Source organism: Turicibacter bilis (assembly GCF_024499055.1).
Lineage (GTDB): Bacteria > Bacillota_I > Bacilli_A > MOL361 > Turicibacteraceae > Turicibacter > Turicibacter bilis.
The window spans coordinates 1,155,001-1,212,671 of the sequence record NZ_CP071249.1 but is presented as its reverse complement, the minus strand read 5'-3'; the positions used below and the strand labels follow the sequence as shown (position 1 = coordinate 1,212,671).

The 57,671-nt window shown below is 34.9% G+C and carries 54 protein-coding genes and 1 other annotated feature (2 of these 55 only partly in view); of the genes, 38 read left to right on the top strand and 16 right to left on the bottom strand.

The window, feature by feature from the left end; translation table 11 throughout:
• Positions 1–647 carry the 3' portion of a triose-phosphate isomerase gene (tpiA, locus tag J0J69_RS05945; protein WP_212725784.1) on the top strand. It extends 106 nt beyond the left edge of the window, so 647 of the gene's 753 nt are visible here — the last part of the coding sequence; the start codon falls outside the window, past its left edge; its stop codon occupies positions 645–647.
• A 675-nt stretch (positions 648–1,322) separates the two neighbouring features.
• Here the strand turns inward: tpiA and J0J69_RS05940 are convergent.
• The 3 genes from J0J69_RS05940 to J0J69_RS05930 all read right to left on the bottom strand — a co-directional run bounded on the left by J0J69_RS05940 (position 1,323) and on the right by J0J69_RS05930 (position 4,486).
• Complete coding sequence (locus tag J0J69_RS05940; protein ID WP_055306024.1) at positions 1,323–1,784, bottom strand: universal stress protein; 462 nt, start codon at positions 1,782–1,784, stop codon at positions 1,323–1,325.
• 124 nt (positions 1,785–1,908) lie between these two features.
• Positions 1,909–2,319: a YrvL family regulatory protein gene (locus J0J69_RS05935; RefSeq protein ID WP_212725783.1), complete on the bottom strand. Its 411-nt coding sequence runs from the start codon at positions 2,317–2,319 to the stop codon at positions 1,909–1,911.
• 55 nt (positions 2,320–2,374) lie between these two features.
• Positions 2,375–4,486: an alpha-amylase family protein gene (locus tag J0J69_RS05930; protein ID WP_237297185.1), complete on the bottom strand. Its 2,112-nt coding sequence runs from the start codon at positions 4,484–4,486 to the stop codon at positions 2,375–2,377.
• A gap of 213 nt (positions 4,487–4,699) precedes the next feature.
• On the opposite strand from J0J69_RS05930, the gene J0J69_RS05925 reads away from it, so the two are divergent.
• Entirely contained in the window at positions 4,700–5,737 is a 1,038-nt protein-coding gene (locus J0J69_RS05925; RefSeq protein WP_212724678.1) for a DUF2600 family protein, read from the top strand.
• 102 nt (positions 5,738–5,839) lie between these two features.
• On the opposite strand, the gene mnmM is transcribed toward J0J69_RS05925, so the two are convergent.
• Positions 5,840–6,403, bottom strand: coding sequence for a tRNA 5-(aminomethyl)-2-thiouridylate-methyltransferase MnmM (gene mnmM / locus J0J69_RS05920; RefSeq protein WP_212725782.1), 564 nt, complete (start codon positions 6,401–6,403; stop codon positions 5,840–5,842).
• A gap of 1 nt (position 6,404) precedes the next feature.
• Positions 6,405–7,361, bottom strand: coding sequence for a tRNA modification radical SAM protein MnmL/YtqA (gene mnmL, locus J0J69_RS05915; protein ID WP_055242341.1), 957 nt, complete (start codon positions 7,359–7,361; stop codon positions 6,405–6,407).
• 228 nt (positions 7,362–7,589) lie between these two features.
• Positions 7,590–7,810 (top strand) — a binding site (T-box leader).
• 424 nt (positions 7,811–8,234) lie between these two features.
• Here mnmL and leuS point away from each other — a divergent pair.
• Positions 8,235–10,670: a leucine--tRNA ligase gene (gene leuS / locus J0J69_RS05910; protein ID WP_055306029.1), complete on the top strand. Its 2,436-nt coding sequence runs from the start codon at positions 8,235–8,237 to the stop codon at positions 10,668–10,670.
• A gap of 81 nt (positions 10,671–10,751) precedes the next feature.
• Here leuS and J0J69_RS05905 read toward each other — a convergent pair whose 3' ends face one another.
• Positions 10,752–11,054 (bottom strand): YuzF family protein, encoded by a 303-nt coding sequence (locus J0J69_RS05905; RefSeq protein WP_212725781.1) that lies wholly within the window; start codon positions 11,052–11,054, stop codon positions 10,752–10,754.
• A gap of 214 nt (positions 11,055–11,268) precedes the next feature.
• Between J0J69_RS05905 and J0J69_RS05900 the strand changes: the two genes are divergently transcribed.
• Both J0J69_RS05900 and J0J69_RS05895 read left to right on the top strand, forming a co-directional pair.
• Complete coding sequence (locus tag J0J69_RS05900; RefSeq protein WP_237252541.1) at positions 11,269–11,646, top strand: class I tRNA ligase family protein; 378 nt, start codon at positions 11,269–11,271, stop codon at positions 11,644–11,646.
• Positions 11,647–11,823: 177 nt separating this feature from the next.
• Entirely contained in the window at positions 11,824–12,258 is a 435-nt protein-coding gene (locus tag J0J69_RS05895; protein WP_212724683.1) for a P-loop NTPase family protein, read from the top strand.
• 41 nt (positions 12,259–12,299) lie between these two features.
• On the opposite strand, the gene J0J69_RS05890 is transcribed toward J0J69_RS05895, so the two are convergent.
• Positions 12,300–13,124 (bottom strand): Cof-type HAD-IIB family hydrolase, encoded by an 825-nt coding sequence (locus tag J0J69_RS05890; RefSeq protein ID WP_212725780.1) that lies wholly within the window; start codon positions 13,122–13,124, stop codon positions 12,300–12,302.
• Between the two features lie 217 nt (positions 13,125–13,341).
• On the opposite strand from J0J69_RS05890, the gene clpB reads away from it, so the two are divergent.
• The 5 genes from clpB to J0J69_RS05865 all read left to right on the top strand — a co-directional run bounded on the left by clpB (position 13,342) and on the right by J0J69_RS05865 (position 20,852).
• The gene (clpB, locus tag J0J69_RS05885) at positions 13,342–15,930 is read left to right on the top strand and encodes an ATP-dependent chaperone ClpB (protein WP_212725779.1); all 2,589 of its coding nucleotides are present in this window, start codon (positions 13,342–13,344) and stop codon (positions 15,928–15,930) included.
• Positions 15,931–16,198: 268 nt separating this feature from the next.
• Positions 16,199–16,564, top strand: a complete 366-nt coding sequence (locus J0J69_RS05880) for a hypothetical protein (protein WP_212725778.1) — start codon at positions 16,199–16,201, stop codon at positions 16,562–16,564.
• Between the two features lie 64 nt (positions 16,565–16,628).
• A complete protein-coding gene (locus tag J0J69_RS05875) occupies positions 16,629–16,814 on the top strand; it encodes a hypothetical protein (RefSeq protein ID WP_212725777.1) in 186 nt (61 codons plus the stop codon).
• A 424-nt stretch (positions 16,815–17,238) separates the two neighbouring features.
• Entirely contained in the window at positions 17,239–19,044 is a 1,806-nt protein-coding gene (locus tag J0J69_RS05870) for an ABC transporter ATP-binding protein (protein WP_212725776.1), read from the top strand.
• A 2-nt stretch (positions 19,045–19,046) separates the two neighbouring features.
• Positions 19,047–20,852, top strand: a complete 1,806-nt coding sequence (locus tag J0J69_RS05865) for an ABC transporter ATP-binding protein (protein WP_212725775.1) — start codon at positions 19,047–19,049, stop codon at positions 20,850–20,852.
• Positions 20,853–20,953: 101 nt separating this feature from the next.
• On the opposite strand, the gene J0J69_RS05860 is transcribed toward J0J69_RS05865, so the two are convergent.
• A complete protein-coding gene (locus J0J69_RS05860; RefSeq protein WP_055242322.1) occupies positions 20,954–21,382 on the bottom strand; it encodes a DUF3899 domain-containing protein in 429 nt (142 codons plus the stop codon).
• A gap of 300 nt (positions 21,383–21,682) precedes the next feature.
• Between J0J69_RS05860 and J0J69_RS05855 the strand changes: the two genes are divergently transcribed.
• From J0J69_RS05855 to J0J69_RS05810, 10 genes are all read left to right on the top strand, one after another.
• On the top strand, positions 21,683–23,626 hold the full coding sequence (locus J0J69_RS05855; RefSeq protein ID WP_212725774.1) for a peptide ABC transporter substrate-binding protein: 1,944 nt from the start codon (positions 21,683–21,685) through the stop codon (positions 23,624–23,626).
• 306 nt (positions 23,627–23,932) lie between these two features.
• A complete protein-coding gene (locus tag J0J69_RS05850; protein ID WP_212725773.1) occupies positions 23,933–24,892 on the top strand; it encodes an ABC transporter permease in 960 nt (319 codons plus the stop codon).
• Entirely contained in the window at positions 24,892–26,331 is a 1,440-nt protein-coding gene (locus J0J69_RS05845; RefSeq protein WP_212725772.1) for an ABC transporter permease, read from the top strand. The genes J0J69_RS05850 and J0J69_RS05845 overlap by 1 nt, the downstream gene beginning before the upstream one ends.
• A 21-nt stretch (positions 26,332–26,352) precedes the next feature.
• A complete protein-coding gene (locus J0J69_RS05840; protein ID WP_068758971.1) occupies positions 26,353–27,402 on the top strand; it encodes an ABC transporter ATP-binding protein in 1,050 nt (349 codons plus the stop codon).
• On the top strand, positions 27,395–28,330 hold the full coding sequence (locus J0J69_RS05835) for an ABC transporter ATP-binding protein (RefSeq protein ID WP_212725771.1): 936 nt from the start codon (positions 27,395–27,397) through the stop codon (positions 28,328–28,330). The genes J0J69_RS05840 and J0J69_RS05835 overlap by 8 nt, the downstream gene beginning before the upstream one ends.
• Positions 28,331–28,579: 249 nt before the next feature.
• Positions 28,580–28,750, top strand: coding sequence for a hypothetical protein (locus tag J0J69_RS05830; RefSeq protein ID WP_212725770.1), 171 nt, complete (start codon positions 28,580–28,582; stop codon positions 28,748–28,750).
• Complete coding sequence (locus J0J69_RS13590; RefSeq protein WP_212725812.1) at positions 28,732–29,082, top strand: carbon starvation CstA family protein; 351 nt, start codon at positions 28,732–28,734, stop codon at positions 29,080–29,082. Before J0J69_RS05830 ends, J0J69_RS13590 begins: the two co-directional genes overlap by 19 nt.
• Positions 29,083–29,398: 316 nt before the next feature.
• Entirely contained in the window at positions 29,399–29,863 is a 465-nt protein-coding gene (locus tag J0J69_RS05820; RefSeq protein WP_055242309.1) for a Spx/MgsR family RNA polymerase-binding regulatory protein, read from the top strand.
• A 244-nt stretch (positions 29,864–30,107) separates the two neighbouring features.
• The gene (locus tag J0J69_RS05815) at positions 30,108–30,920 is read left to right on the top strand and encodes a DUF4037 domain-containing protein (protein ID WP_212725769.1); all 813 of its coding nucleotides are present in this window, start codon (positions 30,108–30,110) and stop codon (positions 30,918–30,920) included.
• A gap of 45 nt (positions 30,921–30,965) precedes the next feature.
• The gene (locus J0J69_RS05810) at positions 30,966–32,093 is read left to right on the top strand and encodes a competence protein CoiA (protein ID WP_212725768.1); all 1,128 of its coding nucleotides are present in this window, start codon (positions 30,966–30,968) and stop codon (positions 32,091–32,093) included.
• Positions 32,094–32,118: 25 nt separating this feature from the next.
• Here the strand turns inward: J0J69_RS05810 and J0J69_RS05805 are convergent, their stop codons facing one another.
• Complete coding sequence (locus J0J69_RS05805) at positions 32,119–32,694, bottom strand: CYTH domain-containing protein (RefSeq protein ID WP_212725767.1); 576 nt, start codon at positions 32,692–32,694, stop codon at positions 32,119–32,121.
• 130 nt (positions 32,695–32,824) lie between these two features.
• Between J0J69_RS05805 and J0J69_RS05800 the strand changes: the two genes are divergently transcribed.
• The 3 genes from J0J69_RS05800 to J0J69_RS05790 are packed head-to-tail and all read left to right on the top strand — an operon-like array spanning position 32,825 to position 35,196.
• Complete coding sequence (locus tag J0J69_RS05800) at positions 32,825–33,517, top strand: GTP pyrophosphokinase (RefSeq protein ID WP_212725766.1); 693 nt, start codon at positions 32,825–32,827, stop codon at positions 33,515–33,517.
• Position 33,518: 1 nt separating this feature from the next.
• Positions 33,519–34,316 (top strand): NAD kinase, encoded by a 798-nt coding sequence (locus tag J0J69_RS05795; protein ID WP_212725765.1) that lies wholly within the window; start codon positions 33,519–33,521, stop codon positions 34,314–34,316.
• A gap of 10 nt (positions 34,317–34,326) precedes the next feature.
• The gene (locus J0J69_RS05790) at positions 34,327–35,196 is read left to right on the top strand and encodes an RluA family pseudouridine synthase (RefSeq protein WP_212725764.1); all 870 of its coding nucleotides are present in this window, start codon (positions 34,327–34,329) and stop codon (positions 35,194–35,196) included.
• A 35-nt stretch (positions 35,197–35,231) separates the two neighbouring features.
• On the opposite strand, the gene J0J69_RS05785 is transcribed toward J0J69_RS05790, so the two are convergent.
• Positions 35,232–35,525: a rhodanese-like domain-containing protein gene (locus J0J69_RS05785; protein ID WP_055242293.1), complete on the bottom strand. Its 294-nt coding sequence runs from the start codon at positions 35,523–35,525 to the stop codon at positions 35,232–35,234.
• A 128-nt stretch (positions 35,526–35,653) separates the two neighbouring features.
• On the opposite strand from J0J69_RS05785, the gene J0J69_RS05780 reads away from it, so the two are divergent.
• The 3 genes from J0J69_RS05780 to ltrA all read left to right on the top strand — a co-directional run bounded on the left by J0J69_RS05780 (position 35,654) and on the right by ltrA (position 39,621).
• Positions 35,654–36,544, top strand: coding sequence for a helix-turn-helix domain-containing protein (locus tag J0J69_RS05780; RefSeq protein ID WP_212725763.1), 891 nt, complete (start codon positions 35,654–35,656; stop codon positions 36,542–36,544).
• 112 nt (positions 36,545–36,656) lie between these two features.
• The gene (locus J0J69_RS05775; RefSeq protein WP_212724692.1) at positions 36,657–37,757 is read left to right on the top strand and encodes an ABC transporter ATP-binding protein; all 1,101 of its coding nucleotides are present in this window, start codon (positions 36,657–36,659) and stop codon (positions 37,755–37,757) included.
• A gap of 586 nt (positions 37,758–38,343) precedes the next feature.
• The gene (gene ltrA, locus J0J69_RS05770; protein ID WP_055305912.1) at positions 38,344–39,621 is read left to right on the top strand and encodes a group II intron reverse transcriptase/maturase; all 1,278 of its coding nucleotides are present in this window, start codon (positions 38,344–38,346) and stop codon (positions 39,619–39,621) included.
• Positions 39,622–40,436: 815 nt separating this feature from the next.
• On the opposite strand, the gene J0J69_RS05765 is transcribed toward ltrA, so the two are convergent.
• The 3 genes from J0J69_RS05765 to J0J69_RS05755 all read right to left on the bottom strand — a co-directional run bounded on the left by J0J69_RS05765 (position 40,437) and on the right by J0J69_RS05755 (position 44,693).
• A complete protein-coding gene (locus J0J69_RS05765; RefSeq protein WP_212724693.1) occupies positions 40,437–41,408 on the bottom strand; it encodes a LacI family DNA-binding transcriptional regulator in 972 nt (323 codons plus the stop codon).
• Positions 41,409–41,500: 92 nt separating this feature from the next.
• Complete coding sequence (locus J0J69_RS05760) at positions 41,501–42,838, bottom strand: MATE family efflux transporter (RefSeq protein ID WP_212724694.1); 1,338 nt, start codon at positions 42,836–42,838, stop codon at positions 41,501–41,503.
• A 22-nt stretch (positions 42,839–42,860) separates the two neighbouring features.
• On the bottom strand, positions 42,861–44,693 hold the full coding sequence (locus J0J69_RS05755; RefSeq protein WP_212724695.1) for a glycoside hydrolase family 13 protein: 1,833 nt from the start codon (positions 44,691–44,693) through the stop codon (positions 42,861–42,863).
• Between the two features lie 316 nt (positions 44,694–45,009).
• Between J0J69_RS05755 and yunB the strand changes: the two genes are divergently transcribed.
• From yunB to J0J69_RS05735, 4 genes are all read left to right on the top strand, one after another.
• The gene (gene yunB / locus J0J69_RS05750) at positions 45,010–45,858 is read left to right on the top strand and encodes a sporulation protein YunB (protein WP_237252785.1); all 849 of its coding nucleotides are present in this window, start codon (positions 45,010–45,012) and stop codon (positions 45,856–45,858) included.
• Positions 45,859–46,510: 652 nt separating this feature from the next.
• Positions 46,511–46,813, top strand: coding sequence for a YutD family protein (locus J0J69_RS05745; protein WP_370456885.1), 303 nt, complete (start codon positions 46,511–46,513; stop codon positions 46,811–46,813).
• Positions 46,814–46,831: 18 nt separating this feature from the next.
• Positions 46,832–47,590: a 5' nucleotidase NucF gene (nucF, locus tag J0J69_RS05740; RefSeq protein WP_055244701.1), complete on the top strand. Its 759-nt coding sequence runs from the start codon at positions 46,832–46,834 to the stop codon at positions 47,588–47,590.
• Between the two features lie 45 nt (positions 47,591–47,635).
• Positions 47,636–48,430 (top strand): HAD family hydrolase, encoded by a 795-nt coding sequence (locus J0J69_RS05735; protein ID WP_212726181.1) that lies wholly within the window; start codon positions 47,636–47,638, stop codon positions 48,428–48,430.
• An 8-nt stretch (positions 48,431–48,438) separates the two neighbouring features.
• On the opposite strand, the gene dapF is transcribed toward J0J69_RS05735, so the two are convergent.
• Positions 48,439–49,287, bottom strand: a complete 849-nt coding sequence (gene dapF / locus J0J69_RS05730) for a diaminopimelate epimerase (RefSeq protein ID WP_212724698.1) — start codon at positions 49,285–49,287, stop codon at positions 48,439–48,441.
• Positions 49,288–49,369: 82 nt separating this feature from the next.
• Between dapF and J0J69_RS05725 the strand changes: the two genes are divergently transcribed.
• Positions 49,370–49,612 carry a NifU family protein gene (locus J0J69_RS05725; protein WP_055244695.1) on the top strand — a complete coding sequence of 81 codons (243 nt, stop codon included), beginning with the start codon at positions 49,370–49,372 and terminating at the stop codon, positions 49,610–49,612.
• Positions 49,613–49,674: 62 nt separating this feature from the next.
• Here J0J69_RS05725 and J0J69_RS05720 read toward each other — a convergent pair whose 3' ends face one another.
• Positions 49,675–50,595 (bottom strand): YutH/CotS family kinase-like spore coat protein, encoded by a 921-nt coding sequence (locus tag J0J69_RS05720; RefSeq protein WP_212724699.1) that lies wholly within the window; start codon positions 50,593–50,595, stop codon positions 49,675–49,677.
• A 91-nt stretch (positions 50,596–50,686) separates the two neighbouring features.
• On the opposite strand from J0J69_RS05720, the gene J0J69_RS05715 reads away from it, so the two are divergent.
• From J0J69_RS05715 to J0J69_RS05690, 6 genes are all read left to right on the top strand, one after another.
• The gene (locus tag J0J69_RS05715; protein WP_212724700.1) at positions 50,687–51,175 is read left to right on the top strand and encodes a phosphatidylglycerophosphatase A family protein; all 489 of its coding nucleotides are present in this window, start codon (positions 50,687–50,689) and stop codon (positions 51,173–51,175) included.
• Positions 51,176–51,206: 31 nt separating this feature from the next.
• Positions 51,207–51,671, top strand: a complete 465-nt coding sequence (locus tag J0J69_RS05710; protein ID WP_212724701.1) for a divergent PAP2 family protein — start codon at positions 51,207–51,209, stop codon at positions 51,669–51,671.
• 285 nt (positions 51,672–51,956) lie between these two features.
• Positions 51,957–52,946 carry an NAD(P)/FAD-dependent oxidoreductase gene (locus tag J0J69_RS05705; protein WP_212724702.1) on the top strand — a complete coding sequence of 330 codons (990 nt, stop codon included), beginning with the start codon at positions 51,957–51,959 and terminating at the stop codon, positions 52,944–52,946.
• A 457-nt stretch (positions 52,947–53,403) separates the two neighbouring features.
• Positions 53,404–53,775 carry a CvfD/Ygs/GSP13 family RNA-binding post-transcriptional regulator gene (locus tag J0J69_RS05700; RefSeq protein ID WP_055244684.1) on the top strand — a complete coding sequence of 124 codons (372 nt, stop codon included), beginning with the start codon at positions 53,404–53,406 and terminating at the stop codon, positions 53,773–53,775.
• A gap of 4 nt (positions 53,776–53,779) precedes the next feature.
• A complete protein-coding gene (locus J0J69_RS05695) occupies positions 53,780–55,132 on the top strand; it encodes a glucose-6-phosphate isomerase (protein ID WP_055244682.1) in 1,353 nt (450 codons plus the stop codon).
• A gap of 295 nt (positions 55,133–55,427) precedes the next feature.
• Positions 55,428–56,267 carry a coiled-coil domain-containing protein gene (locus tag J0J69_RS05690; protein ID WP_212724703.1) on the top strand — a complete coding sequence of 280 codons (840 nt, stop codon included), beginning with the start codon at positions 55,428–55,430 and terminating at the stop codon, positions 56,265–56,267.
• A gap of 31 nt (positions 56,268–56,298) precedes the next feature.
• Here the strand turns inward: J0J69_RS05690 and hdhA are convergent, their stop codons facing one another.
• Positions 56,299–57,087 carry a 7alpha-hydroxysteroid dehydrogenase gene (gene hdhA, locus J0J69_RS05685; protein WP_068758965.1) on the bottom strand — a complete coding sequence of 263 codons (789 nt, stop codon included), beginning with the start codon at positions 57,085–57,087 and terminating at the stop codon, positions 56,299–56,301.
• A gap of 153 nt (positions 57,088–57,240) precedes the next feature.
• Between hdhA and cysE the strand changes: the two genes are divergently transcribed.
• Positions 57,241–57,671, top strand: partial view of a serine O-acetyltransferase gene (gene cysE / locus J0J69_RS05680; protein ID WP_055245276.1) — the 5' portion only. 73 nt of this gene lie beyond the right edge of the window; 431 of the gene's 504 nt are visible here — the first part of the coding sequence; the start codon lies at positions 57,241–57,243; the stop codon falls past the right edge of the window.

Genomic DNA, 57,671 nt, shown 5'->3' with positions numbered 1-57,671 from the left:
TTGAATCAGTAGTTTGTGCACCATTTCCTTACTTACGCTGTTTAGTCAAACGTCAAGGGGCTTTTTTACGTGTAGGGGCACAAAATATGCACTTTAAATCAGCTGGGGCTTACACAGGAGAAGTGGCACCTGAAATGCTAACATCAATCGGCGTTTCTTACGTCGTATTAGGACACAGTGAGCGTCGTGAAATGTTTAACGAGACAGATGAAACAGTGAATAAAAAAGTTCACGCTGCATTTGAAAATGGATTAACACCAATTATTTGTGTCGGTGAATCATTAGAACAACGTGAAACTGGAGCAACAAATGCTGTTGTGGATACTCAAACAGTTGCAGCATTAGAAGGATTAACAGTTGAACAAGTGAAACGAGTTGTAATTGCCTATGAACCAATTTGGGCAATTGGAACGGGACGTACAGCAACAGCTGAGCAAGCGAATGAAACGATTGGATATATTCGTAGTGTAATTGAACGTGCGTATGGACGTGAAGTTGCTGAGGCGGTCCGTATTCAATACGGAGGTTCAGTTAATCCGTCAAATATTAAGGAGTTAATGGCTCAAGAACATATTGACGGAGCATTAGTTGGTGGAGCTTCACTAGATCCAAAATCATTCTTATCATTAGTTAATTATCAAGGATAATGATTATCAAGGTGATTCTTCGATTCGAGGAATCACCTTTTTTATTTATATTTTTACTCCAAAAAGCACAGATATCAGGCATTTAATGATAAAAGATAAAGGAGGAGGCCCAATATTCTTCGGAAATCTTTCATGATGGGCCATCTTTTTATTGGAATGCTCCGGCTAAATGGGCCGGTTCTATTAATCATGCATCAATGCACGATTAATCCCATGTGCTTCGCATTCCGTTTAGATGTCCCACACTTTTATTTCGATACTTTTGCAAAATGAATAAAGGTATTTTCTCGTACAAGAATCTCCTGATGATTATAATTATTTTTATAAATTAAGTAATGAAAAGATGTATGGATGAGTAGAGATATACTAAAAAATGCTCAATATGTTTATGAATTATTTTTTAAAATAAAATAATAGGTTAATGGTTCTAAGGAACACAGGCGTCAGGCATTTAATAAGAGAATATAAAGGGTGTGGGCCATCTTTTTATTGGAATGCTCTGGCTAAATGAGCCGGTTCTATTAATCATGCATCAATGCACGATTAATCCCATGTGCTTCGCATTCCGTTTAGATGTCCCACACTTTTATTTCGATACTTTGGCAAACTATCACTTTATATTTTGAATATGAAAAAAGCTGTATCTTATAGATACAGCTAATCTAGATTTAAAGGTTATTTTTTTCCGCCGTTGCGGATGACGTTGACGTCGCATTTTGCGTGTTTTACGATATCAAGTGAGACGCTTCCGAGTAAGAATCGGTCAAAGCCTGATTTGTTACTTGCTCCACAAACGATTAAATCAGCTTCATAACCTGGAGCGATCACTTCAGCAATCGCAAGCCCTGGTGATGAACTGTATGTTTGGACGATTTCAACCTCTTTGATTCCTGCTTTTTGAGCCTCTTCTTTATATTTTTCTAATTCCTCATCCATATAGCTTGAGAAATCTTGTTTGAAAATGTAAGTCGTTGATAACATCCCCGATGGATCAATCGGTGTGTAAATAATGGTGTTCTTTTTAATATGACAAAGTGTTAATTTTGCATTGAATGCTACCGCAGTTTCAACAGCAGATTTAAAGGCTAGTCTAGACTTGGCACTATCATCAACGGCAACTAAAATGTTTTGATACATAATAGGCTCCTCCCCTTTTGGTAACTTTTTTCTATCTATTTTTATTATACACAAACTTCAAATGAAGCGCTACCAAGTTTCACCTTTATTTGGTATATTATTATTATATAAAAAAAAGGAAACTTTATGCTTCCTTTTCCTCGTTTGTATTCATTTCGAGGACGGCAGTAAATAGAAGAATAAGTATCGCAAAGATGATTTCGCCACCTGTTGAGAGAGAGACTCCCTTGAAGTACTCGTCAACAAAGTGAGTAATAAGTAGCGTCATAAAAAAATCTAAGATATAACGAAAAAGTAATCTTTTTTTACTTGTCCATGAAAAGAGGGTGGCAAACCCATCGACAGCCATTCTTCCTATATACTCAGCTAATAAATCAAAGATGGTAATCATAGTGATAAAGAAAAGAATATTCCAACGACTATGATACTGAATCCCACTAATCCATAACATCGCAATTAGTGGAATGGTAATTATTAAAATCAATAAGGTACTCCCAATACTATAAAGAACCACCTTTAGTACGCGATCTGACATAAAATCTCTCCTACAATAAAAAAGGTAACACCGTGAGATGTTACCTTTTATTATATCATAGTTTAATAATTTTAACTTCACCAGGTTGTAGGTGAACACGTAAATTACGATTACCATCAAATTCATGAACTTCACGTTGCCATTCATGAGTTGAGAATAATAAAGAACCTGTACACCAAGTATTCCCTGATTGAGTACGTAAATCCTCTAAATGAACTGTCACATCAATTGGAGAATACATATCAGTGCTTGCTACAATGATGAAAACATTGTTATTGTAGTGACCGCGCTTTCCTTCCTCAATGTATCCAAATCCAATCGCAGGGTCACTTAAGTAATCAAATCCAAGCGATACAAAGTTTTCAAGTTTCGTAAAAGTACTTAAGTGATCTTTGCGGATTTTTGAAACAGCTTCTAGTGTATCTGGTAACTCCCAGCGCATATGATTCAGATAATGGATAGCGAATTTATCAAAGAGTGCAAGCTTTCCAAAGTAACGATCGTTGTGCGGTAACACATATTGCTCATAGTTACGGCAATCAAGACCTGTATTCATCGGTTGAATTTCATAAACTTCTTGTCCAGAGTTAATGAATGGAACTCCATTTGGCATGAACATGTTCATAACGGTTAACATTTTAGATAACGTACGTCCGCCTTCACGTGCAGCTAAGCGAGGGGTATCATGAGTTTCTCCTCCAGCAAACACAGGACATGGTAAGTGACGTGAATCATACATGAATTTGTGTGTACGATGCTCATACGTACGAGGTTCTTGGAAGAATCCATAACCGATAATCATGTTATATCCGTTATCGCGTGATACTTTTGCATTTTCATCTTGTAGCTCCTCAGCGATGAAGCAGAAGTCTGGATCGTTCGTACGTGCATTGGCAATGATACGATGGATGAGTTCAGACGGAAGAGCATGTCCCATATCGATACGAGCCCCATCAATTCCATAATTTTGTTGATAGAATGGAATAATGTTAGATAAAGTTGCCCATAATCCTTCGTTAATGATATTTCCTTTATATAAATTTGATTTAATTGTATCAAATAAGATATAAGGTGGTAACTCTTGTCCGCCTAAGTATTTTTGGCTTTCCACCGGATGGTCCATATACATACGGAAGAACGTGACATCTGTCCATGGTGGTTGCACATCATTAATATGATCTGAGAAGGCTGGTGCAACAGTTAAACCGAATTCACGGCTAACTAAATCTAAAATAGAAGCCCCTGGTGTTTGGCGATATTCTTCTACCACGCGCTCCCATTTTTCAGGATCAATGATGTTTGGTGCATATGAGAATTTATGAATATGATTCCATACTGCTTGTGATGAATACACATAAGGTAAATATTCTGGTTTCGGTGGTAAGGTACTTCCGAGTCCTGGAACATATGGTGGATAATACTCGTGGAATGTATCGGTATATACCCAATAGAACCAATCCGGATGTTCTAAAATTAAATCACTTTCAACTGAATTTGTTCTAGGGATGATGTCAATCATCACTTTCATATCTAAAATATGACAAGCTTCAACAAATGCTTGGAATTCTTCCTCAACAGTTAACTCTGAACCTGTCATGTTATCTTTTAAGCTAGGATCGATTTCAAAGAAGTTGCAAACGCCATAAGGTGATCCTAATTCACCTTTTTTATCTTTTAATGAAAATTTTGAAATTGGGAGCATATAAACTGTATCGACTCCCATTTTCTTTAGTAATGGAAGTAATGCTAATGATTTTACGAATGTCCCTGTTTCATTTAAATCGTATAAGTTATGGTTCTCTAAATCTCCACTTCGGTCATGGTCCCAAGCTGTCGATGTTCGAACCATCATTGAATAAACCACTGAATCTTTAATCCAGTCTCCCCCTAAATAGCCTGGTTTAGCTTCATATGATTGCTTGATTTGACTTAGCGATTGATTATAGTTAACGTCGTCTTTAGCCTGAGGCAAAATGTAGGATTGGATCACTTCACTATAGAAGTTGTATGGATTAACGATGAGTTCCCCCCAACTAGTACGCACCATTTCCTCTCCTTGATAGTTCCATGCATTCCATAAATCAGGAATGGCATAGTTATAGACGTCGTTTTTATGATCATGTTTTTTTAGAACATGTAGTAGTTTTTGTAATTTGCTTCCCCTCACTATTTATTCCTCCTTTTCCATAAATACACAATCATTATAACATCTACATTTGTAAAAAAGTAGAAAACTAAGGGGAATAGGGAAAGGTTGTAATCGGTTACGTCTGTCGAAAAGAAGAGGTTTCTGTAAGAATGAATGACATTTCAGTCAAATGATGATTGAACGCTGGAACCTTGGTCTACACTATAGAGGTATCGATTGAGAGGTGAAAACATGTTCTATCCAGCCTTAATGAAAGCTTTTTATAAATCGTATCAACCTAAGACGAAATCATTTTTAAGTTTATATGAACAACATGCGCAACAAATTACCGATCCGAAATTAAAGAAAGAAGCGTTAGCGAGTCTTTCAAAAAAAGCTTTTCATTGCTATGGAGCATCTTTTTATGCAGCCTTAGTAAGTGAAGAGTATCAAGCCGATTATTTAAAATTTATGACGGCTTATCAGACGATGTGTGACTATTTAGATAATTTAGTCGATCAAACAAATGTTATTAATGAAACGAATTTTCGTCGTTTACATCAGTCGTTATTAGATGTCTTTAAACTAACTCCTCATGCTCCAAATTATTATCAGTATCAAACACAGCAACTCGATGGAGGCTATTTGAATATGCTTGTCCGCTTGTGCCAAGAATCATTAAAAAAGATTCCTCACTATTCGCTTTATGCTTCTTGGCTTGGTCGCTTAGCTGGATTGTATGTAGATTTACAAGTTTATAAGCATTTAAAAGTATCAGAGCGGGAAGTTCGATTAATTCAATTAAGAAGTCAGCAAAAACGATTAGCAGGTGATTTAACTTGGTTTGAGTTTGGTGCAGCCTGTGGTTCAACACTTGGAATTTTTACGATGGTGGCTTATGCGATGAATCAAGACCGTTATCAAATCCAACCTGAGTGTATTTTTCAAGCAATGTTTCCAGCGGTGCAAGAACTTCATATTATGCTTGATTATCTAATTGATTTAGAGGAAGATATCGAAGAAGGAGAACTTAATTTCTTTTCTTATTATCATAACTTTGAAGAGGGAATTTATCGGATTCTTGACGTTTACTACGAGGCCCAACAGCAGATAAGGCTCTTACCGGAGAAAGGATTTCATCAAACGATTAATGATGGACTCTTCGCATTATACTTAGCAGAAGGTGTGAAGAAAAATCCTCAACTTCGTATCGTTCAAAAACAAATCATTAAAAAACTCGGTTTTCGTGCCCGCTTTTTATTCCATCATACGAGAAAGTTTGTAAAGTAATCATGAATGTATAGGTATATGGGTAGTGGTATTTTCTGAAGTTTTATTTCTTTTATCATTACAAATTAAGGAACAAAAAAAGCTACTATTAAAGTAGCTTTTTTAATGTAGTTTTTCGATGGCGACAATGAATGGAGCCGTTGGTCGGTTAATGAATTGGTACGTTAAGACTTGAGTTGTTTTAGTATCTAGTGTTTCAAAACACTGCTCTAGATAGTGGCGTTCCACTTTTCCTTCCTCATGTCCATGATACACAACTAAAATAATAATTCCATTTTTCTTTAATAAGCTTAAAATGTCAGTGACAGCTTTCCATGTCGTTTCACCATGAGTCGTAATACTTTGATCACTACCAGGAAGGTAACCTAGATTAAAAATCGCCGCGCTAATTGGTTGCTGCACATAGTTTAGGACATGTTGATGTCCATCATGAATTAAAGTTACATGGTTAATATCAGCTTCTTTTAACTTAGTTTGCGTGCTTTGAATGGCTTCTTCTTGGACATCAAAGCTATAAACATGGCCTGACTCACCAACAAGTTCTGCTAAAAATAACGTATCATAACCATTACCAGCTGTTCCATCAATCGCAACATCACCTGGTTTTAAAGCTTTTTCTAATAAATTTTTTGAAAAGGGAAGAACGCGTTCTAATGTTTGTGCCATCTTAGTTTTCCTCCGGTTTTTGATAAAGTCGCCCTTGGTACGTGTTACGCTCTTTTAAGCGATCATCAATTGCATTTAAAACTTCCCATTTTTTTAAACTCCACATCGGTCCAACTAATTCTTCACGAACGGCATCACCTGTTAAACGATGGATAACCATTTCAGGGGGTAAGATTTCTAATTGATCAACCACTAAGTCGATATACTCATCTTTCTCCATGAGTGTTAACATCCCTTTGTCTAACATTTTGTGCATTGGTGTTCCTTCAATGACGTGAAGTAAATGAATTTTGATCCCTTGGACATCAAGTCCTGCTACAGCTTTCGCCGTTTCTAACATCATTTCATGTGTTTCACCTGGTAATCCATTAATGATATGAATGATAACGTCGATATTTTTCGCGCGAAGTTTGTTAACTCCTTCGACTAATGTTTGATAATCATGTCCGCGGTTAATAAGTTTTCCTGTTTTATCATGCATTGATTGAAGCCCAAGTTCTACCCATAAATCGACTTCTTTGTTTAATTCACCTAAGTAGTCGACGACATCATCTGGTAAACAGTCAGGACGTGTCCCAATTGAAAGAGCGACGATATTAGGATCACATTCTAGCACAGCTTCGTATTTACGTTTTAAGACTTCAAGTGGTGCATGTGTATTTGAGAAAGCTTGGAAATAGGCGATGTATCCTGCTTCAGGCCATTTTTGATGCATCATCTCTTTGACTTGATTAAATTGAGTTTTTAAGTTGTCTTCTGGATTTCCAGCAAAGTCACCACTACCTTTGGTACTACAGAACGTACATCCACCGTATTTAACCGTTCCATCAATATTTGGGCAAGTAAATCCAGCATTAATCATGACTTTGAAGATTTTTTGGTTATATTTTTCACGTAAATGATAGTTTAATGTATGGTATCGTTTATCAGCATAGCTGTATGGAAACGGATTGTTCATCTATCTATTCCTCCTGTTTTTAGTATATTCTTTTTATCAAATCAATCACGAATGAATCATTTAAGATAGTCCTTTAAAATGATGAGGATTGTGGTATGTTGTTTGTTTATCGTCTTTTATTTTATCATAGATGTGAATTAGTGGCACGAGATATTGTTTTATGACGTTTTTTTATAAAAAATCTTGTTTTTTGTGAAAGGTTTGATATAATTTTTCTAGAATAAACTTATATGAACCGTGAAGAGGACTAGTAGTAAGTTGGGACTATTGTAGAGAGCGAATGGTTGGTGTAAATTCGTATAGAACACTTATGAACTCACCTCGGAGTTGCAATTGTGAAATTTAAGTAATGATTGCCGTATTCTTGCGTTAAAAGATGAGAGAGGTAAGAGACTACTTTTTTTAGACTCTTGCAACTAAGGTGGTACCGCGTAATTTACGTCCTTAGAATAGAAATATTCTAAGGACTTTTTTTGTTAGTTCAACGATCTGCTTTAGTGGATTAATTCAACTATATGTATAGCGAAGTAGTTGGACTCTTAGCTTTCCCTCCTTTGATGGGAAGAGGGTGTTCTCTTTAACTTTTTGAGTGAGGGATAAAAGATTTTTCTTACCCCATCTTTATTAAAAAGAATAAGATATAGGTTTATGGAATTTAATCCATTATTTTGTATTAATGAATAATTTATATCGATTCGTCACAAATTATTCATAATATTTGGTTTTATTTTAGTGAAGTGTTTACTTCATCATTTAAGAAAAGAAAGCAGTATTTAAATTTTCTTAATGAATAGTAGACTCACCTACAAATTTAAGATTACCCCAGCAGTGGAGGATACCTGCTTCGCAGGCCGGGGGCCCGGAGGTAGAATTATGGCATTTGATCACAAACAGATTGAACAAAAGTGGCAAAATTATTGGCTAGAAAATAAGACATTCAAAACGTCTGAAGATAAGTCAAAACCTAAGTATTATGCATTAGATATGTTCCCTTATCCATCTGGAGCGGGACTTCACGTCGGTCATCCAGAAGGATATACAGCAACTGATATTGTTTCTCGTATGAAACGTATGCAAGGGTACCGTGTCTTACATCCAATGGGATGGGATGCATTCGGTTTACCAGCTGAGCAATATGCATTAAATACAGGAAATGACCCTCGTGAATTTACGGATATTAACATTAATACATTCCGTAAACAAATTCAATCATTAGGATTCTCATATGATTGGGATAAAGAGTTAAATACAACCGATCCAAAATATTATAAATGGACACAATGGATTTTCACCCAATTATATAACATGGGATTAGCTGAAATTAAAGATATTGAAGTTAACTGGTGTGAAGGGTTAGGAACAGTTTTAGCAAATGAGGAAGTTTTAAATGTTGATGGGAAAATGGTCTCTGAACGTGGGGAACATCCTGTAATCAAGAAACCAATGAAACAATGGGTGCTTAAAATTACACATTATGCTGAACGATTACTTGAAGATTTAGAAGGGTTAGACTGGACAGAAAGCATTAAAGATATGCAACGTAACTGGATCGGTAAGAGTGAAGGAGCGTTAATTAACTTTAAAGTTAATGGAACAGAACATTCATTTGATGTGTTTACAACACGTCCTGATACGGTATTCGGTGTAACATACGTTGTTTTAGCACCAGAACATCCATTAGTAAATGAAATTACAACGCCTGAATGTAAAGAAGCGGTTGTTGCTTATCAAGAAGCTGCAAAAGCAAAATCTGATTTAGAGCGTACAGAATTAAATAAAGAAAAATCAGGTGTGGCAACAGGAGCTTACGCAATTCATCCAATTACAGGAGCTCAAGTTCCAGTTTGGATCGGAGATTATGTTTTAGCAAGCTACGGAACAGGAGCTGTTATGGCAGTGCCTGCACACGATGAGCGTGACTACGAATTCGCTAAGAAATATGACTTAACAATTAAGCAAGTCATTGAAGGGGATATCACAGAAGGTGCCTTCACTGGAGATGATGCTCACATCGAATCAGACTTCATTAATGGAATGAACAATGCAGATGCTAAAGCTGCTGTTATTGAATGGTTAGAAGCAAACGGTGCTGGATCTCGTAAAGTTAACTATAAACTACGTGACTGGTTATTCTCTCGTCAACGTTATTGGGGAGAACCATTCCCAGTGATTATGTGGGAAGATGGAACAATGTCTGTTTTAGAAGCCGATCAATTACCACTTGAATTACCAGTGATGGATAACATCAAACCATCTGGAACAGGTGAATCTCCACTTGCTAATGCAAAAGAATGGTTAGAAGTTGTACGTGAAGATGGAGTAAAAGGTCGTCGTGAAACAAATACAATGCCACAATGGGCTGGAAGCTGCTGGTACTACATTGGCTATATCTTAAAACAAGGTGAAGACTATGTTGGATTAAATACAGAAGAAGCCAAACAATTATTAAAAGAATGGTTACCAGTTGATTTATACATCGGTGGAGCAGAGCATGCTGTATTACACTTATTATACGCTCGCTTCTGGCATAAGGTATTATTCGATTTAGGAATTGTTGAAACAAAAGAACCATTCCAACGTTTATTCAACCAAGGAATGATCTTAGGTGAAAACAATGAGAAAATGTCAAAATCTAAAGGAAACGTTGTAAATCCAGATGATATCGTTGAATCTCATGGAGCAGATACATTACGTTTATACGAAATGTTCATGGGACCACTTGATGCAGCTATCGCTTGGTCAACTGAAGGATTAGATGGAAGCCGTCGTTTCTTAGATCGTGTGTGGCGTTTATTCGTGACTCCAGAGCACACATTAGCTGAAAAAGTAGTCGCTGAAAACGATGGAAAATTAGATAAAGTTTATCATGAAACAGTGAAGAAAGTAACTGAGGATTATGAAAAATTAAGCTTCAATACTGCGATCGCTCAAATGATGATCTTCATCAATGAATCATATAAAGCAACAAGCATTCCACGTGAATATGCAGAAGGATTTGTTAAATTATTAAATCCAATCGCTCCGCATATGACAGAAGAAATCTGGTCGGTGCTTGGACATGAAGGAACTGTTTCATATGAAGCATGGCCAACATATGATGAAGCAAAATTAGTATCGGATACCATTACAATCATTGCCCAAGTTAACGGTAAGTTACGTGCTCGTATCGAGGTAGCTGCTAATATTTCAAAAGAAGACATGTTAGAAACAGCGATGGCACATGAAAATGTTCAAAACTTCGTTGCTGGAAAAGAAATTGTAAAAACAATTGCTGTTCCAGGAAAATTAGTTAACATCGTTGTTAAATAATTAGAATAACTATTAAAAGCCCTCTAATCCCACCACTGATTAGAGGGTTTTTTGTTTATTGAAATAAATAAGCGTTAGAAATTATTTAACAGGCATAATCCAAACAATCTCTTTGATACGTATAAAAAATGTATTTCCGTTACTTTCCAAAATTACATGATCAGGTTTAGTGCCAATGAGTTTTCCTTCAATACTTCCTGTACTCATTTGAATTTTTAAAGTTGCTCCGATAACAGAAAATAACGTTTCATAAACAAATAAGTCATAGTAACCTTCTAACTCAACTTCTCCTAAACTTGTCATCAATGATGGCATTTTTGCTTGTGTAGTAGTTGTAGCATTTTGTCTATATGGATATTCATAATTGGATGAATAATAATACATCCCTATCACCTCAGTTAAAATTCATTACAGGATAATATATTTTTGTTTGTCATAAAGGGTGCGGGTATATCTAATGAGATAAAATTTAAACTAAATTATATCGAAAATTAAGATTAAAAGGATAGGTTACTTAAGAGATAGTATATATCGAGAAGAATTTATTTTTTAGAAGAAAAAATAAATGAGAGATAAATAAGTTTAAGATTGATAGAAAATGATGATCTTCATCAATGAATCATATAAAGCAACAAGCATTCCACGTGAATATGCAGAAGGATTCGTTAAATTATTAAATCCAATTGCTCCTCATATGACAGAAGAAATCTGGTCAGTCTTAGGACATGAGGGAACTGTTTCGTATGAAGCATGGCCAACATATGATGAAGCAAAATTAGTATCGGATATCATTACAATCATTGCCCAAGTTAACGGTAAGTTACGTGCTCGTATCGAGGTAGCTGCTAATATTTCAAAAGAAGACATGTTAGAAACAGCGATGGCACATGAAAATGTTCAAAACTTCGTTGCTGGAAAAGAAATTGTAAAAACAATTGCTGTTCCAGGAAAATTAGTTAATATCGTTGTTAAATAATTATTAAATATACAAAAAAACTCATGGGTTAAACCATGAGTTTTTTGTATAATTTCCTTTTTATTTGAATATAAATGAGGTAAATTAAGTCTTTTTGAAATTTTTAGAATATTGTACAATATTTCAACATATATTGTGGCGGAAAAGTGTTAAGATGAACAAAAGGGGGATTTATGAATGAAAAGGTGGATTGTTTTAGGGGAAAATTCGACAAAAATGTACCGATTAACTAATTGGATGCATCAAAAGACAGGATTAGAAATAATAAATGGCGATGAAATTATTGAGCATGACAATCGTGAGCAAGCAATAGAGGCTCTATTAAATAATAATGAATGGGTAGTTAGAACAACCTATAATCGGGCACTAACTTTAATGGGGGATGAGGCCAATGGAGTTGTCTTTGTAGATTTTCCGTTATGGAAAAATATTTTAGATGCCATACTGCATTTTAATTTTAAAAGGGTTAAAAAAGCTTTCTACTATAAACGTGTAAAACGTCCATGGGTTCTGAAGAAATTAGATCAGTTTGGAGTAGAAAAACAAGTGATTATTATAAAAAATAGACGTACAATGAGACGCTTTGTTAAAAATTTAACAGTCCCAAATTAAAAGGTCATAAGCTAGTTAAAGCTCATGACCTTTTTCATTATTTATTTTTTAGGTGTTAAGATGTATTCGTGGATGTAGTGAGCAACGCCGCTTTCTTTGTTTGATTTTGTTGTGGTGTTCGCTACTGCTTTTAGTTTATCGATGGCATTATCCATGGCGACACCGACTCCAGCATATGTTAACATTTCGATATCATTATCTCCGTCACCGAAGGCGATAATATCTTTTTGTTCAATGTTAAAGTATTTAGCTAATTTTTCGATGGCTGTTGCTTTATTTGTATTTGATTTAAATACTTCGATAATGTTGACATTATCGCCATCCCATTTGCGGCATGTCACGATGTCACCGTAGTTTTCACGTAAGAAATTCATGACTTTTTCTGGGTATCCCTCTTTAGCTTCTAATAAGAATCCGTTTGGATGTTCGTCTAATGTTTCTTTAAATGGTCCGTATTTCACTGATGTACATGTTTCAATATGGAACCAATCACGAATAGTATCCCCTTGATGTAAGACATATAAGTGATCTTTGTATTCACAAAAGGCATTGACGATATAATCTTTTAATTCTGAATCGAATAAAGTTAAAACAACCTCTGTTGGGATTTGAGCCACAATATCCTCAAAGGTTTCGTCTTCTGGATGATGTATATAAGCTCCATTAAAGTTAATAATAGGTGTATCAAGACCTAACTCTTTGTAGAAGTGTAACGATGCACGTGCTGGGCGGCCTGTTGCAATCACAACGATATGTCCTGCTTCTTTTGCAGCGATTAAAGCTTCTTTTGTATTTGGGTCAAGTGTTTCCCAATTTTGTAATGCAGTTCCATCTAAGTCTGTTACGATTAGTTTCTTTGTTTCCATTAAAACACCTCCGGATAAATATGATAACACAGATAGCGAACAAGTTAAATGAACTTATACAAGATGTGGTAAATTTGTGCAACGTGATTAGTCTTGGCTATTTACAAAATAATAAACACTTACATTTTGGAATTATTAGCACTCTTATTGACTGAGTGCTAAAACAAGAGTATAATGATAGTATCATCATAGATGATGAAGAAATGGAGTGAGAATCATGAATATTAATAAAATGACTGAAAAGCTACAACAGGGCTTAGTAAATGCACAGTCTCTTGCAACTTCATTAAATCACCAAGAGATTGATACCCCGCATTTATTAATGTCCTTATTACAAGACCATGACGGATTAGCCGCTCGTGTTTTTACAAAGGCAGGCTATCCGATTCAAGAGATATTACAAGAATTAAAACAAATTTTAGATAAAAAGCCAGCTGTTACTGGAGCAACAGGTGATCCATACGTTTCAGCAGATTTAAATCGTGCTTTATTAAAAGCAGATGATTATGCTCGAGCTTGGAAAGATGATTATTTATCAGTGGAGCACGTCTTGCTTGCGATGCTCGAATCAAAAGATTATCAAATGAAGCAATTAATAAAAAAACATCAGATTAATGAAAAGCACTTAAAAGAAATTATTTCACAGATAAGGGGGAATTCACGCGTGATGACACAAAACCCAGAAGCAACTTATGAAGTCTTAGAAAAATACGGACGTGACTTAGTAGAAGATGTAAAATCAGGAAAAATTGATCCGGTTATTGGTCGCGATGAAGAGATTCGTCGTGCGATTCGTATTTTATCTCGTAAAACAAAAAATAACCCGGTGTTAATTGGTGAGCCTGGGGTTGGTAAAACTGCTATCGTTGAAGGGTTAGCTTGGCGTATTGTTCGACAAGATGTGCCTGAAAGTTTAAAAGATAAAGTGATTTTTGAATTAGACTTAGCCGCTTTAGTTGCTGGTGCTAAATATCGTGGTGAGTTTGAAGAGCGTTTAAAAGCGGTATTGAATGAAGTTAAAAATAGTGATGGACGTATTATTTTATTCATTGACGAAATTCATACCATTGTTGGAGCAGGACGTACAGATGGTGCAATGGATGCAGGGAACTTATTAAAACCATTATTAGCTCGTGGTGAATTACACTGCATTGGTGCTACAACATTGAAAGAATATCGTGAATATATTGAAAAAGATCCTGCCTTAGAACGACGTTTCCAAAAAGTTCAAGTGAATGAACCAACAGTCGAAGATACCGTTTCAATCTTACGTGGATTAAAAGATCGCTTTGAAGTACACCATCGTGTTAGCATTTCAGACCGTGCGATTGTAGCAGCTGCGACGTTATCAGATCGATATATTACGGATCGTTTCTTACCAGATAAAGCCATCGATTTAATTGATGAAGCGTGTGCAACGATTCGTACTGAAATTGACTCGTTACCAGAAGAGGTGGATCGCATTAGTCGTCGTGTGACTCAACTTGAAATTGAAGAGGCAGCTCTTAAAAAAGAAAAAGATGAGAATAGTAAACAACGTCTAGAGGCGTTACAAAAAGAATTAGCGAACTTAAAAGATGAATTAAATGTTTTAAAATTACAGTGGGAAAAAGAAAAACAAGCGATTCATGGTGTGGCGGATCTTAAAAAAGAATTAGAAGGGGCACGTCGTGCATTAGAAGATGCCCAAGCACGTGGCGAATATGAAAAAGCAGCCGAATTACAATATGGAAAAATCCCAAGCTTAGAAAAACAAATTGCTGAAGTTGAAGCGATGCAACACGATGAAGCAGGGAAAGAAAATCGATTACTTCGTGAAAATGTCACAGAAGAAGAAATTGCTGAAATTATTTCACGTTGGACCGGGATTCCAATTGCGAAACTCGTTCAAGGTGAACGTGAAAAATTATTAAATTTAAAAGAAGAATTAAAACGTCGTGTCATGGGACAAGATGATGCCATTGATTTAGTCGGTGATGCCATTATTCGTGCACGTGCTGGAATTAAAGATCCACATCGTCCAATCGGTTCATTCTTATTCTTAGGGCCAACAGGGGTTGGTAAAACCGAAATTGCTAAAGCATTAGCGGAATTCTTATTTGATAGTGAAGAACATATTGTTCGTATTGATATGAGTGAGTATATGGAGAAACATGCGGTCTCTCGTTTAGTTGGAGCGCCTCCAGGTTATGTGGGATATGAAGAAGGTGGACAGTTAACAGAAGCCATCCGTCGTAAACCATACTCAATCGTCTTATTAGATGAAATTGAAAAAGCTCATCCAGACGTATTCAATATTTTATTACAAATTTTAGATGATGGACGTATTACAGATTCACAAGGTCGTACAGTAGACTTTAAAAATACCATCATCATTATGACGTCAAATATTGGATCACATATCTTACTTGAAAATCCTAACTTTGAAGAAGCTCAGGAACAAGTGTTAGAAGTTTTACGTGATTATTTCAAACCAGAGTTATTAAACCGTATTGATGAAATTATTACGTTTAATCCATTATCAGAATCTATTATTTATCAAATTGTCGATAAATTTATTGCTGGATTAAATGCGCGTTTGGCAGAGCAACGTATTACGGTTCGCTTAACCGATGCAGCTCATGCTTATGTAGCTGAAGCGGGATTTGACTCAGTATATGGAGCGCGTCCATTAAAACGATTCATTCAACGTACAATCGAAACAAAACTTGCACGTGCATTAATTGCAGGAGAAATCGAAATGGATACAACGGTTATTGTTGATGCTGTTGATGGTAATATCGTCTTATCATATGAAAAAAATTAATGAATCATGGCTCATAGAGACTTAAGCTCTATGAGCTTTTTATATGTGAGGAACAAACAAATACAGAGAGGATGAATGTAAAATAACTTAATAGTGTATTAGTATTTAAGATAATTTTAAGGTAAAGGTGTTAAGATGAGATTAACATGGTTTTTCATAAGATGAACTTGGGAAAGAGAAAACATTCAGTAGGTTGGATAAATAATTTATCTAGTCCTATCTAATTGTTGGGAAATAGTAAAATAGTTAAGTGAAATAGGAGGCTGTTATGAAGAAAAATAAATTTAAAAGTGTTTCAAAAGTTACGATTGGAGTCTATGTTCTAGCTGTTCTTATGGGTGGAATAGCTTTATATAATGTGTATACGTGCTATGATTATATCGCTTCAATCGTTGAGCAAGGATTTGTTGTCTCTGAAAATTTAACAGATGTGATTAATTACTATCTTTCAAATGTAACGCCATATGCTTTTTATACACTTTGCTTAGGGGTGATGGGGTATCTTGTTCAAAAAGTTAGCAATCTTGTTGAACTTCAACAAGTAAGTGTCGTAGAAATTGAGGAGATCATAGAAGAATCAGAGAATGCAGATGAAGATTATGAGAATCTTTTAAAAGAAATCGAAACACAATAAGCTGTAGAAGAAGTCTGAATAATATAAGGAGTATGATTCAGACTTTTTTAGTTGGATATATTTTTTGATTGAAGCATTAAGAGATGAAGGAATTATTTCATTATCAGAATGTGATAAGAATGAAAAAGAACATATGAAGATTGTTGTAAAAGATAGCAAAACAAATTTATATTATAAAATTGAACAAACTGAAGAGGAGATAAAGATAGAATTATTAACAGCGTGCTATAGCTATTTATTATCTATTTAAATTAATTCTAGTTTGTTTTGTGATTATTTTTATGATTTGGGAGATGGTTAATATCATTTTTAACTAAAGTTAGGTTGTCGATGAGACAACTTTTTTTATGACTTTAGAAGGGAATGAAGCATTATTCGAATTTTATAAAATATTTAGGTGTTATATATTCCAAAAAATGTAAATACGTGTATAATGAGTAATTGATGATAAATTTTTATGAAAGGGGGCGAGCATGATGGTTGTTTTAGCTCATCAAAATCAATTTAAATTTAACGGGGTGGCTATTTCATAAAAATAAACTTTGAAGTGTCGCTTCAGGGGGAGTTGTGAGAACATGTAATCTTATGCCAAAACAAGATTAATTTTTTTATTAAGATTAGTGGTGTAAGAATGGGAATATTTTTTAGCAACAAAGGAAAGTCAGGTGAATGAAGTGAGTGAATTAAAGAGTATTTATCGTTGGCTTGAAGGGCAACGTTTAAAAGTATTGGGCGCATTAGTAGCGACAGCGTGTGGGATTATTTTCTCAACCTTAATTCCATTAGTTAACCAAACCGCGATTGATATGGTCATTAAACAAACGACTGAGGGGGAACAAACAATTATTTCAAAAATTGTTTTATCAGTTTCAACGTTCCAAGGTCAATTGTTAATGTGTGGATTTTTAATTATTCTATTTACGATTATTAATGCTTTATTTAACTTCTTAAAGGCCAGATGGTCAGCAGAGGCATCAGAAGATTTAGCGAAAAGTTTAAAAGATAAAATGTACAATCATATTCAACAGTTATCGTTTATGTATCATAAACGTGCCGAAACTGGGGATTTAATTCAACGTTGTACATCAGATATTGATACGATTCGTTTATTCTTATCGTCTCAATTAGTTGAGATGGGGTATTCAATTTTAATCTTTGTGATTATTTTTACGTTTATGTTAACGTTAAATGTTAAGTTTGCCTTAGTTAGTGTGTGTGTGACACCTATCTTATTTACATTTTGTTTTATTTTCTTTAAAAAAGTTAAAAACTCATTTCAAGAGGCAGATGAATCAGAGGCTCGGATGTCTACAATGATTCAAGAAAATTTAACTGGAGTTCGTGTGGTACGTGCCTACTGTAATCAAGAGTTTGAAATTGAACAATTTGAAAAACGTAATTCTGATTACCGTGCAAAAAGTTATGTGATGACCAAGTTAAACGCACTCTTCTGGTCAAGCTCTGATTTTTTAAGCTTATTTCAAATTGCAATTACCGTAATTTACGGAGCATATTTATCGATAAACGGGGAAATCACACTAGGGACATTACAAGCGTTCATTTCTTATGAATCGATGATTATTTGGCCTGTTCGCCAATTAGGTCGTATTTTAACTGATTTAGGGAAAACGACGATTTCAGCCAAGCGTATTAATGAAGTATTAAGTGAGCCGATTGAATTTGAAGAAGGTTTACAAAAACCTGACATTAAGGGAACCATTGAATTTAACCATGTTGGGTTTGAGTATGAAGATCATGATCGCATTTTAAAAGATATTACGTTTAAAGTGAAATGTGGCCAAACGATTGCCATTATTGGTCGTACGGGTTCAGGAAAAACAACGTTAATGAATTTATTGATGCGTCTTTATGACTATACAGATGGATCGATTAAAATTGATGGCGTGGAACTAAAACACATTGATAAAAAGTGGCTACGCCGTCATATTGGAGCTGTGCTTCAAGAATTATTTTTATACTCGAAAACGATTAAACAAAATATTGCGATTGCTAAAAAAGATGCGGTTGATGAAGAGATTCATAGTGTCGCTCAGTTAGCATCGGTCCATCATGTCATTGAGGAGTTTCAAGAAGGTTATGATACGATTGTCGGTGAGCGTGGTGTAACATTATCCGGTGGACAAAAGCAACGTGTTGGAATTGCCCGAGCGCTTATTAATGAATGTCCAATTTTAATCTTTGATGACTCATTAAGTGCTGTCGATACTGAAACAGATATTGTGATTCGAAAAGCATTAAAAGAACGCTCAAAAGATGTGACAACTTTTATTATTGCTCACCGTGTCAGTACGGTAAAAGATGCTGATCAAATTCTCGTGCTAGATAAGGGTCGTATCATTCAACAAGGAACACATGATGAACTGATTCATCAAGGAGGTCTTTACCAGACATTCTGGGAAATTCAAAATGAAAAAGAGGCTGAAGTTTTAAGTTTAGTTAACCAAGGAAGTGAGGTGTAAAGATGGCAAAAGAATTTGATGAAGTAGAATACACCAAAGCCGACCTTGCAACATGGAAGCAAGTTTTATCTTATATGAAGGGTGAGAGACGTGATGTTATTTTACTTTTTGTCTCTGTCATTACATTAGCCATTTTAGATACGATTTATCCGAAGTTAAATGGGATAGTCATTGATAAATATGTTTTAACAGGAAACCTTGAACAACTCCCACTGTTTGCAGGCATTTATTTAGCCTTTATCGCCTTATTCGGATTTATCGTTTGGACATTTATCTTACTTTCCGATCGATTACAACTAAGTATTAGTTATCAAATTCGAAAAGACGGATTTAAAAAATTACAGGAATTATCATTCTCTTTTTATGATACGTCATCGGTTGGATGGCTATTATCGCGTTTAACATCTGATACGAATCGGATTGGTGGTATTTTATCATGGGGGTTAACTGATGCGATTTGGGGAAGTATGGTCATGTTCTTTGTGACGATTTCAATGTTCATGATGAACTGGAAGCTTGCCTTAATTACCATCGCGGTTTTACCCATCCTTGCGGTCGTAAGCTATTATTTCCAGACGCGCATTTTAAAGCAATATCGTTGCGTACGAAAAATGAACTCTAAAATTACAGGAGCTTTCAATGAAGGGATTACAGGGGCGGTCACGACAAAAACGTTGGTGACAGAAGAAGATAATTTAGAAGAATTCAGTCATTTAACAAGAGAGATGCGTGATGGATCAGTACGTGCGTCTGTTATTAATGCCATTTATTATCCAATCATTGTTGCCTTAGGAAGTGTTGGTGTTGCTTTAATTATTAATGTTGGTGGAATGGATGTGTTTAATGGCGATTTATCTTATGGAGACTTAGTTGTTTTCCTTTCATATGCGACGCTATTTTATGATCCAATTCGCACGATTGCGAATTTATTAACACGTTTCCAAGATGCACAAGCATCAGCTGAACGGGTCATCTCATTAATTAATACAGAATCTGATATTATTGATCGACCAGATGTTATTGAAAAGTATGGTCAAATTGGAAATTTGAAAAAAGAGAATTGGGAACCGATTAAAGGAGATATTGAATTAATCGATGTGGGCTTCCATTATAAGACAGGCGAAAAAGTCATGGAACACATGAACTTGAAAATTGAAGCGGGAAATAGTATTGCCATTGTTGGACCAACAGGTTCAGGGAAAAGTACCATTGTGAATTTAATTTGTCGTTTTTATGAGCCAACAAGTGGACAAATTTTAATTGATGGTGTGGATTATCGTGAGCGTACACAAGAGTGGCTCCATTCTCATCTAGGTTATGTTTTACAAACACCGCAATTATTCAGTGGAACTATTAAAGAGAATATTCGTTATGGAAAACTAGATGCAACCGATGAAGAAATTATAGAAGCTGCGAAGCTAGTGAATGCCCATGAATTTATTACCCACTATCCTGATGGCTATGAGACAGTGATTGGAGAAGGTGGTTCGGGCTTATCAACGGGGCAAAAACAATTAATTTCGTTTGCTCGTGCTTTAATTGCTAACCCAGCTATTTTAATTTTAGATGAAGCAACAGCATCGATTGATATTGAGACGGAGAAATTAATCCAAGATGCAATTCAAGTGTTGTTAAAAGATCGAACGAGCTTTATTATTGCTCACCGTTTATCAACGATTGTAAATGCTAATCAAATTTTATTACTTAAAAATGGTGAGATTGCTGAAAAAGGAACTCATGCTGAGCTAATTGCACAAAAAGGTGATTATTATCAACTTTACATGGGACAATTTGAGAAAATTAAATAAAGGGTTATTTGTATAAGTCACGGTGATTTAAAACAAAAAGTTAAATACTATAAGATAAGAGATGAAAAAAGTTCTGACCGATTAGGTTCAGAACTTTTTTGTTAGATATATAGGAATGATAGAATGAAGGTAAAGGCAAGAATGATGATCGTTGACCATAAAAGCTGATTGATGTCGTCCCATTTTTGACTTTGTTTATATTCATAAAATTCTTCGAATGTATGATAAATTTTTTCGCCTGTTTCTTCATCATAATCGTTATTTCTATCTTTTGTATCTTTGATTGACCAGTATTTAGGCAAGAAAAATAGAACATAGCGTTTTGTTTTTTGCCATGAATATTCAAAGGTATAAAAAGTTCCTTGATCGATAATCCATTTGAAGCCATACACACAGAAGAAAAAAAGTGAGACTAGAAATAGAGTATTGATGAGATTTATAGTTGAGAATCCCTGCCAAAGGAGAAAGAAACAAGATAAGCTTGTCATCCATAATGTTGATTTTAAAAAGATATGATATTTTTGTAACATTTTGCCACCACCTAGGGTTTTTTTACTAATTATACCAGAATTATCATTGGAAATAAATTTTAGCTATGAAAAAATAACTAGTTTTATAATAAATATTTTTATTTAATATAAGATAAACCTCTTATTATAGATATTTTTGGTCGTTTTATAACGAAAAAAAAATAATTTTACAAAAATAACGCTTTCAACCCAAATTTAGGATTTACAAACTATAAACTGGGATATAAAATAGTAACAAGTATCATAAAATGATACAAAAAATTCCAATTATGGAAAGTGTTTTATAAGGGGGACATTATAATGAATAAGAAATTAGTAAGCATTTTTGCTGCTGCTTTCTGTGCATTTGGTCTTGTCGCATGTTCATCAAATGATGCTGGCAATCAACCAAGTGGAGAAAGTCAACAATCTTCGAGTGTTAGTGAGACAAACTCGAATAAAGTATTAAAATTATTACAAACATCTAACATTAAATCATTATTACCTTGGCAAGCAACAGACAGCGTATCATTCTTAATGTTAGGAAACATCTTAGAAGGTTTAGTTTTATTTGGAGAAAATGGGGAAATTAAACCAGGTGTTGCAGAATCTTGGGATATTTCAGAAGATGGATTAACATATACATTCCATTTAAATCAAGACGCTAAATGGGTAAAAGCTGATGGAACAGAAGTTGCACCAGTAACAGCTCATGACTTTGTTTATTCTTGGACAAAATTAATTGATCCTCAAAGTGGTGCTGAATATAACTTTATGTTAGAAACAGCTGGTGTTGTTGGGGCAAGTGATGCATTAGGACTAGCATCTAACTTAGTTACTTATAACACAAGTTCAAAAGAGTTAGCTGCTTTAAAAGTTGAAGATTACGAAGATGGTGAAACTGGTACAGCACAAGAGCAATATGAAGAAGCAAAAGCAGATTTAGAGGCATCTGTTGCATCTGCTGAAGAAGCAATTAAAGCATTAGGATTTGCATCAGTTGAAGAAGCAAATACAAACATGCAAACATTAATTGATCAATTAGGATTCAAAGCAATTGACGATTATACTTTTGAAGTAAAATTAGCAACACCAACGCCATACTTCTTATCATTAATGGCATTCCCTGCATTCTATCCAGTTAATGAAGCATTCGTTAATGAAGTAACAGAAGATAAATTTGGAACAAGTGTTGATACATTCTTATATAATGGTCCATTCTTATTTACTGAGTGGAAGATTTCAAAAAGCTTCTATTTAACAAAAAATGAATTATACTGGGATGCTGAAAATGTAGCATTATCAGGAGTTGACTTCACAGTTATTGAAGATGTCGATAATAATACTCAAGTTAGCTTATATACAGATGGAACAGTAATGACAGCTGGATTAAGTGGACAAAACGTAGCAACTTACGGATCACGTCCAGATGCGGTTGCAGAAGGTGATGCCGGGGTATTCTACTTAGAAATTAACCAAGGTAACGGAGCAATGACTCCAGAGATGAAATTATTATCAAATGCTAAAGCTCGTAAAGCCATCAATATGGCAATTGATAAATCATTCATCACAGATGAGGTATTAGCTAATGGTTCAACAGTCGCTGATTACTTAGTACCAAAAGATTTCGTATATGGACCTGAAGGAACTAAGTTTGAAGGAAAAGATTTCCGTTCAACTTATCCAGGATTTAATACATATAATGTAGAAGAAGCTAAAAAATTATGGCAAGAAGCAGTAGCTGAAACTGGTGTAACTGGTGCGATTGATCTAGAATTATTAATCCAAACTGGAGATACAGCCATCAAGATGGGATCTGCAATCCAGAATGACTTAAACGAAGCATTCAGTGAGTTTGGTTTAACTGTAACTGTTCAACCAGTTCCATTCCCAGAAAAATTAGCTCGTGTATCTGCTGGAAACTATGAATTAGCATTCTCAGGATGGTCACCAGACTATGCTGATCCAATGACATTCTTAGATATGTTCGTTACAGGTGGAGGACATAACAACTTAGGATACTCAAATGCTGATTACGATCAATTAATTAATGATTCAAAATCTGGAGATTTAGCAACTGATTATGAAGCACGTTGGGAAGCATTAATCAACGCTGAAGAAATTTTATTAGGTCAAGACCAAGCTTTAATTCCTTTATATCAAAAAGGAACTGTAAGCTTACGTTCATTAAACTTAATTAACTACTGGCCACAAGCAGTTGGACCTGACTACTTCTACAAATGGGTAGACATTAAAGAAAACTAAAAAAGAGGTTTTACAAGCATAAGGCTACCTTGGTCTTATGCTTGTTTACCATAAATTATATTTTAGATGAGTATAAATTTTTTATGAAAGAAGTGACCTATCTATGGTCATGAATATTGAGGTTTTAATAAGGACTATGGCATTTAAATAAAACCTAATCATAAAAAATCACACATCTTAGAATTGTCTAAAAAATAGATTTAAAAAATGACAATTTAATTATTAATTTTTTAAATCTATCTTTTATTCAATACAACGAGAAAACATGAATTAAAGAGAAAGAAAATCCGGAAGGGGAGGTTAATGATGTTTAAGTACATTTTAAAGCGTCTTGGCTACATGGCGGTTACGTTATTTTTAGTTTTAACGGTTAACTTTTTATTGCTTCAGTTATTACCAGGAAGCCCATTTGATGGTGAGAAAAAGACGGAAGCTCAAATTGCTATTTTAGAGGAAAAGTATGGGATGAATGATCCGATTCCTGTACAGTATGCAAGGTATATGAAAGGTGTATTCCAAGGGGATTTTGGAACATCATTTAAATTACAAAACCAAGAGGTTACGGATTTAGTTTTAACCCGTATCCCTTATACAATTAAACCGGGAGCATTAGCTCTTGTGATTGGGATAATAATCGGGATTACATTAGGAGCTATCGCTGCGATGAAACGAAACTCGTGGGCAGATCATCTGATTACGATTATATCAGTATTCGGAGTTTCGATTCCATCATTCGTATTAGCCGCCTTATTACAATATTTTATTTGTACAAAATTAGGATGGTTACCAGTTATTTATCAACCAGCTGATGAAATGCGTGGCGTAACGATGTGGGATGAATTTAAATCATTAATTTTACCAGCTATTTCACTTTCAGTTCCAGTAATTGCATCATTAGTGCGTTACATGCGTTCAGAATTAATTGAAGTATTAAATACAGATTATATTTTATTAGCTCGTGCAAAAGGATTAACAAAAGCACAAGTTATTGTGCATCATGCACTTCGTAATGCCTTAATTCCAGTTATTACAGTTGTTGGACCGATGGTTGTTTCAATTATGACCGGAAGTTTAGTTATTGAAAAATTCTTTGGGGTGCCAGGATTAAGTAACTTATTATTAAACTCTGTCACAATGAATGATCACTTCTTAACGTTAGGAATTGCTTTCTTCTATGCCTTCTTATATGTTATTGTTATTTTAATTATTGACTTATTATACGGTGTCATCGATCCTCGTATTCGTTTAGCCGGAGGTGGAAAATAATGATTTCAAAAAAATATGATCCAACAAAATTTGAATTAGCTACAAAACATCAAGGTCAATCTGATGAAATTAAAACAGAAAGTTTGAATTTCTGGCAAGATGCTTGGCGTCGTTTACGTCAAAATAAAGCGGCACTTATTTCAATGTATGCCATTTTAATTTTAGTCGTTTGTTCATTCTTAGCGCCAGTCATTGGTCCAAAACATTCAAGTGGTGAAGTGGTTAAATATAATCAAACACCAGTTTTAATTGATCCAGATACAGGAACAAAAATTGAAAAATCACGCTTAAGTTATTTACCACCACGCGTTCCGGGACTTGAAAAATTAGGTATTTTCAATGGAACAAGTATTAAAAAAATGACAGCATTTGATTTATTTGTCGGAAATTCATTACCAGAAGAGGTAAGTGCGTTAAATTCAGCTTTAACAAAAACTGAATTCGTTGAAGCTTTAGGAATTAAGTATCATCCAAATGATTACGATATCATTGAGTGGTCTGGTAAAGGTGAGGGCATGATGATCACGATTCAATTACGTGGAGCATCATCAACTGAAACAGTACCAGTAACAGACTTAATGAGTCAATATTCAACCTATAGTAACTTAGAGTCATTTGAATTAAAATCAACAGAGTTTGACACACAAGGGATTCAAATGATTAAAGTAAATGTTAATGCATATGTGTTAAAAAATGTTGAACATTTATATTTCTACTTCGGAACAGATGAATTAGGATTCGATGTATGGACACGTTTATGGACAGGGGTTCAAGTATCATTATTAATCGGTCTTTTATCATTAATCGTTGACTTTACAATTGGTATTTTATACGGATCAATTGCTGGATTCTACGGAGGGACAGCTATTGATAACGTCATGATGCGTATTACAGAAATTTTAGGATCTATTCCAACAACGGTTATCCTGATTATCTTTATTGCTTCTAAAGATGCAGTACTTTCGGGAATTCAAAATATCTTGCATGTTAAACTATCTAACGTTACTGGGTCATTTATTATTCTTCTGATGGCGATGAGTTTAACAGGATGGATTTCAGTTGCCCGTGTCGTACGTGCACAATATTTAAAATTAAAAGATCAAGAGTTTGTTATGGCTTCAACAACACTTGGAGCAAGTAGCACTCGCATTATTTTCAAACATTTATTCCCAAACATTATTGGACAATTAGTCGTAATGGCGACATTCTCAATTCCAGCTGCCATCGCAACAGAAGCGATGTTATCATTCATTGGTTTAGGGTTACCAATTCCAATGTCATCACTAGGGGTATTATTAAGTGATGGAACAAGTAAAATGACGTTCTATCCTTACTTATTATTTGTACCAGCATTCTTTATGGTGTATTTAATGTTAGCAATCAACTTATTTGCAAATGGACTTCGTGATGCGTTAGATCCACGTTTACGCGGTAAGTAAGAAGGGGACGGTGAGAAAATCATGAAGAAAATACTAGATGTTAATAATCTGAATATCACATTCGATACATTCGCAGGCCCTGTTTCTGCAGTTCGAGGTGTGAGCTTTACTTTACACGAAGGTGAGACATTAGCAATCGTTGGGGAATCAGGATCAGGAAAATCAGTTGCTTCAAAAGCGATTATGGGGATTTTGGCTGAAAATGGTAAAATTACTGACGGTTCAATGACATATACAAAAGAAAACGGAGAAGAAATCGATTTAGCGAAATTATCTGAGCGCGAATATCATACAATTCGAGGAAAAGAAATCGCGATGGTCTTCCAAGATCCAATGACATCATTAAATCCAACAATGACTATTGGAAAGCAAATCATGGAACCAATCATGAAACATCAAGGATGCTCAAAAGCAGAAGCGAAAGCTAAAGCAGAAGAATTAATTACTCTTGTTGGAATTAGTGAAGCAGCAAAACGTATGAAGCAATATCCTCATCAGTTCTCTGGTGGGATGCGTCAACGTATCGTTATCGCTATTGCTTTAGCATGTAATCCACGTGTATTAATTTGTGATGAACCAACAACTGCACTTGATGTCACAATCCAAGCTCAAATTTTAGAGTTAATTAAAGATTTACAACAAAAAACAAATGTTGCTGTTATCTTTATTACACACGACTTAGGTGTTGTAGCAAACGTTGCCGATCGCGTAGCTGTTATGTATGCAGGACGCGTTTGTGAAATTGGTACGAGCAATGAAGTCTTCTACAATCCATGCCACCCTTATACATGGGGATTGCTTGCGTCAATGCCTGATTTAGATACAAGTGACGAACAACTTTATGCCATTCCAGGAACACCTCCTAACCTTTTAACACCACCAAAAGGAGATGCGTTTGCGTTTCGTAGTGAGTATGCTTTAAACATTGATTTTGAAGAACAACCACCGATGTTCAAAGTCAGTGATACACATTATGCAGCAACATGGTTATTGCATGAACAAGCACCAAAAGTAACCCCACCTGCTGCAGTATTACGTCTTCGTGCAAAAGGAGGATACACTCATGAGTAATAACGAACGCGAAGTTTTATTAGAAGTTAAAAATTTAAAACAATATTTCAAAATTGACCATAAATTAACGGTTAAGGCGATTGATGATATTTCATTTAAGATTTATAAAGGAGAAACGTTTGGATTAGTTGGAGAGTCAGGATCAGGTAAATCAACAACTGGACGTAGTATCATTCGTTTATACCAACCAACAGCCGGAGAAGTTATCTTCAAAGGGAAAAACATTGCAAAAAAATTATCGAAAAAAGAAAAAGCAGAAGTTTGTCAACAAATTCAGATGATTTTCCAAGATCCAATGGCGTGTTTAAATCCTCGTATGCGTGTGATTGATATTATTGCTGAAGGAATTGATATTCATAAATTGGCGAAAAATAAAAAAGACCGTGAGGAAAAAGTTTATAAAATTTTAGAAGCTGTTGGTTTAAGTAAAGACCATGCTGGGCGTTATCCTCATGAATTTTCTGGTGGACAACGTCAACGTATTGGGATTGCCCGTGCGTTAATTACAAATCCGGAGTTTATTATTGCCGATGAACCAATTTCTGCGCTTGACGTTTCAATTCAGGCACAGGTGGTTAACTTAATGAATACTCTGAAAAAAGAATTTGGATTAACATACTTATTCATTGCTCATGACTTATCAATGGTTAAATACATTTCAGACCGTATTGGAGTTATGCATTTAGGACGCTTAGTTGAGCTTGGAAGTGCAGACGATATTTATGCGAATGCAATTCACCCATATACTCGTTCATTATTATCCGCTATTCCACTTCCAGATCCAAATTATGAGCGTGATCGTAAACGTATCGTTTATGACAAATCACAAATTGATTATTACGCTGGGGACTGGACAGAAGTAGCACCAGGACACTTCGTTTTAGGAACAAAAGAAGAAATTGAAAGCTGGAAACAGTCACGTAAATAAAAAGAAGTTGTAGCCGAATTTTCGGTTGCAACTTCTTTTTTTATTTGACTCTGTTAGTTTAAAAGATAGTTGAGTTTTAGATAAATGTTGATTTCAGTAGAAAGCAACTTAATCGAAAAAGCGACGCACTATAAGATGAAATTTAGACTTTCCTGTTGAATATCAACATGTTCTTAAAACACAGCCTTAACTGAATCAGGTGGACAATCTGGAGTTGTTAACATTATTTCAACTGGATTGTTAGGAAATGTGGGAGCTGTTTTAACTTTATTAGGAGTGGTAGCTTGTCCGATTACATTAGGAGATGCAGCATTTAGAAGTGTTCAATTCAGGATTGCTGATGCTTTACGTATCAAGCAAGATGCAATCGTTAAACATTCCTTTATTGTTATTCGCTATTTATCGTTTGTATTATCTTAACACAAATCGATTTCAATATTATTTGGCGTTACTTTGCATGGTCAAATCAAACATTAGCAACAATTTTCTTATGGACATCAACCGTCTTTTTATTAAAAAATAAACGTAACTATTGGATCACTTTACTTCCAGCAACATTCATGACATTTATTTGTACGTCATATATTTTACAAGCAAAAGAAGGATTCCGATTACCAAATGTCTTTTCAAATGGAGTTGGAATCATCTGTGCGATCATCGTATTTAGCTGGTTCATGAAAAAAGTAATGAAAGGTAAACTAAAAGAAGAGTCAGAAGTTGATTTCAACTCTCTTTCAAAGGAAAACATTTAAGACAAGCTTAAGGACTATCAGATAAGTGATAGTCCTTTTGTTATTTTGTAGGTTAGAATCAGTAAATATCAGACAAGATAAATGATAGATTTATTGGATTTTGAAGTTTTAAAGGCACGTTTTTATTTAATTTTTAAGAAATTATTTGGAGAAAAAGTAAATATAATTATAAAACCCATTTTCAAATGAGCTGATGAACCTATGGGCGAATTAGTTGAAATTAGAAATGAAAGTCATCATTAATAGGTTGTATCTAATTAAAGGGTAGTGTACAATATAAAAGATAGATGATGGCTATCGTTATGGAGGGATATGGATGGTTGAAATTTATACATCTCCCAGCTGTTCATCATGCCGTAAAGCGAAAAAATGGTTAGATGAATATGGGATTAAATATATTGAAAAAAACTTATTTGTAACGAAAATTACACGTGAAGATATTAAACAGATTTTAGAAAAAACAGAAAATGGATTTGAAGATATTATCTCAACCCGTTCAAAAGCATTTAAAGAAAATAACTTAGATGCAGATGAGATGACAATCAATGAATTACTTGATTTTATCGTTGAAAATCCAAGTGTTTTACGTCGTCCTATTATTGTCGATAAACATCGTTTACAAGTTGGATATAATGACGAAGAGATTCGCTGTTTCTTACCACGTGAATTACGCAATGTCATCTACTGTAAGAATTGTGATAACTGTAATTGCTCATATGTTAATGCTTTAGAGCGTGCGTTAAGTGACAATTTTATAGAGAATACAAGTAAAAGAAACTAATATATTAATAGTAAGAGAAGTAATCTAGGTTAAAGGTTACTTCTTTTTTTATACCAGTCGATCAATAGACATAGAGTTATAGAGATAAATATTTTTAAAAAGAGACAAACATATTTTTAAAATTTGATGAATACATTGTAATAAGTGATCTTTAACATACAAACAGCAACTAAGCAATCTGTATTATGTATAGTTGTTTTTTATTATGTCATAAAAAATTCGAAAAATGGAAGGAGAGAACAAGATGATCAATGTGAATGAAATTTTACATCGCTTAATCGCTGAATTCCAAAGTATTGAGCAAGTGACGGCTATTGCCATGGCAGGATCTAAATTTTCTAATTATCAAGATGATTTATCCGATATTAACATAAATATATATTACACCGAACTTATCCCTAGTGAGACGAGACATCAAATTTTAATGAAATTTTCAGAGTCCATTGAACTAGACTGTCCAGGAGAAGTACAAACCGACCATTGTTTACTCCGGGATTTCCCCATTGAGCTTGATTTATGTTATTTAGATATTGAAGAAATCGAAAAACAACTTATTACTGTGATCAATGAAGCGTGTGTTACTCGCTATAATTCAACGCGTATTGCTTATTTTGTTCATTACTCAAACATTGTATTTGATCGTCATCAACAATTATCGACATTGAAACAAAAGTATACCTCACAATATCCCGATCTATTACGACAAAAAATTGTTCAAATTCAATATCCTTTACTTAAATCAAACTCTAAATCGTACTACATTTCATTCGAACGAGCCCTTGAACGTCGAGATCGAATTCATATTTCTAGCCTTTTAAATGACTATTTAAAAAGCTATCTAGATCTATTATTTGCGATTAATCGACAATTTTATCCAATCGAAAAGCGGGTTATACAAATTATGGAGGAATCTTGTCCGCTAATACCTAACCTTATGAAAGAACATATTGAACTTCTTTTTATTCATGCGGGACGTTGTGATAAACAACTTTTAAGTGTCTTAGATATTATGATTAATCAAGTCACTCATCTTTTAAATGAACAATATCTGCTTTAAAAAGAAATTCACCCTTTTTTGCGTAAGTTAAAGTGGGTGATTAATATGTTAACAGCAAAACAAAATAACCAACTCGTTGATTTAACACAAATTCCAAAAAAGGAACTTGCACAACTAAAACTTAGTTCAAATTATGAGTGCCCGTATTGCGGCTCTCCTGTTATTTTTAAACAGGGTCCAAAAAGAAGGGCGCATTTTTCCCATATAGCTCCTTGTGATTACGATAGTCATACCCATGAAAGTGAAGCCCATCAGCTAAGTAAGCTCGTATTATCACAGTGGTTAATCAATCAAGGAGCGACCTCCGTACAGCTTGAATATCGATTGTCAGCTGTTAATCGGATTGCAGATATTTACTTTGAATGGAATCAGCAAAAATATGTGTTTGAAATTCAAAAAAGTCTGATGACACCAGAGCTCTTTGAACAGCGAAATAAAGATTACTGTCAGTCAGGCATTCAGGTGATTTGGATTTTTATCCGTGATATTCAGGAAAGGTCACACACTTATTTATTAAATCAAGTTATGCGACTTCAAAAGGGAAATCGATTAATTCATTTTAATGTTCTCACTGAAACCCTTACTTTTTTTGATCATCTTGTTTGGTTAAATCAAAAAGAAGTTGAAGGAACGATTGAATCTATTCCCTTGAAATTTTTATCGTTAGATCAACTACTCTTCCCACCACAAGCGTATAAACAAAAGCGATTAAGTGAATGGTTAGCCATTAAGAAAGAATTTCGATGTCAAAAATATGCAGGTTATCAACGAAAAGAATATGCTCTTTTAAGAATGTGTGCGCCTTTTTTAATTAATTTATCTTTATTACCATCAGTTGTTGGCTGGCCGATTGAAGAGGTTGCATACGAGAAGCCACTCTTTATTTGGCAGGCGTATGTTGTTTTATGTATCATGTCTAATTATGAAGAACATGAGGTGTTTACTTTATCAGAAATCCGCCAAAAGTTAAGACTTCATTATCGATTAAAAGAGTCACAGCACACATGGTTAGCTTTGAAAAAATATTTAGAGTTATTATCTATGTTTGGTATGATTCGTGAGCAATTTGGCTATTATGAATATATTAAGAAACCACATTTATACTTACAGCTTGAACCTTATTTAATAGAGGATGAGCAATTAGGTCAACTTTGGCTGCAACAAAAAAACTAGCTTCTACCTTAGAAGCTAGCTTTTCCTATTTTTTAGCGGCGGCTGTGGCGCGTTTAATTTTATTTTCAGCGGGGCGCGTCGGAATATTATGTTTATTTAATAAATGGTTAAAGATTTTTAATCCTTCATGATAATCTTTAACTTCATATTCTAGTTCGAAATCAATCACTTCACCATAGAAGCTTTTATCTAGGACAAGAAGTCCATTTTCATAAGGAACTTCAGCACGTTTCGTTGTTAAATCCGTCATGACGCGTAATTCATCTACATGAATTCCTAACTCAACTAAGGCATCGTAAACAGGTCCTTTTACGAGTTGATGATCATGTTTAAATGTTTTGTAGTCTGCTTTTGTAATCATTTGATTTGTCTCAAGTAGACCGACTTCTGCTTTCGTTTTTAATGTTAACTCATACGTGTTATTTTTTACTCGTACGCGAAGAGCCGCTTGTTGGCGTTTTAAATCATGAGATAGCGTATCAAAGTAGACATTTTTTTGTGTCCAAATTTGCTCTTCATGAATTGAGAAATAATTTAATAATTCATGATATTCATTTTCATCTAACATGTTTTTAAATTCAATTTCCAGATTTGTAGACATAAACAATCTCACCTCTATTTAATTATGACGCAAAGACATGATATAATCAATGAGTGAAGAAAATATTTATAAAATAAGTTGAGTGAGAGACAACAGATTAAATCAAAGTGAAGAAATAGAGGTGAATTTAATGGATTGGTTAAGTTTTTTTGAGCCGTATGAATTAGCCTTACAAGAATTAAAAATAAACTTACGCGGAATCCGCCAACAATATAAAACGAAGGGATTACACTCTCCGATTGAATTTGTAGATGGTCGTATTAAAACGATCTCGAGTATACTGGATAAATTGGACCGTATGGGGTTATCAATTCAGGAAATTGATAAAGTATACGATATTGCCGGAATTCGTATTAACTGTCAGTTCGTTGAAGATATTTACATGGTGGTTGAGTTATTAAAAAAACGTCAAGACTTAGAAATTGTTGAGACGCGCGATTACATTTTACATCAACGTGCAAGTGGATATCGATCGTATCATATTCATGCCTATTATCATTTAGAAACGATTGATGGGATGAAAAAAGTTATGGTTGAATTTCAAATCCGAACGCTTGCAATGAACTTTTGGGCGAGTATTGAACATTCATTAAACTATAAATATGAAGGACAAATTCCAGAAGGAATTAAAGAGCGATTAAAACAAGCGGCTGAAGCTGCTGCTTGGTTGGATGGTCAGATGTCAGAGATTCGTGATGAAATTGCGGAGGCACAGAAAACATTTGAAAAACGTCAATCCGATGAGTTTAGAGTGGTTGAACCACCTGCTAGCCTAGTGACGTTAAATGAAGATTATTTAATTAAAAAGCATAAAGGAGATTAACATGAAAGTAGCAATCTATGCGAATGAGCGTGAGCAGTCTCAACAAGTCAAAGAGCAACTCATGTTAAAATTGCAACAAGAACAAATCGAATTAAATGATCAAGAACCTGATATTGTTTTAACGATTGGTGGAGATGGGACCGTTTTACATGCGGTCCATCATTATCTGAATCAAATTGAGAAGGTTAAATTTATCGGGATTCATACGGGTCACTTAGGTTACTACACAGATTGGTTACCTGATGAGTTAGATGAGCTTGTGGAGTTTTTAAAACAAGAACACTCAAACATCAATCATCATCCATTATTGTCCATCGTCCTTTGTGAGTCTGTAGCTTCCGAAAGTGAAGTTTGCCATCAATTATATGCGTTTAATGAAATGACGCTTTTAAATGCTTATCGAACGCAGCATTTAAATGTGACCATTGATGATTTGTTTTTTGAATCGTTTCGTGGAACCGGTGTCTGTCTGTCAACCCCAACGGGAAGTACAGCGTATAATAAATCATTAGGGGGAGCGATTATTTATCCTAGCTTAAAAGCGTTCCAAATGACCGAGATTGCATCGATTAATAATAATGTGTTTCGTACAATTGGATCACCATTAATTATTCCGCAAGAGCAAGTCGTGACACTTCAATCAGAAAACTTTGCTGATGTGACGATTACTCGTGACCATTTATATGAATCATATCAAAATATTCAAAAAATTAAAGTGACCCTATCAGAACGTTCCGTTGCTTTCATTAAACGTCGTGATGGACTTTTCTGGGGACGCGTCAAGCAACATTTCTTATAGGAGTACCGACATGAGTTTGACTTTAACTTACACGATTAAACCAGAAGAACACGGAACATCGATCTTAAATTTTTTAAAGAAACAAGAAATTTCTAAAAAAGCGATTGTCGCCACGAAGCATCGTGGAGGAGATTTGCAAGTGAATGGAGAGCATCAAACGGTTCGCTATGTCTTACAAACAAACGATGAGCTAAAGATTATTTTTCCGCCAGAAGAACGAAGTGCTGGATTAGCTCCTTATGAGTTGCCACTTGATATTATCTTTGAAGATGATTACCTATTGGTGGTGAATAAACCAGCAGGCATTCCGACCATTCCATCGATTCGGCATCCATATGAAACGTTAGCCAATGCGCTAGTTCACTATTATAATCAACAAAAAATTGAATCCACGATTCATTTTGTTAATCGACTTGATCGGGATACATCAGGCTTATTAGTTGTGGCAAAATATCGTCATATTCATCATTTAATGACAAAAGATGTGAAGCAAATTAAACGAAAATATTATACCCTTGTGAAAGGTCATCTCACGATTTCAGGCACAGTCGAAGCTCCAATTGGTAGATTGCAAGAGGGAAACGTTAAACGTGGGGTTCGTGAAGATGGAGATCATGCAGTCACGCATTATCGTGTGATTGAAAGACAAGGTGAAAATACACTCATTGAATGTGAACTTGAAACGGGACGAACACACCAAATTCGTGTCCATATGGATTATTTAGGACATCCCTTGATTGGAGATACACTGTATGATGATCAAGCACTAATTTTAGAAGATGGCCATTTATTGCATAGCTATTATGTCCGTTTTATTCACCCAATTACAAAAGAAACGTATGAATTTCAAACAGATCTTCCCAAACGTTTTTCAATCTAAAAGAAGTGAGTCCCGTGAGGACTCACTTTTTATGTTTAATAGCGGTATCGCATATTTGTATAGCCACCTGCGATACTGATCACTTTATATCCAGCTGGTTCAAGCATCATACATGCTCGATAACTTTCACCCCCATGAGCGCAGATTAAATAATAGGTATCTCGCAAATTTAAGTAGCGCTCAGGATACATGACGAGAGTTTGATAGGGGATATTAACCGCTGTTGGAAGGTGAAACTGAGCATACTGATAAGGATCACGAATATCAATAATGACCGGATTCGTACTCATGATTTGACTCAATTGAGCCATTGTAATACTTCTTGGCATAACGGACCTCCTTTGTTATTAACGTAAATCGTTTTTTTATCGTTCACACAGTCGAAACTATTATGTTGTCAGCATCTAAAAAATGATATACTTAATATATACTATGAGGGGAGAAGTGGGGATGCTATATGCTTTTACAAATAAAAGAACTTTATAAAGAAAAATGTATTATTGATGAGATGCCAGACTATCCAAATGATTATTACTGGTTCAAAGATGAAGGGAATCATTTGATTGGCATAAAGAAAAATGTTCCGACATCAGAAAAAAAATTGCTATCCTTATTATTTGATGAGATTGTCTCTGTTGATTTTGATCAACAAAAAAGGTTATTTTGGTTAGAGTTATTGTTATATGGAAAGACAAAATTACTAGAGACGATGGTTCATCCATACGATGAAGTACGATTTATCTTTTTCCACCATAATTTTGATTCGGACACAAAAATTGAATTTGATCAATTAATTAAAAGCTTTAATCAGAAATTCATTGTTTTATTTATTGATCGTGAATATGGTGTCATTCTTGATTTTACCAAACGAAATGAATATGACGTGGAAGAATTTGAAGAAATTGCAAAAGCAATCAACGAAGATTTCTATTATTATACGAATCTTTATAAGACGGTCGATTACTCGATTGATGATCAAATCTCTGAGGCTTTTCTAAAAGAATTTAATCTCTATCAAAAGTATCGAAATCGTCAAGTTCTTATTATGGAACAACAAGAACTTCTATTACAATATATGATTTTAACTATTAATGATTACGATGGATTTAACCAATTGGCGCAAAAGATTGAAAGGTTATCTTATGATCTTGTGGAAGTAGTGAAGTCTTATTTAGACAATAACTTTAATTTATCGATGGGGGCGAAAGCCTTGTACATGCATCGCAATACGTTCATGAACAAATTAGAACGATTTATTCAAGTAACGGGACTTAATGTGAAAGAGTTTAAACATGCCATTGTAGCCTATATTTTGATAAAAAACCTCGAATTAAAAAGTAATATGTAAACGTTATATACAAGGTGCACAAGTTATATGATTAAAATGAGTGCAAGTTGTTTATTGAAAGTTAATCGCTTTCATTCTATAATTTACCTATACCAAGAGGGAGGAATTAAAAATGGCTGAATTAAAATTGAAAAACATTTATAAAATTTATGAGAACAATCCAAATCCATCTGTAACAGATTTCAATCTAGATATTGCAGATAAAGAATTCATCGTATTCGTTGGACCATCAGGATGTGGGAAGTCAACAACATTACGTATGATTGCGGGGCTAGAGGAAATCTCTAAAGGGGAATTTTATATCGATGGTGTCTTAATGAATGACGTAGCGCCAAAAGATCGTGATATCGCGATGGTATTCCAATCTTATGCATTATATCCTCACATGAATGTTTATGATAACATGGCATTCGGATTAAAATTACGTAAAATTCCTAAAGAGGAAATTGATCGTCGTGTGAAAGATGCGGCTCGTATCTTAGGGCTTGAACAATACTTAGATCGTAAACCAAAGGCGTTATCAGGGGGACAACGTCAACGTGTTGCTTTAGGACGTGCTATCGTACGTGATGCGAAAGTATTCTTAATGGATGAGCCATTATCAAACTTAGATGCTAAATTACGTGTTGCCATGCGTTCAGAAATCATCAAATTACATGAGCGTTTAGCGACAACTACAATCTACGTTACCCATGACCAAACAGAAGCGATGACAATGGCTTCTCGTATTGTTGTTATGAAAGACGGAGTAATTCAACAAATCGGATCTCCAAAAGAAATTTATGATAATCCAAAAACTGTTTTCGTTGGTGGATTCATCGGATCTCCTGCAATGAACTTCGTTCATGGTAAAGTAGCAAATGGTTACTTTATTGCAGATAACTTAAAATTCCGTATTCCAGAAGCCAAATTTAATATGTTAAAACAAAAAGGATATGATAATAAAGAAGTGATTTTCGGTATCCGCCCAGAAGATATTCATGATGAACCAATCGTAGCAGATACTTATAGTGAAGCAAAATATAAAGCTGAAATCGAAGTAGCAGAGTTATTAGGACATGAGTCTATTCTGTATACAACTTTAGCTGGGCAACAATTAGTTGCTAAAGTAGATGCTCGTTCTGATGTTCGTATGGGAGATACATTAGAGTTAGCGTTAGACATGAACAAATGCCACTTCTTCGATGTAGCAACTGAAGAAGTTATCCGCTAATTTTACTTGAACACACACATACACACGTTAAAATATAGCCAAAGCTGTCTCGAAAGGGACAGCTTTTTATGTGCGCCCGGCATGGGTATTATCTAACGGGTTAAAGTCCCGAGTACGTCCAAGTAGCGGAAAGTACATAGCCTAAGACAAGGGTGTCCTCTGCGAGGAGGAATCTGAAGGAAGTCCGTGGGCAAACTTCTGGTCTGACGAACAGGAATCACATCAGGCAGGATACAAGGATAAGACTGCATAACAAGTTAAAGTCCAATAACTACACAGAAAAAAAATGTATGTTGTAAATGTGGCAGATAGATGGAAGGGAAGATAATACACCTTACCCGGGGAGGTCTTATATTCTATCCCAAAGGTTGACCGTGAGGTAAACATGGAATATAAGAAGTCAGCCGAGGTCGTAGTAGTGAAGAGAGTTAGTGAAAACTAAAAGGAGCGAAGGACCGAACTATTTTATCCGTTAAAGAAATGATACTTGCACCTTCCTAATTAACCATTAGGTGATAAGACACATATCTAAAAAAAAAATAGATACGATGGATGGAAGGTTACGAAACTCATGGAGGTAACAAATATGAACACAGAGAATTTATTAAAACAAATCCTACACCCAAATAATCTAAACCAAGCTTATTTACAAGTTAAGCGTAATAAAGGTGCGGCAGGAGTGGATGGGATGACGATTAATGAATTGGGACACTATTTAAAAGAAAATGGTGAAGAGATAAAGGACCAAATTCGTACGCGTTCGTATCAACCTAAACCGGTGAAACGAATCGAGATTCCCAAGGCAGATGGGGGTGTGCGAAATTTAGGTGTCCCAACCGTGGTTGACCGATTCATTCAACAAGCGATGGCTCAAGTTCTCACCCCTATCTATGAAGAAAAGTTTCATGAAAACAGCTATGGATTTAGACCGGGACGATGTGCAGAAATGGCGATTATTAAAAGTCTAGAATTCATGAATGATGGGTATACATGGATTGTTGATATCGATTTAGAAAAGTTCTTTGATAAAGTCAACCATGATAAGTTAATGAGGTTGATATCAAATACGATTAAGGACGGAGATGTCATTTCACTCATCCGAAAATTCTTAGTCAGTGGAGTCATGATGGATGATGAATATAAAGAATCGGTGATTGGAACCCCACAAGGAGGCAATCTATCCCCATTACTGAGCAATATCATGTTAAATGAACTTGACCAAGAGCTAGAAGCAAGAGGGTTAAATTTTGTCCGATACGCAGATGATTGTTTAATTCTAGTGAAAAGTGAGAAGGCAGCGAAGCGAGTGATGAAAAGCATGACGAAATACCTTGAAGAAACGCTAGGTCTTAAAGTCAATGTGACAAAAAGTAAGGTTGAGCGACCAAGTGGAATTAAATTTCTAGGATTCGGTTTCTTTTGGGATAAAAATGCCTATCAGTTCAAAGCTAAACCTCACCAGATATCGATCATGAGAGTGAAAGAGAAATTAAAAAGACTCACCCGACGAAGTTGGAGTGTGAGTTTTGACTATCGACTGAAGAAACTAAAGCAGTTAATCATCGGATGGGTGAATTATTTTAAAATCGCTAAGATGAGGACGGTATGTGGAAATCTAGATAAAAATATTCGATTCCGATTAAGAATGTGTATATGGAAACAATGGAAGAAGGTTCAAACCAAATATAGAAGTTTAATGAGGTTGGGAATCGATAAGGATAAGGCGTGGGAATGGGCAAATACCCGAAAAGGATATGCGAGAGTCGCTCGCTCATTTATTTTATGTCGAACCATCACGAATGAAAGACTAAAAAGAAGAGGTCTAGTATCACTACTAGACCACTATCAAACTGTTCATATTTAGAGATAAAATAGAACCGCCGTATACGGAACCGTACGTACGGTGGTGTGAGAGGACGATGATTAAATTAATTAATTATCTCCTACTCGATTAGTTAACCTATTTAAGAAATGAAAGTTAATTCAACATTTAATGAGGGACTATCGCTAAAAAAAGTGACGTATGTTTTAGACTTGCCTCTCTAAGAAAATAGTATGATTAGTTAGAACAATCGTTGGAGAGAGTAAAAAGATTCAGTTTGATTGAATAGTAGTTTTAGTGGAACTAGTTGATGAGGTACAACTATGAATGCTTAAGGATATAGGCGGATTGGGTTAGATTATTTAATTAATCATCGTTTTATTTGAATTACGAAAAGGAGCTGTATCTATTTCGATACAACTCCTTTTCGTTTATTTACTTCTAAGTTTACTAAATAGTCTAGTCTAAACGCGGCAGTGATTCCAATACTATAACTAATTAAATCTCCAACTAAAAATCCATTCCCTACCAGCGGAAGAAAGCTAAGTTCACAATCGTTGATTGTGCTCCTTAGCGTAGGTGACCCATTCCCTACTAGGGGAGGAAAGCTAACAGCTCGTACCTCGCTATTAGCGTAGGTGACCCATTCCCTACCAGCGGAGGAAAGCTACGGGTTCGTTTCACTCACTATTGCCCTAGCAGTTGAGGATACATTTTCTTCGAAAATGCCAGGTGACCCAATCCAGTTTCAACAAGCCTCGCTCCTATAAAGTTGAAAAAAGGCTGTAGACTCAAAAAAGAGTCATCAGCCTTTTTTTGTTAACCTTCACGGCGAGATAAACGTTGGTTTCAACCTTTTATTTGGTAGATTCTCGTTCGATGAGTTCAACCGGTAAGGAAATATGTCGTTGTTCGATTGGTTCGTTATTGATTAGTTTAAATAATGTTTCTGCAGCGATTTCCCCCATTGAAACTATTGGTTGAGCAATTGTTGAAATCGTTGGATCTGTAAATTCACAAATACTAATATTGTCGTAACCGATAATTTTAATCTCTTGTGGAACTTGACGTCCTAGTTTCTTTAGACAACGAATACAGTTTGCTGCAATAATATCACTTGCTGCAAAAATTCCATCAATTTCAGGATGAGTGACTAAGAAGTTATAGATTTCAGCATTGGTATCTGGAGTAAATTCTAGTTCTACTGTATGAACTTGAATATCTGGATGGCGCTGTAAGGTTTGTAAAAAACCGTTTGCGCGTTCATTAGCAGGAGATAATGTTTGAGGCCCTCTGAACTGAACAATATTCCTACAATTTGCCTCAATTAATCGATTGGCTGCTAAGATTCCCCCCATATAATTATCTGCTGTAACAGATGGAATATCTTTACTAATAATACGATCTAATCCAACGATAGGAATATCTAAATTGATGTATGATACGATATCTGGAGAATTGGAACATAAAATTAGACCATCAATTTTATTTGTTGAAAAGATTTGTAAGTATTCTTTTTCACGGTCGAGGCTTTCTCTTGATGTACAAAGCATTGTTTTATAGCCATGTTGTAAAATAACTTCTTCAATTCCCGAGATCATATCATTAAAAAACTCATTTTTTAAATCTGGAATAATAATTCCAATAATTTTTGATGATTTTCGATACAGAGAACGTGCAATTTCATTAGGAACGTAATTTAATTCTTTAATTGCTTGCATAACTAACTCTTTTGTATGTTCATTGACATATCCTTTGTTATTGATGACGCGTGAAACGGTTGCTACAGAAACGTTAGCAAGCTTTGCGACGTCTTTAATATTCGCCAAAATTTTTCACCTCTAAATTCCCTTATGACTCATTATTTCTATCCTAATTATAAAAGAAAATCTTTCACAATGTCAATGAGTATCATGAGTTATTAGGAAATGAAAGACTTATCCGTCCATTTTTTGCTTTTAAATCTAAAGGTGAAAATCAGCCCTCTAAAACATTCGTCGACAGCAAATGCAATCCAAATCCCAACTAATCCAAGGTTAAAATGAATTCCTAAAATATAAGCAACTGGGATACAGATGAGCCACATTCCAACAATTCCAAAAATGAAAGGATAATTAACGTCTCCTGCTGCTTTTAGTGCATTCGTTAAAACTAAGTTTGAGGCCCGACCAATCTCAAGCACTGTATTTACGAGTAATAATGATTTTCCAAGACTTAAAATAGCCGGATCATTTGTAAAGATTCCAAATAATAAATCACTACCGAAATAAGCAACAATTGAAAGTGTCAGAGAAACAGCAACAGCTAAGCCTTGGGTTTTAAAAGTTTGTTTATAGACCTCTTCATTTTTCTCTTCACCAATGAAATAACCGACTAAAACTTGGTTTGCCTGAGCAATGGCTAAGCTAAATAAATAGATAAACATTGAAAGATTGGAGGTATAAACTCTCGTTGTAATTGCTAATGTTCCAAGTAAAGAGACGAATGATAAAATGACGACTTGTGAACTTGAGTAAGCGACTTGCTCTAAGGCAGAAGGCACCCCGATTTTTAAAATATTTTTAATATCTTGAATTGGCCAACGTTTGAAAAATTGCTCTGAAAATGAGAAATCAATTTTTCTGACAATGATGAATGCAATTAAGAGCACGGTAATAAAACGACTAAAGACCGTTGAAATTGCTACTCCAATTGGACCGAGTTCAGGTGCCCCAAATAAACCATAAATAAAGAGCGCATTCCCAAAAATGTTAATAATGTTTGCAATTAGTGTGATGATCATTGATTGCTTTGTATAGCCATAGCTTCGTAAAATCCCACTAAGAACCGGTTGAATGGCCATTAAAAATAAAAAGCTCCCCACAATTTTTGTATAAGTGACGGTTGTGTTCATGATCTCATCAGGTGTATTCATAAAGTCAAGAATATATTTGGAACAAACAACCATCACCATACTTAAAATAACCCCAATGATTAAGTTTGCACCGATGGATACGATCCCAACTTCACAAGCCTTTTGATGATGATTTGCTCCTAAATTTTGCGACATTAAAATCACAGTTCCAGCGGCAACAAAGTTAAACATTACCGCAATTAAATTAATGACTTGATTTGACATTCCAACAGCAGCAACAGCAGAGTCTGAATAGGCACTTAGCATAAAGGTATCGACCATGCCCATCAGCATAAATAAGGTTAATTCAATAAAAATTGGCCATGCCAATTGCTTCAGCGATTTGCGTTCAAAATTATCACTCATATCTGTTCTCCCCGCAACATTCTTAAATTTTCTTAAGAATCCAAGCAGTATAAGGTTTCACTGGTAATGTCCCCTTCGTGTTTACTTCTGTGTTAGTCAACAATTCAGTATACACACCTTCTGGTAAAGAAGATAAATTAATGAGTTGAGATTTGTTATTGTTATTTAATATGACATAAATGATTTCATCATTTAATTGTTTTTTAAAAATAAGGTAAGAACCAGTATCACTAGCTTGTATCCATTCTAATTCAGAAGAACTTAAAGCTTTGTATGTTTTTCGAAGATGGATAAGTTGCTTTAAATAATCAAACATTTCTCGGTCCTGAGAGTCCTTATCCCAAATCATACATTTTCGACAAAGTGGATCAGCCCCACCATCTAGTCCAATTTCACTACCGTAATAAATACATGGTGTCCCTGCTTGTGTCATTAATAAAGTATAGGCGAGTAAAGCTTTCTTTTTATTTCCGCCACAAACTGTTAATAAACGCTGAGTATCATGGCTATCAAGTAAGTTAAACGCAGCTTCATTCACGTTTTTTGCATAGTCTGTCAATACCTTATTAATTGCAACCACAAACTGTGAGGAATTAGTTTTATTTTGAGCGACATAGTTTAAAATAGCATCTCCTAGTGGATAGTTCATGACGGCATCAAATTGATCACCGTTTAACCATGGCTGTGAATCATGCCACACTTCTCCTAAAATATAAACATCTTTTTTTACTTCACGAACAGCATTTCTAAATAAGCGCCAGAATGTATGATCAACTTCATTTGACACATCTAAGCGCCAACCATCAATATCAAATTCACGAATCCAGTAACGACCAACTTCTAAGAAATAGTCGATAACTTCAGGATTTTCTGTGTTTAACTTGGGCATATTTTGAGCGAATGCGAAAGCATCATAATTTAATCCACCTGGTTGTGTTAATGGATCAAAGTCATTTTCTATTAATGGGAATTTTCGAATATGGAACCAGTTTTTATATGTTGATTGTTCACCATATTTTAAGACATCCTGCCATTGAGGAAACTCCCAGCCACAATGATTAAACACGGCATCTAACATAATTTTCATTCCACGTTGATGAGCTTCTTTCACAAGTCTTCTAAATGTTGCTTTATCACCAAATTGTGGATCAATTTCAAAATAGTCTGTTGTATCATACTTATGTGTTGATGGTGATTTGAAAATAGGGCAGAAGTAGATCCCATTAACTCCAAGCTCTTGTAAGTGGTCAAGATTTTGAATCACACCTTCTAAATCGCCTCCATAGAATGTATCGTGTTTTGGATCGACACTTCCCCATTCTACTGTATGATCAGGATTTAATGCTGGATTTCCATTCGCAAATCGTTCAGGGAAAATTTGATACCAAATCGTTGATTTAACCCATTCTGGAGCGTTAAAAATATCAGCTGGATTTAAAAACGGGAAGCAGAAGAAATTTCCAATTTCGTTCAAATAAGGATAGTTTAAGTCGTCATCATCAGTTAGTGGGACGATTTTTTTCTCACCAAATAAAATTCGTTGTTCTTCACTTTCAAGGATAAAGGCGTAACGCATACGTCTGAATTCCGGCTTGACTTCAGCAAACCAAAAATCAAATAAATCGGTGGATGCTTCTTTTTTCATCTTGATTTCGTGGCTAATCCAACCTTGTGCTCCTTCGGCATTTAAGTTTCCACCTCCGCCACCGGCCATCCAATGATAAGGATCGCCAAAACGGACTGTAACCTGCTCGATATCATTTTTGGCGGTACGTAATCGTACATGAATCGTTTCTAAGTCGTATGAATAGGCATAATTTTGATTTGGTCGATGATAAATTGCATGTAAGTTCATTACTTTTCACTCCTTTTCCATATAAAACAGTTCAAGCCTGCTCGAGTTACGAATATACATTTATTACTGATGTAAGGATGCCTCCTTATATCCCCCATAGTGGAAAGCTAAGAGTTTTATTTTTATTTAAAATAGAATCACGTAATAAATGTATGATTGCCCCACCAGTTGAGGACTTTCTTCATTTTGTTTAGCGGTGGGGTCCTCGAGGGAACCCCTTACATTATGCCATTAGGGGGATGTAATCACAATGGAGTTTATTGGTGTAACCGGTTTTATTTTGGTAAAAAATTCAACAAAGGAGCGACGGTAAAAAATGACGAAACGAATGCGAAGACAGTCACGAAGAAGAAAAAAAACAACGAATTATTTTAAAAAGTGGAAACGACGAATTATTGCTATGGCAATCATAGGGGGATTCATTTATACAGCTCATTTTGTTTATAGTAATATTTATACAATTGTGATGAGTTATGCTTCAAAACAAACGGTTAATATTGCAACTTTAATTATAAAAGAAGCCATTGGGAGCAGCGACTTAGTCTCGTTTAAAGTAGAGGATGTCATTCATTTTGAAGAAAATGATGAAGGCTATGTCAGCAGTGTTTATATTAATACCCCTGAACTTAACCGTTTGCTCGTCTCGGCGACGCATCAAGTAGAGGAGAAGTTATTACTTGTTGAAAATGGAGATTTAAGTGAACTTGGATTAGATGCGATTTATGGCGGACCGTATGAAGATGGAATCTTACTCTCTGTCCCTTTAATGGCTGCGTTTAACCTCTCACTTTTTCATGAATATGGGCCACGATTTCCCGTTTCAGCTAAGATTATAGGGAATGCAGTGACTGACATCGAGACAGGTGTTCAACCGTATGGCATCAATAATGCGATGCTTGAGATTTTACTAAAAGTTACTGTTAGATTAAAAGTAACATTACCTTTTAAATCAGAGGAAACGACTGTCACTGTTTCTAGTCCGCTCGTCATTAAAATGATTACTGGACAAACACCACAATACTACTATATTGGAAGCAGTAGTGCTTCACCTCTTAGCCCATTCACGAATGAATCTGGAAAAACAAATGAAACACAGACACCTGCGCCAAATGCTTCTCCTGAACAAAGTGTACAAAATGGTATGGAAAACATTTTATTAGAATAGGTTAACGATAGATGAAGGTCATCAAATAGGCCACATTCCCTCACAAACCAGAGACGATATTTGCCTTTGCAAATAATGGAGGTTTTAGATCATTTATGATAAAATAAAATTATTGGATAAATATATAAGTCCAGATAAGTTTTTTACATGAAAAAAACTTTTAAAGCCTTACTAGTAGTAGATATATTTTCTTCAAAAATGGTAGGTAACCCTGGACTATAGGATGCTTTGCCCTAGCCGTTGAGGAAACATTTTCTTTGAAAATGCCAGGGAACTTAAGCCCTATCAGAGGAGGATAGCCATGATCTCACTCTTTGAGTGAGCCACATGGCATAGGGGACCCATACCCTAGCAATTGGGGAAAGCTACGAACTTCGTTACGTAGCATAGGGAACACATACCCTAGTAGTTGAGGAAACATTTTCTTTGAAAATGCCAGGGGACCTAAGCCCTATCAGAGGAGGATAGCCATGATCTCACTCTTTGAGTGAGCCACATGGCATAGGGGACCCATACCCTATCAATTGGGGAAAGCTACGAACTTCGTTACGTAGCATAGGGAACCCCCTTTAAAGTGGTTAAGGAATTCAGATTGATACAGAATTGTAACAGATACTTTAATATTTATATAGTAAAAAAAGAGGTGATGATTGTGAGTCGTTATCGTTATCAAGTGGTGAAAACACATCTCGTAGAATTTGACGAAGAATTATTTTATCAAAAACTAACAGAAATTTTAGAGAAATATGATGTCATTGTGGGAGATTTCTCAGGCGGACAACTTCGATTAAAAGGATTTTACTACAATGAACGTAAAAACGTTCCTTTAGATTTAAAATGTGTCACGATTCCAGAATATATCGCTGAGTATTGTGCATATGGATGCTCGTATTATGTCGTAGAAAAAATCGTGCCAAAACAACACTCAGAAGAATGGACAACATCGAAGAAATAGCAAGAAAGAGGAAGACTTATGTATAAAGGATATTTAATTGATTTAGATGGAACAGCTTATCATGGAACAAAAGTCGTTAAAGAAACATTAGAATTTGTTAAAGCTTTACACGAAAAACAAATCTCATATTTATTTTTAACAAACAATAGTACAAAAACACCGCAAATGGTGGCTGATGTTCTAGCGGACTTAGGATATCCGGTCACTGAACAACAAGTTTATACGCCATCAATGGCAACAGCCCAATATATTTACGATGAAAATCCAAATGCAAAAGTCTATATGATTGGTGAAATTGGACTTGAAACAGCCTTAGTTGAAAAAGGATTAACGATTACCAGTGAAAATCCTGATTATGTGGTTATTGGCTTAGATCGTGACATCAACTATGAAAAGCTAGGATTAGCTTGTTTAGCTATTCGTAATGGAGCAACATTCATCTCAACAAACGGTGATGTTGCTATTCCAACTGAGCGTGGCTTATTACCTGGAAATGGGGCTTTGACATCAGTCATCTCTGTTTCAACCGGAGTTGATCCAATCTTCATCGGAAAACCTGAACGTATTATTATGGAAAAAGCATTAGAATTAATTAATCTTCCTGCAGCAGAAGTTGCAATGATTGGAGACAATTATTTCACAGATATTTTAGCTGGAATTAATGCAAATGTTCCAACTATTTATATCGAAGGTGGCGTTTCAACACGAGAAGAAGTGATGAGTTATGACACACCACCCACACATGTTTTAAAAGACTTAACAGAATTTACAATTTAATAAAAGCCCGCGAGGGCTTTTTCTATGTCTAGAGGGGGATTAAATATGAAAAAAGCTATCTTTTTTGATATTGATGGAACACTCATTGATTGTATCAACGGTCATACTGATTTAACTAATCAGGTCAAACAGGCCATTCGTCGCTTACAACAAGAAGGTCATTATGCTTTCATTGCCACTGGCAGACCGTATGCTTTTTTAAGTGAAGCCATTTTATCTTTTGGTTTTGATGGATATATTTTAACCAATGGAGCACAAGTAATGATTGGAAATGAAACCATTTATAAAGAGGCACTTGATCCCACCTTCGTAAAAAATGCCACGGCAGAATTCGAACAACGTCAAATCCAGTACATGTTACAAAGCGATTGCTACTCGTACATGAAAGATGAATGTAAAGAATATTATCAATTTTTTGATAGCATCGGTATTTCACGAAACTACTTAGTTAGTGACTATCAGTTAGAAGACATTCAAACACAAAAAATTGAGATGCTTTGTCCCAATGATGAAGCCATGGAATATTGTTTATCACTCGTTGAACAAAATCCTGAATATGATTATGTTCAGAGTATTAGTGATCGCATATTTGAACTTTATTCAAAGAAAAACACAAAAGCGACAGGTATCCTAACGGCACTTAAACATTTAGGTATTCCTGTTGAACAAAGCTATGCTTTTGGTGATGGAAAAAATGATATCGAAATGTTATCAACTGTTGGATGCGGGATTGCTATGGGAAATGCAAGTGACGAAGTCAAATCCTATGCGCACCAAGTCACAGATAGTGTATTAGAAGATGGCGTAGCCACTGGAATTGAAAAATACATCCTAATATAAAAAGGACTTTAAAAGTCCTTTTTTTCACCTTCAAAAAAATAAGTCCCGCAACAAATTTTAGTGCAATGTCCGGTTGCCAAAAGATGTGCCTCTTCATTCCATTTTAAATAAAGATCACCGCCTGGTAAATGTACCGTGATCAATTCATATGGATTCACTTGCCGTCTCGCCACTGCACTGGCCACAGCAGCAGCCGCATTCGTCCCGCAAGCACTAGTCAAACCAGAGCCGCGTTCGTAAGTGGTTAATAATAATTCATTTGGATTAATAACTGTTAACATCCCAACATTAACATCATAATTTTTTGAAATTCGTTCCATTTCTTCCTCAAATGCCTCGTGGTCATCATCAGTATAAATGATGAAGTGAGGATTTCCCATGGAAATCATATCTGCTTGCCAAATTCCATATGGCGTTTCAATATCCCCACAGTAGTCAGTCACTTGACTTTTTAGGGAAAGGGGATGACAAGGATCGATGAGTGAATGGGCGAACCCTAAATCAACTGTTATTAAATCCTCTTCATGTGTTAAAATGGAAACGTTAGAGTCAGTTTCAATTGTGATTTGAGGCTGATTAAAACGTTCAATCTCTAATAAATAATGCCCGATGAGCCGTAACCCATTTCCACATGTTTTGGCACGAGAACCATCTCGGTTATAAATAATCATTTTAAAATCAGCAAGTTCGGATGGAAGCAAGATAATGATTCCATCTGCTAAAATTCCAGTTCGAGGATTAGTTATATGTTTAGCTAAATTGGCATAATCTAAAGAGAGCTCTGGTTGTTCAAGATAATTTAAAATTAAATAGTTATTGCCAATTGTCGATAATTTAGTGAAAAAAATAGGTTGCAAAGGTATTCCTCCTTATGTATATCTGTTTACTTTTTCAGGGCTACGTTTTATAATTTAACTAGTATCTAATGAGGTGATCGAAGTGAACGAAACAGAAAAACAGATCGTTGAAATTCTAGAAAAATTAAGACCCTACTTACAACGTGATGGTGGGGATGTTGAATATGTTAAATTCGAAGATGGAATTGTCTATGTCCAAATGTTAGGTGCATGTGTTGGCTGTGCCTCAATGGACTCTACGTTAAAAGACGGAATTGAACAAATTCTATTAGAAGAAGTTCCTGGTGTTATCGGCGTTGAAAATATTGAAGAATATTTAGCATAATAGTAAAAAAGAGGTCCTCTACTAGTTATATTCGAGTAGGTCCTCTTTTTTTACCATTTTATTTAATTTTTTGACAATGCCTCCGTTTTGACCCATTCAGGAACACGAAGTTCAATTAAATTGCTTCGATATACTTCATACGGTAATTGATAGAGTAATTTAGCATAGCTAAGCGCTTGCTCGTAGATTAATGGAATATTGACTTTTTCACCTTCTCTTAAGCTAAATAATGCATCGTAAAACTGAGTAGGGAAAAATAATCTTGCATATAAAAGCTTCCATTCTTCTTGACTAAGTGGATTAACTTGATTCACAATTTGAACAAATGATCGCACTTGAACTAAATCCTGATTCATTAAATAGAGGTGACGAATATATTCGCAGTAGCAGCGAGACTTATTATCTAAAGTCAATAGCTTAGGACAGAAACATTCAAATTTATAACTGGTTGGAGTCAGGCGCATATGACATAAAGAAACAGGGTACTTGACCTCGATCAGTTCATTGATAAATGTATAAGCTTGCTCATTTAGATGAATATAATAAGTAGCCAAGTCGAAGAATAAGAGTCGGTCATCTGCGGATAGTTGATCGATTAAGATGTTCAATTGTTCTTCATGTAATCGATTTTTGGCTGTCCAACGCTCTTTTAATTCAGGGGCAAGTGCATACGGTTCTGGATAAATGATGGGAATCTGGAGTGTGCGAATGTCGATAAAATCATGTAGTATGACAGTAGACTCTAACACATAGTAGTGTTGTCCTTCGAATAACACTGTCGTTGTATTATCCTTTGATAATAGAATTCGTTGCTGCGTACTATAGTGTAAAAATTGTAGAAGATGGAAAAAAATTGTATTTTTCTCTTTTCCAACTGATATAATATAAATGTAACGGTCACCTAACTTCGTATAATAGATATCGTTTAATTGTTCTAAATGGTCAATTTGGAGTTGATAATACCAATTAATTAGCTCCTTCATTCAGATCATCCTCAAATTTAAAAATAAGTATCTAATCTATATCTATGCGCGTGTGACATATAAATATGATAATTGAAGGGATGAATTTAAGATGGATCAAAAAGCATTAGAAGAATTAGTCATAAAGAAAATTAATGAGAGAGGCGTAACACTCGAACAAATTGCAGAATTAACGTATTTTCTACAGTCAAACTATTATGAAGGATTAACGTTAGAGGTTTGTCTTCATAACGTCAAGGCTGTTCTTAAAAAACGAGAAGTTCAAAATGCCGTCCTAACAGGCATTCGATTAGATGAATTGGCAGAAATGAATTTATTAGGAGAGCCGTTACAAGAAATGGTCGATCATGACTACTCTTTATATGGAATTGATGAAGTTCTCGCATTTTCGATTTTAAATGTTTATGGATCGATTGGGTTTACAAATTACGGTTATATTGATAAGCTTAAACCAGGAATTTTAGGTGAAGTTGATAAAAAAGGGAAAGCAGAAGGATGTTGTCAAACCTTTATGGATGATTTAGTCGGGGCTATTGCAGCAGCTGCCGCTAGTCGAATCGCACATCGTCGGGAAGTATAATTTTTCTTATTAGCAAAAGGGGGGAGTTACAATGTGGTTTAATTATGTATTAGAATCTGCAATCTTAGCTAATGTATTAGCGCAAATTATTAAAGTCCCACTTCGTTTGATTACAAAAAAAGAGTGGCGACCAACACTTGTTTTATCAACGGGAGGAATGCCGAGTTCACATTCGGCTTTTGTTGCTGCCCTTGCAACAGCAGTCGCATTCGTTAATGGAATCGATTCAACTGCATTTGCTATCTCTTTTTGTTTTGCAGCAGTGGTCATTTATGATGCGATGGGAATTCGTCGTCATGCGGGGCAACATGCCAAAATGTTAAATCAATTATTGGATGATTTAATGAAGACAGGAAATCTCTCAGTCTTTCAAGATGAAACCTATCAAAAGCGATTTAAAGAATTGTTAGGTCATGAACCACTAGAAACGTTCTGTGGAACGTTATTTGGAATCTTTGTTGCCGTTATCTATGGAATTATCGCAGGAGTTATTTAGAACTTTTAATGTGAAAAAGTTGTTTTAAGTGTTGGTTTTAGTTATACTATATATAAACCAAAATGCATTTCACGTTTTTATCATCAGTCTTAGTTATCAAAATACGTTGGTAGTAAGGCATCCTATAGTCCCGATAAAAGTTTTTACGATGTGAAAAACTTATCGGGACTTATATATATAAACAGAAATGAAATTTACATTTAACGCATCCAAGTTAAAGCTGTAAAATGTCGTGAATACAAGCTGACTATAGAAGTAGTAATCATATAAAAAGAGGTGAAGATGATGACGGAAAAAATTTATGATTTAACAATTATCGGAGCTGGGCCTGTTGGAATCTACGGTGCATTTTATGCAGGAATGCACGGAATGACAACAAAAATTATTGATGCTTTACCGGAGCTGGGGGGACAATTAGCTGCCTTATATCCTGAAAAGTACATCTATGATTTACCAGGTCATCCGAAAATTAAAGCAGGTGAAATGATTGAACAATTAAAAGTTCAAATGGATCAGTTTAAAGATCGAATTGACGTAGTGACTAACACAAACGTACAAACTGTTGAAAAGTTAGAAGATGGAACATTCAAAATCTGTACGGATAAAGAATGCCATTATTCTCGTTCAATTGTCATTACCGCTGGAAATGGAGCATTTACACCTCGTAAATTAGACGTTGCCAATGCCGATGAGTTTTCAAATATTCATTACTTCGTTTCAACAATGGAAACCTTTAAAGGAAAAGACGTTGTTATCTTTGGTGGAGGAGACTCAGCTGTCGACTGGGCATTAATGCTTGATGGAGTTGCTAAAAATGTCTCAATCGTTCATCGTCGCGATGAATTTAGAGCACATGCTTCTAGCGTTGAGAACTTAAAAGCTTCAAATGTAGAAATCTTAACGCCATATGTGGCTGCAGGCTTAACTGGAGAAAACGGACGTGTCACGGCTGTTGAATTAACAAACGTAACAACTAATGAAACAAAATTAGTGCATGCTGATGAAGTTATTGTTTTATATGGGTTTATTTCATCTCTTGGACCAATTAAAGAGTGGGATTTAGAATTAGATAAAAATGCACTTTGTGTAGATATTAGCCAACAAACAAGTATCAACGGAATCTTCGCAGCGGGAGATGCTTGTACGTTCGATGGAAAAATCAAAATGATTACAACAGGATTTGGTGAAGTGGTTGTTGCCATTAATGCAGCGATTGCTTATGCATATCCTGAAAAAGTACATCGTCATAAACATAGCTCTGCCATGATGAAATAAAAACATCTTAGAATCGAGCATCACGAAAAGAAGCCTTAGAGAATGAATTTAATCTCTAAGGCTTTTATGATGATTAAAAAGAATGACTTATGTTTAGAAATTAATCATATAATCAAACAGACAATAGTTTAAATTGTACAAGTTATCATGTTATATTGATATAGCAAGGTAACGTTTGAGTTACTAATATTCTTTAAATTAGCTAAATAAATTTTAATATGATAACTAGAGTCTTAGTATAAAAATAAGATTGATGCATCATAGAACACATCAATCAGAATCTTTTTAAGAGCCTAATAGAAATATAATATAAAAGGGTTTATTACACTTTTTTACCTGTAGATAACCGATGATACATAAAAAAATAAATCCAAAGTAAAAAAAATTCACAATATCGATTATATGGAAAAAACTTTATGATATAATGAAAGGGTATGTATGAACTGAGGTGTAAACGATGAAAATCAAAGAAGGGAGTATCGTACGAGGGAAAGTTACTGGTATCCAATCTTATGGTGCGTTCGTCCAATTGAGTGAAGATTGTAATGGATTAATTCATATCTCAGAACTGTCGGACGGATATGTGAAAGATATCCGTGATTTTGTTAACATCGGTCAATATATTGATGTAAAAGTCCTTAAATTTAATTCGGATAATCATCAAGCTCGGTTAAGTTTAAAGGGTGTTGCAAATAATAATTACCGATATCATCGTATGAAGGCGTCTGACTTTGAGACTTCAAGTGGATTTGCACCACTAGCCCAACATTTACCCATTTGGATTCGAGACTCACTCGAGAAAATAGCAAGGGTTAACAAGGAGGATTAACACAATGGGAAAATTCCTATCATTTAACTATGAGAATGCAGCATCATTTGTTGCGCCACATGAATTAGAATACGCGAATGAATTAGTAAAAGTACTTCACAATCGTATTCATGAACAAACAGGAGCAGGTAATGACTTCTTAGGATGGGTTGACTTACCTGAAAATTATGATAAAGACGAATTTGCTCGCATTCAAAAAGCAGCAGAAAAAATCCAATCAGATTCTGATGTATTATTAGTTATCGGAATCGGTGGATCTTACCTTGGAGCTCGTGCAGCTATTGAAGCATTAAATAATCATTTCTACAACTTACAAGATAAAGCAACACGTAAAGCACCACAAATTATCTTTGTAGGACATCATATTTCTTCAACTTACGTTCAAGAGTTAGTTGAATACTTAGCGGATAAAACATTCTCAATCAATGTTATCTCTAAATCTGGAACAACAACTGAACCAGCAATTGCATTCCGCGTATTTAAAAAATTATTAATCGAAAAAGTTGGACGTGAAGAAGCTAATAAACGTATCTACGCAACAACTGACGCTTCTAAAGGAGCATTAAAAACATTAGCGACTAGCGAAGGATACGAATCATTCATCGTTCCAGATAATGTAGGTGGGCGTTTCTCAGTTTTAACGGCTGTAGGATTATTACCAATCGCTGTAAGTGGAATCAACATCGAAGATATGATGCGTGGAGCAAATGATGCTCGTGCTGAATATGCTAATCCAAACTTAGCAGAAAACGAAGCTTATCAATATGCAGTTATCCGTAACGCATTATACTCAAAAGGTAAAACAATCGAAATGTTAATCAACTACGAACCAGCATTATTATACTTCAATGAATGGTGGAAACAATTATTCGGAGAGTCAGAAGGTAAAGATCAAAAAGGAATCTTCCCAGCATCTGCTTCATTCTCAACAGATTTACACTCAATGGGACAATATATTCAAGAAGGTCGTCGTGACATCTTCGAAACAGTTGTAAACGTAGTAAAACCAACTCGTGAAGTTGTATTAGAAGCTGAAGAATCAGATTTAGATGGATTAAACTATTTAGCTGGACAAACAATTGACTTTGTTAATAAAAAAGCCTTCCAAGGAACATTATTAGCTCACGTTGATGGTGGAGTTCCAAACTTAATCATCGATTTACCAGAATTATCAGCTTATAGCTTTGGATACTTAGTATACTTCTTCGAAAAAGCATGTGCAATGAGTGGATATATCTTAGGCGTTAACCCATTTGACCAACCAGGTGTAGAAGCTTACAAGAAAAACATGTTCGCATTACTTGGAAAACCAGGTAACGAAGAATTAAAAGCTCAATTAGAAGCTCGTTTAAAATAATCTAATCCTAACATAGGACTTTCTCATCTTGATGGGAAAGTCTTTTTTATTAGTTAAAATATGACAAATAGGGTACTATCTCTTATAACAAGGGAAGAAAAATGAATTAGGCACATCCTTTAAAATATAGACTTTTTTATATTTTTAGAACAATAGTCATATAATGACCTAAATAGCGACTATACTATCTATATGATTGAATTTTTAATTAAACGTTGTTATAATTTCGAGTATGACATAATATGTAAAAATGAATGAGATACTGACTGTTTTCAAGATAAAAGGAGAGATATAAATGGTCGAGGTTAACGGCTTATCAAAAGATGAAATTATCGCTAATCTTTGGTTAACAGATGAAATGATTAATGAAATTGAAATTGTAAAACGTGAGATAGATAAAAAGAAAGCTTCATTAGATTCAACAATTGTAGCTACAGAGCAAGAACATTTAAAAGCAGTAGAAACAAAATACTATGATAGCTCAGAGTATAAAGCGCATCAAGATTACAATGGACTTATTGAGAAACTGAAAGATTTTAAAGGAGTTGCCATTTTAATTGATTTAATTGTCTGTGTTCTATTATCATATGCCTTAATTATATTTAATGTGAATTTCTTATATGTTATTTTATTATTTATTATTACGGTCGTTATTTTTTATCTACTATATCAACAAGGAACTAAATATTATTTAAATAAGCAAAAGCCTGCTCCTATTCCATCATTAGAAAGTGTTATTGAAGAAGTTAAAATGAGTTATGAGTATCAACAAATTCCAAACTCATTACTTGCTAATCATATGAGAGATGAAATGAAAAAACTAAATCAACAATTATCGGAATTAGAGGCTACCTTAATTGAAAAAACAGTTTTACCTGAAATCTATCGTATGAGAGCTAAAGAAGTTGTTTGGTACTTAGAAAACTTAATGGCAGACAATTTAAAAGAAGCTTTAGCAGCTTTAGTAGAAGGTGATCATCGAGAGCAAGTGAAACAGATGATTGAAGAACAAAATCAAGAAATTAATCAATTAAAAGATATCACAGCCAAATTAATGGAACATAATCAAAAATTAGCTCATAAATTAGAACAACAACGTCAACAACTGGTTGAATTAGAAAATAGAAAGAAATAATAAAAGGTCACCTTTCATAGGTGACCTTTTATTATTGTTTAACAGTTTCGCCGTATAAAGGGCTGGGAAGCCCAAAACCACCGGCGACTTCTAACAATTGACCGGTAATAAAAGAAGATTCGTCACTAGCTAAAAATAAAACAGCATTAGCAATATCCTCTGGTTGTCCAAAACGATGGAGTGGGACGTGTTTGAGAAACGATTGAATAAAGTCGTCTGACATATTTTGTAGAGCTGCGTCCGTTGCAATTAAGCCTGGTAAAACGGCATTACATCGAATGTTATGTTTCGCATATTGAATTGCAATATTTTGTGTTAGTGAATTAATAGCTGATTTAGAAACGCCATACCCTAATCGAGCTACATCAGGTAAGATTGATCCAATCGAAGAGATATTCACAATTGAGCCACTTTCCTGCTTAAGCATTTGTTCAATGGCAAATTTACAAGGCAGATAAACACTACTGAGATTAAAGTTCATCGTATTGAAAAAGGTTTCAGTATTTCCGGACACGAGGTCTAAGTCAGTTTCTGAATCTGTCCCCCCATAATTATTAACTAATATATCTAGGTGGCCGGCTTCTTCAATAACTGTCTTGACCATAGTCTCATACGTTTCTGTTTTTGTCGCATCAAAGTAAACACTTTTAGCGTCATAGCCATTTTCCAATAATTCTTGACAGATTTGATTAGCAGCCTCTAATCGACGAGCCCCAATATAAACAGTTGCTCCGTGCTGAGCCAACGTTTTAACACATTGTAGTCCAATTCCTCGTGTACCAGATGTAACAAGTGCAACTTTGTTTGCTAATTTTTTCATATATCTGATTCTCCTTTATAGGTTAAAGTTAATTATATTATGTGGGATTTATGCAGTTTTATATCCTCTAATTTTCCTGCTAAAACTAATCAATTATTATCGAGGGATTCATACGATAATAATAGGAATCAAGTAAAAAAGGAGAGAGGCGAAATGAAAGAGTATTTTGAATCTATTAAAAGAAGAGATCCAGCAGCAAGAAATATTATTCAAATTATCTTGTTATATCCTGGCGTGCAAGCAGTCTTTTGGTATCGTATTGCACACTTTTTATATATACACCATTTAAAATTTATTGCAGAATTAATGATGTTCATCGTAAGATGTTGTCTTAATATAGAAATTCATCCAGCCGCTCAAATAGGGAAGAGATTATTTATTGATCATGGAACAGGTGTCGTTATCGGAGCGACTAGTATTATTGGTGATGATGTAACAATGTACCATGGGGTTACATTAGGTGGAGTCGGTAGAGGCGATGTTACAGGTAAACGGCATCCAACCGTTGAAAGTAACGTTACAATAGGTACTGGTGCAAAAATATTAGGGAATATTACATTAGGAAAAGGTTGTATAATTGGAGC

What these genes read in the sequence shown, in the direction of transcription:
- J0J69_RS05940 (WP_055306024.1), bottom strand. Translation starts at nt 1,784, where the DNA reads ATGTATCAAAACATTTTAGTTGCCGTTGATGATAGTGCCAAGTCTAGA.
- J0J69_RS05935 (WP_212725783.1), bottom strand. Translation starts at nt 2,319, where the DNA reads ATGTCAGATCGCGTACTAAAGGTGGTTCTTTATAGTATTGGGAGTACC.
- J0J69_RS05925 (WP_212724678.1), top strand. Translation starts at nt 4,700, where the DNA reads ATGTTCTATCCAGCCTTAATGAAAGCTTTTTATAAATCGTATCAACCT.
- mnmM (WP_212725782.1), bottom strand. Translation starts at nt 6,403, where the DNA reads ATGGCACAAACATTAGAACGCGTTCTTCCCTTTTCAAAAAATTTATTA.
- mnmL (WP_055242341.1), bottom strand. Translation starts at nt 7,361, where the DNA reads ATGAACAATCCGTTTCCATACAGCTATGCTGATAAACGATACCATACA.
- leuS (WP_055306029.1), top strand. Translation starts at nt 8,235, where the DNA reads ATGGCATTTGATCACAAACAGATTGAACAAAAGTGGCAAAATTATTGG.
- J0J69_RS05905 (WP_212725781.1), bottom strand. Translation starts at nt 11,054, where the DNA reads ATGTATTATTATTCATCCAATTATGAATATCCATATAGACAAAATGCT.
- J0J69_RS05900 (WP_237252541.1), top strand. Translation starts at nt 11,269, where the DNA reads ATGATGATCTTCATCAATGAATCATATAAAGCAACAAGCATTCCACGT.
- J0J69_RS05895 (WP_212724683.1), top strand. Translation starts at nt 11,824, where the DNA reads ATGAAAAGGTGGATTGTTTTAGGGGAAAATTCGACAAAAATGTACCGA.
- J0J69_RS05890 (WP_212725780.1), bottom strand. Translation starts at nt 13,124, where the DNA reads ATGGAAACAAAGAAACTAATCGTAACAGACTTAGATGGAACTGCATTA.
- clpB (WP_212725779.1), top strand. Translation starts at nt 13,342, where the DNA reads ATGAATATTAATAAAATGACTGAAAAGCTACAACAGGGCTTAGTAAAT.
- J0J69_RS05880 (WP_212725778.1), top strand. Translation starts at nt 16,199, where the DNA reads ATGAAGAAAAATAAATTTAAAAGTGTTTCAAAAGTTACGATTGGAGTC.
- J0J69_RS05865 (WP_212725775.1), top strand. Translation starts at nt 19,047, where the DNA reads ATGGCAAAAGAATTTGATGAAGTAGAATACACCAAAGCCGACCTTGCA.
- J0J69_RS05860 (WP_055242322.1), bottom strand. Translation starts at nt 21,382, where the DNA reads ATGTTACAAAAATATCATATCTTTTTAAAATCAACATTATGGATGACA.
- J0J69_RS05855 (WP_212725774.1), top strand. Translation starts at nt 21,683, where the DNA reads ATGAATAAGAAATTAGTAAGCATTTTTGCTGCTGCTTTCTGTGCATTT.
- J0J69_RS05850 (WP_212725773.1), top strand. Translation starts at nt 23,933, where the DNA reads ATGTTTAAGTACATTTTAAAGCGTCTTGGCTACATGGCGGTTACGTTA.
- J0J69_RS05845 (WP_212725772.1), top strand. Translation starts at nt 24,892, where the DNA reads ATGATTTCAAAAAAATATGATCCAACAAAATTTGAATTAGCTACAAAA.
- J0J69_RS05840 (WP_068758971.1), top strand. Translation starts at nt 26,353, where the DNA reads ATGAAGAAAATACTAGATGTTAATAATCTGAATATCACATTCGATACA.
- J0J69_RS05835 (WP_212725771.1), top strand. Translation starts at nt 27,395, where the DNA reads ATGAGTAATAACGAACGCGAAGTTTTATTAGAAGTTAAAAATTTAAAA.
- J0J69_RS05820 (WP_055242309.1), top strand. Translation starts at nt 29,399, where the DNA reads ATGGTTGAAATTTATACATCTCCCAGCTGTTCATCATGCCGTAAAGCG.
- J0J69_RS05815 (WP_212725769.1), top strand. Translation starts at nt 30,108, where the DNA reads ATGATCAATGTGAATGAAATTTTACATCGCTTAATCGCTGAATTCCAA.
- J0J69_RS05810 (WP_212725768.1), top strand. Translation starts at nt 30,966, where the DNA reads ATGTTAACAGCAAAACAAAATAACCAACTCGTTGATTTAACACAAATT.
- J0J69_RS05805 (WP_212725767.1), bottom strand. Translation starts at nt 32,694, where the DNA reads ATGTCTACAAATCTGGAAATTGAATTTAAAAACATGTTAGATGAAAAT.
- J0J69_RS05800 (WP_212725766.1), top strand. Translation starts at nt 32,825, where the DNA reads ATGGATTGGTTAAGTTTTTTTGAGCCGTATGAATTAGCCTTACAAGAA.
- J0J69_RS05795 (WP_212725765.1), top strand. Translation starts at nt 33,519, where the DNA reads ATGAAAGTAGCAATCTATGCGAATGAGCGTGAGCAGTCTCAACAAGTC.
- J0J69_RS05790 (WP_212725764.1), top strand. Translation starts at nt 34,327, where the DNA reads ATGAGTTTGACTTTAACTTACACGATTAAACCAGAAGAACACGGAACA.
- J0J69_RS05785 (WP_055242293.1), bottom strand. Translation starts at nt 35,525, where the DNA reads ATGCCAAGAAGTATTACAATGGCTCAATTGAGTCAAATCATGAGTACG.
- J0J69_RS05780 (WP_212725763.1), top strand. Translation starts at nt 35,654, where the DNA reads ATGCTTTTACAAATAAAAGAACTTTATAAAGAAAAATGTATTATTGAT.
- J0J69_RS05775 (WP_212724692.1), top strand. Translation starts at nt 36,657, where the DNA reads ATGGCTGAATTAAAATTGAAAAACATTTATAAAATTTATGAGAACAAT.
- ltrA (WP_055305912.1), top strand. Translation starts at nt 38,344, where the DNA reads ATGAACACAGAGAATTTATTAAAACAAATCCTACACCCAAATAATCTA.
- J0J69_RS05760 (WP_212724694.1), bottom strand. Translation starts at nt 42,838, where the DNA reads ATGAGTGATAATTTTGAACGCAAATCGCTGAAGCAATTGGCATGGCCA.
- J0J69_RS05755 (WP_212724695.1), bottom strand. Translation starts at nt 44,693, where the DNA reads ATGAACTTACATGCAATTTATCATCGACCAAATCAAAATTATGCCTAT.
- yunB (WP_237252785.1), top strand. Translation starts at nt 45,010, where the DNA reads ATGACGAAACGAATGCGAAGACAGTCACGAAGAAGAAAAAAAACAACG.
- nucF (WP_055244701.1), top strand. Translation starts at nt 46,832, where the DNA reads ATGTATAAAGGATATTTAATTGATTTAGATGGAACAGCTTATCATGGA.
- J0J69_RS05735 (WP_212726181.1), top strand. Translation starts at nt 47,636, where the DNA reads ATGAAAAAAGCTATCTTTTTTGATATTGATGGAACACTCATTGATTGT.
- J0J69_RS05720 (WP_212724699.1), bottom strand. Translation starts at nt 50,595, where the DNA reads ATGAAGGAGCTAATTAATTGGTATTATCAACTCCAAATTGACCATTTA.
- J0J69_RS05715 (WP_212724700.1), top strand. Translation starts at nt 50,687, where the DNA reads ATGGATCAAAAAGCATTAGAAGAATTAGTCATAAAGAAAATTAATGAG.
- J0J69_RS05710 (WP_212724701.1), top strand. Translation starts at nt 51,207, where the DNA reads ATGTGGTTTAATTATGTATTAGAATCTGCAATCTTAGCTAATGTATTA.
- J0J69_RS05705 (WP_212724702.1), top strand. Translation starts at nt 51,957, where the DNA reads ATGACGGAAAAAATTTATGATTTAACAATTATCGGAGCTGGGCCTGTT.
- J0J69_RS05700 (WP_055244684.1), top strand. Translation starts at nt 53,404, where the DNA reads ATGAAAATCAAAGAAGGGAGTATCGTACGAGGGAAAGTTACTGGTATC.
- J0J69_RS05695 (WP_055244682.1), top strand. Translation starts at nt 53,780, where the DNA reads ATGGGAAAATTCCTATCATTTAACTATGAGAATGCAGCATCATTTGTT.
- J0J69_RS05690 (WP_212724703.1), top strand. Translation starts at nt 55,428, where the DNA reads ATGGTCGAGGTTAACGGCTTATCAAAAGATGAAATTATCGCTAATCTT.
- hdhA (WP_068758965.1), bottom strand. Translation starts at nt 57,087, where the DNA reads ATGAAAAAATTAGCAAACAAAGTTGCACTTGTTACATCTGGTACACGA.